Genomic DNA, 57,671 nt, shown 5'->3' with positions numbered 1-57,671 from the left:
CATCAGAAGCGGGTCGATCATGTCCAGGCAATGGATCAGAAAGCTCCAGGACCTCAGGGCCGGATCGGGATTGTCCCAAGGAATGGGGCCGTTGATGTCGATGCAGGGATAGTCGCGGCGCGACCAGCCGGACTCCAATATCTTCCGGGCCTTGAGGAGGGATCCTGCACAGGTGTTTCCGGTCAGATTTTCATACGGCTGGATGGGCCTGCTCCTTGGTTTCGACTGTCCGGGGGTAAGGCACTGTCTTGGTCATGCGCACGCCGTGCATCTCAACCCGGCCCGGCAATGACTGCAAGCCTGCGCGCGAGAAAGACCGGGAAATGCGCGGCAAGTTCCTCGTGCGTGTCGTAGGACGGCAGATCCCAGGTGACCTGCAGGCCCTGCTCCTGAGCGAGGGCCTTGAAGGGCAGGGCATGGCGCTCATAATGCGGCTCACCGGTGCCGACGTGGAAATGCACCGTGGTGGGCCATCCGGTTCTGCTGCGAAGCAGTTCGACAAGGACGGAATTGGCCCATGCCTCGGCCTCGGCCGACACGCTGCCGGCAAGGTATTCCAGGATGGGCGGAAGGACCGAATCTTTGGCGGGCGTGTTCAGGTAGCTGCCCAGCATGATCTGCGGGCCGCCCGCGATGACGTCGCCCGCCTCGGCCCGCAACCCGTGATAGATCGCGGCATAACCGCCCTTGGAGGACCCCGCGGTGATGACGTCCCGCGCCGACAGGCCGCAGTCCTGCCTGACCTGCGCGATCAGCCGCTGGACCATGTCGGCGATCGTCAGGCTGCGGTTGGGGCCGAGGTAATACGAACTGCGCGTCAGCGGGTCGCTGCCGTAGTCGTCCTTGATGTACAGCCGATGCGCGTTCACGTCCGACAGGGTGCCGATGTAGTTGTAGGACTGGCGGGTGTTGATCGCCTGGAACACGACGATCAGCCGGCGCGCGCCGGGACGGGGAAGAACAGGTATTTCAGCTCGTTCTCGAAGACCTGCTCCTGCAGCAGGGGGCGATAGCGGACCTGGTCCTGCCAGCGGCCGTCGCGCATCACCTGCAGCTTGACCCTCAGGCTGAACGGGTTGGGCGACAGGTCGCGAAGCGAACCCTCCCATGTCTGGCCGGCCTGCAGGACATGGCGGGCGCAGAAGTCCCCGGCGGTCCTGTCGTGAACGACGGCCCGGCAGGGCTCGTCGATGCCGTCCCGGGCCGGGTCGATCTGGAAGCGGAAGAAGCGGTCGTGGTCGGGGGCGGTCACGGCTGCTCCATCCACGTCCTGACGCGGTCGCCCATCCGGCGCCAGGTTCGCTCGGCCTGGACATGGCGGCGGGCGTTGCGGCCGATCCTGCGGCGCAGATCCCCATCGGTGATGAGAAGGGCCAGCTTTGCCGCCAAATCGTCGGGGTTGCCCTTTTCGAAGATCAGCCCGGTCTGGCCGTCTTCCACCATCTCGGCCATTGCGCGGACCGAGGACATGACCACGGCCTTTTCCATCGCCATCGCTTCCAGCGGCTTCAGGGGCGTGACCAGTTCCGTCACCGGCTGCGGCTTGCGCGGAAACGGGGCGATGTCGATCAGCGAATACCAGGCGTCCACCTCCTCGTGGGGCACCCGCCCCGGCGTGATCAGCCAGTCCGATAGCCCCTGTTCGCGGGCGATCGCCTCGATCTCGGACTCGACGGGTCCGGCCTTGCCGCCGACCAGAACCAGCCGGAAGCGGTGGCCGTCGCGGCGCAGCCGCGCACAGGCGCGGGTCAGGTCGTCCAGCCCCTCGTACTGCACGAACGAGCCGATATAGCCGATCACCGGAACATCGGCGGGGATGTTCCAGGCCAGGGCCAGATCTTCGGCCCGCGGCGCCGGGCGGAAGTGATCGGGATCGCAGGAATTCGGCAGCAGCGAAATCCGCCGGGCCGCCACGCCCCGGCGCACCAGTTCGTCCCGCATCGGCGATGCCAGCGTGAAGACGTGATCGCACAGGGCCGCCGTGCGCGATTCAAGTGCCTTCTGCATCTGGTAGCTCAGCGAGGCCTCGTGCGCGGGGTTGTGGGACGACTGCGTGACCTCCCAGAAGCCGCGCACTTCGTAGGCCACGGGCAGACCGCAGCGCCGCGCCGCCAGCAGCGTCGGCAACGCGGCCACGTAGTTCGAGGCGACCATCACCGCCTGCGGCCGGATCTCGCGCAGGCGCTGCTCGATCCGGTCGGCGGCGTCCTTCAGATAGGCCTGGCTGCGGCCGGGGCCGTTCCGCAGGGGGTGCAGGTCGCGCAGATAGGTGATGCCTTCGACCGTATCCCGGGGCGGAATCGTCTCGGGCAGGTCCTTGACGACATCGACGGGAAAGCCTGGACGGGTCAGGCAGACAAGGTCGATGCCCGCCTCGCGCATCCCGGTGGCGATGCCATGCCCGCGCGTGGCGTATCCGTTGGTCAGGTAGGGGCGGCTGTGGTGAAGGACATAAAGCAGCCGTCCCGGCGTCGGCACGACCGGGTCGGCCGCGCCGTTCCCGGCCGCCTCCTCCAGAAGGACAAGACCGTAAAGATCGTCGCCTTCCAGCCCGGCCAGTTCGCGTTCCACGGCCGGGGGCAGCGGACCCGACCGCCTCAGGTGCCGCACAAGCTGCCTTGTCGCCGCAAGCGCCAGGTCCAGATCGGCATGGTCGCGCGCCCGTTCCAGGCAACGGCGCGTTCTGTCCGGATCGGGATGGCCGTCGCCCAGAGCCGCCTTGAGAAGCGAAAGGCCCGAGCGTTTGCGGCCCAGGGCGAACAACTGGTCCGCAGCCTCCGCAAGGTCATCCGCATGGGACATGCATCACTCCTTCGATCGGGCACCGCAGCGACCAGAGGGCGGCGCGGCTCTGCCCTGCCCGTGGCAAGCCGGTCGCCGCTCGGCCTTCTTCCTGTCCCGCACAAGCCTACTGTGCCGCGATGCCGGCAAGGGGTTCGTGGCTGGTCCAGATGCCGCGGGTGTCGATCAGCCGGACCTTGGCGGGGGCGGGCATGGCCTTGAAGTCGTCGTGATCGACCAGCAGCACGACGACGTCGCAGGCGCGCACCGCCTCGGTCGGGCGGACCAGCCGGGCGCGGCTCCCGAAGGACGCGGGCAGCGTCTCGATGAACGGCTCGACGATGTCCACGCGGCCAGGATAGGCCTCGGCCAGCTTCGTGGCGATGCCCAGGGCGGGGCTTTCGCGCAGGTCGTCGATGTTGGGCTTGAAGGCCAGGCCGAAGCAGGCGATGCGGGCGGCCTCGCCGGTTTCCTCGGCATGGGCGGCGACGGCCTGATGCACCTTGCCCAGCACCCATTGCGGCTTGCTGTCGTTGGTCTCGCGCGCGGTGCGGATGATCCGGGCCTCGTCGGAGGCCTGGCTGACGATGAACCAGGGATCCACCGCGATGCAATGGCCGCCCACGCCGGGGCCGGGCTGCAGGATGTTGACGCGCGGATGGCGGTTCGCCAGGCGGATCAGTTCCCAGACGTTGATGCCCAGCCGGTCGCAGATCAGCGACAGCTCGTTGGCGAAGGCGATGTTCACGTCGCGGAAGCTGTTTTCGGTCAGCTTGGCCATTTCGGCGGTGCGGCAGTCGGTCTCGATGCAGTCGCCCTCGACCGCCAGCTTGTAGAGCTTGCGCGCCCGGGTGGCGCAGGCCTCGGTCATGCCGCCGATGATGCGGTCGTTCGAGACCAGTTCGGCCAGGGCGTGGCCGGGCAGGATCCGTTCCGGGCAGTGGGCGATGCGGATGTCCGATGCCTCGCCGTGGGTCTGCGGGAAGGTCAGGTCGGGACGGGCCTCGGCCAGCCAGGCGGCCATCTGCTCGGTCGTGCCGACGGGGCTGGTCGATTCGAGGATGACCAGATCGCCCCGCTTCAGCACCGGCGCGATGGCCCGGGTCGCGGCTTCGACATAGGTCAGATCCGGGTCGTGGCCTTGGCCGCGATCGCAGAAGGGGGTGGGCACGGCGATCAGGAACGCGTCCGCGGGTTCCGGGACGGTCGTGGCCCGCAGGTGCCCGGCCTCGATCGTGCGGCGCAACGCATCCTCGAGCCCCGGCTCGACGATGTGGGTTTCGCCGCGGTTGATCTTGGCGACCGCCTGTTCGTTGACGTCGAGGCCGACCACGGTGACGCCGCGCAGGGCAAAGACGACGGCCGTGGGCAGGCCGATATAGCCAAGCCCCACCATGCAGATGCGGTCGAATGCAGCGCTCATGTCTTGCTCTTTTTCTGAAAGGTGATGAGGGCGTCCAGGATGCGGCCGACTGCCTGGCCGTCGCCATAGGGATTGTGGGCAAAGGCCATCTGGTCATAGGCCCCGGTGTCGGTCATCAGGCGCGTGACCTCGGCCACGACGGTATCGGTGTCCGTGCCCACCAGACGGACCGTTCCCGCCTCGACGGCTTCGGGACGTTCGGTGGTGTCGCGCATGACCAGGACCGGCTTGCCCAGGGACGGGGCCTCTTCCTGGATGCCGCCCGAATCGGTGAGGATCAGGTACGAGCGCTTCATGAGCCAGACGAAGGGCAGGTAGTCCAGCGGCTCGATCAGGTGGATGTTGGGGGCACCGCTGAGGATACGCTGGACCGGCTCTCGGACATTGGGGTTCAGGTGCATCGGATAGACGATCTGCGCCTCGGGAAAGCGCGCGGCGATCTGTTGCAGGGCCTGGCAGATGCGCTCGAAACCGCCGCCGAAGCTTTCGCGGCGGTGGCCGGTGATCAGGATCACCGGGCTGTCGGGCCTCAGGAAGCCGAAGCCCGCGGCCAGGTCGCGCTCAAGCTGCGGGTCGGCCTCGATGCGGGCGACCACCTGCAGCAGCGCGTCGATCACCGTGTTTCCCGTGACCACGATGCGGTCGGCGGGAACGTTCTCGGCCAGCAGGCTGTCGCGCGAGGTGGCCGTGGGCGCCAAGTGCAGCGCCGCAAGCGAACCGGTGACGCGCCGGTTTCCCTCCTCCGGCCAGGGGGAATACAGGTTTCCGGTGCGCAGGCCCGCCTCGACATGGGCGACCGGGATGCGCGAGAAATAGGCAGCCAGGGTCGATGACAGGGTGGTTGCCGTGTCGCCGTGGACCAGCACGATGTCGGGGCGGACATCGTCCAGAACCCGACGCAGACCAAGCAGGATATCCGAGGTGACGCCGAACAGATCCTGGCCGGGACGCATCACGTCAAGATCGTGGTCGGGGGTGATGTCGAACAGCCTGATGACCTGGTCCAGCATCTCGCGGTGCTGGGCAGTGATGCACACCCTGCTGTCGAACCGGGGGTCACGGGCAAGGGCCGTGGCCAGCGGCGCCATCTTGATGGCCTCCGGGCGGGTTCCAAAGACGGTCAGGACACGCACATCAAAGGCTCCGGCATTGGCGGAAGTCGCTTACCTTCCAGACAGGGATCGAACAGGCTCAACTTTTGAACGTCACAGGTGCCGCGGTCCACATGGCAACGACGGCGTTTCCGCCCGTGCCCGCGTCGCGGCTGCCCGTATCACGGCTTCCATCCTGCGCTCAAGACGCGGCCGCCACAAATCGCGCGAATGATGCAGGCGGGGCACTGGCGCTTGTTCGCTGCAGGGACCGCCCCCGGATGCTGCGCCCGCCGGACGGGGGATTTCGGGGTCGCGACGCAACCAGATCGCCGTCTCGACCGTTCAGGGGCATGTGGACCTGGATCGTGCAGAACGCCGCCGTGGTGCAGGCCGTGGTCGGGCTGGTCACGGCCGCCGTCTGGATAACCTATCTGCAGGTCTTCATAGAAAACATGCGCCGCGGCCGCCGAAGCGAGATCCTCATCACCCTTGCGGGCGATCGCGGACTGTCGGGCCGGGTTCTGGTCAGCAACCTGGGGCTAGAGCCGGTCTATGTCCTCGACATCCTGCTGACGGTTCACAGCGAACCGGGCCACCACGTCCTGTCGGTCGCGGACCGGACCGAAGTCGATCCTGCCCAGGTCACCAGCACCAGGCAGGCGACCCTTCAGCAGCCGCTGAAAAGCGGCGAATTCGTCGAGATCGGCACCATCGACATCCTGCTGGAGCGCGCCGGGCGGCACCTCTCGGCCGAACGGCGCGACCGCGACCTGACCGGCATCGAGATCACGGTGGCCGCCGTCACGGCTGCGGCCTCGGGGATCGTGGCCGCGCGCAGGGTCTTCGACATCGACCGGGCGCAGGACCGCATCACGCTGAGGCCCAGGACCCTCTATGCCGAACAGATCCGAAGGCGGCGCGGCCGGCAAAGGATCGAACGCCAGCTTGCCGGGATGATGTGACGAAGCGCCGGGCTGGGGGCAGGGCGGGTTGCCCCCGCGCCGCCTTTCGCCTATCCGACGCCGCACCCGACGGAAAGGACAGGATCTTGACGCAGAAGCCAGACGTTCCCCTCGATCCCGCCGCCTCTGAGGCGATCCCCGCGCCCGAGGGCGCGACCCAGATCATCCAGACCGATTACGAGGTCGGGCAGGACAACATCAGCTACCGGCGGCGCTTCGTGCTGGAACTGGACATCCACAACGTCGTCTTCAGCGTCTCGGCCCTGGGGGTGGTGGCCTTCACCCTGCTGACGCTGATGTTCCAGAACACGCTCGACCCGTTCTTCACCGGACTGAGGGATTTCCTGACCTCGCGGCTGGACTGGTTCTTCATCATCGTGGCCAACATCTTCGTCCTGCTGTGCGTGGCGCTGATCGTGCTGCCCTTCGGGCGCATCAGGCTGGGCGGGCCGGACGCCACGCCGGACTATGGCTATGGGTCCTGGTTCTCGATGCTGTTCGCGGCGGGCATGGGCATCGGGCTGATGTTCTATGGCGTGTCGGAACCCCTGGGCAACTTCACCGCGGCCTTCGAGGGGCCGGTGGCGGGGCCGGACGGGGTGCGCACCGACTGGGCGCCGCTGCAGGGGGCGGCAGGCGATGCCGAAGGCGCCCGCCGGCTTGCGATGGCCGCCACCATCTTCCACTGGGCGCTTCACCCCTGGGCGATCTATGCGGTGGTGGCGCTGTCTCTGGCCCTGTTCTCCTTCAACAAGGGCCTGCCGATGACCCTGAGGTCCATTCTCTATCCGATCTTCAGGGACCGGATCTGGGGTTGGCCCGGCCATGTGGTCGATATCCTGGCCATCTTCGCCACGATCTTCGGGCTGTCCACCTCGCTGGGGATCGGCGCCCAGCAGGCAAGCGCGGGGCTGAACTTCCTGTTCGGTCTTCCCGCCACCACCGGCGCGATGATCTTTCTCATCATCATCATCACGGCGATTGCGGCAGCATCGGTCGTGGCGGGGATGGACAAGGGCGTGAAGCGGCTGTCCGAGATCAACATGGGGCTGGCCGTCCTGCTGCTGGCCTTCGTCATCGCGGCCGGGCCGACGCTGCAGATCGCCACCGGCTTCTTCAGGAACCTGTGGGCCTATGTCGAATACCTGCCGGCCCTTTCAAATCCCGTCGGGCGGGACGATGACAACTTCCGGCACGGCTGGACCGCCTTCTACTGGGCCTGGTGGATCAGCTGGTCGCCCTTCGTCGGCATGTTCATCGCCCGCGTCAGCCGCGGCCGCACCGTGCGCGAATTCGTCATCGCGGTCCTGCTGATCCCGTCGCTGGTGTCCACCTTGTGGATGACCGCGCTTGGCGGGACCGCGATCAGCCAGGTGGTGAACCAGAGCCTGAGTTCGGTCCAGGACGCGGCCCTTGAACTGCAGCTGTTCGAGATGCTGTCACACCTGCCGCTGACCTGGATCTCGTCGCTGGTGGGCATCGTGCTGGTCGTGGTATTCTTCGTCACCTCGTCGGATTCGGGATCGCTGGTGATCGACACCATCAGCGCCGGCGGCAAGATCAACGCGCCCACCCCGCAGCGCGTCTTCTGGGCCAGCTTCGAGGGCCTGCTGGCCATCGCGCTTCTGCTGGGCGGCGGGCTTGCCGCCCTGCAGGCGATGGCGGTCTCGACCGGGTTTCCCTTCGCGATCGTTCTGGTCGCGGCGTGCTTTTCGCTCATCAAGGGGCTGGCCGACGAGCCGCGCCAGGGTGAGGATCGCGGCGAAAGCGCCTGGGCCAGCCGGCCGGGTCCGGCCCGACCGGCGGCGGGCAGGGCGCCTCCGCACAAGCACCGCCATAGCCCGGTTTCTTGGTCCGCAGGCCGCCCCTTCGGGAACCCGGGGCGGTCATGCGTGATTGGGCTTGGTCGCCCGGGATGTCCTTCTGCCGGCAGAACGGGCTTCAGCTCATGAGGGTCCCATGTCCGTTTTCACTCATCCGCCCGAACGCGCGCGGGAGGAACTTGTCTCGAACCTGATGGCGGTTCCGGCCGCCGTCGGGCTGCTCATCGCGGTTGCGGCCTTCTTCTGGCAGGGCTCCGGCATCGCCGGAACTCCCGGCGCGGCCCTGGCGATCCTGGGGACGGCCGCCCTGACGGTGGCTCTCGCTTCTGGTCGGGCGCATGGCGCCGGGGGGACTGCGCACCTTCATCGCGGTGATGATCCTGATCGGCGGGATCCTGACGCTGGTCTGCGCCTGGTTCCTGATGCAGGGCTGGATGATGCTGGCGGTCGCGCTGACGCTGGTGCTGTGGCTGATCTTCATTCTGGTGGCGAGGTAAGACCAATGAAACCGATGCTTGTCCTGTCCGCCGTGATGACGGCCGCGCTTCCTTTCACTGACACGGGCGCGCAGGCCCAGCAGACCGAATGGAAGACCTTCCACGGCAACGCGATGGCGCAGAAATATTCGGCCTCGACGCAGATCACCCCCGACAATGTCGCCGATCTCGAGAAGGCGTGGGAAATCCATACCGGCGACGTCTCGGACGGATCGGGCAATCTGGTGGGCACCGTCTGGTCGGCGACGCCCATCCTGGCCAACGACCTTCTGTATGTCGGCACGCCCTTCTACCGCATCATCGCGGTCCGGCCCGACACCGGCGAGGTCGTCTGGACCTATGCGCCCGACGACACCGTGCTGGAGCCGCTGACTCAGCCCGAGCTGAAGAACCGCGGCGTGACCTACTGGGAGGATCCGGGCGCCTCCGGCCCCTGCGCCAAGCGCGTCTATATCGGCACGATGGACGCCCATCTTCACGCGGTCGATGCCGATACCGGCCAGCTCTGCGCCGACTTCGGCGAGGGCGGCATCCTGAACGTGAACCAGTGGAACAGGCCGGGCGCGAACTTCCCGCTGTCGCAGTTGCAGCCGCCCACGGTCTTTCGCGACAAGCTGCTGCTGGGCTGGGCCGGCAAGGACTGGTACGACGCCGCCAACCCGCTGGGCTCGGTCTTTGCCGTGGACGCGCGCACTGGCGAGCGGATCTGGAGCTTCTATTCCATCCCGCAGGATTACCCCGGCACCACCGGAACCGCCAATGTCTGGACCGCCATGTCGGTGGACGAAGAGAACGGCCTGGTCTATCTGCCGGTCTCCAGCCCCAGTGCCGACTACTATGGCGGAACCCGGCTGGAGCCGATCCCGCTGGCGACCTCGGTCACCGCGCTGGACGGCGACACGGGCGAAGTCGTGTGGTCGCGCCAGCTGGTCAACCACGACATCTGGGACTACGACACCGTGTCGGCCCCGACGCTGGTGGACATTCCGGAGGACGGCGGCAGCACGACGCCCGCCCTGGTTCAGCCCACCAAGATGGGCTTCGCCTTCGTGCTGAACCGGCTGACCGGCGAGCCGATCTTCCCGATCGAGGAACGCCCCGTCCCCGCCTCGGACGTCGAGGGAGAGAGGGCCGCGCCCACGCAGCCCTTTCCCAGCCGTCCCGCCTCGACGACCGGGGACGACTGGGGCGGGGTCTTCGGCCTGGCCGACATCGCGTCCTTCGGCTACTGTTCGCGCCGGTTCGAGGATCTGCGCTATGAGGGCCGCTACACGCCGCCCAGCCTGGAAGGCTCGCTGGCCTTTCCCGCGACCGCCGGGGGGATGCAGTGGGGCGGGGGCGCCGTCGATCCGGAAACCGGCATCTTCTACATCAACAGCTCGCGCGTGGCGCAGATCTACCAGCTGATCGAGCGCGAGGAATACGACAGCCTCACCTCGGGCGGCAGCGAGGCCGAGGGCGGGCTGTTCCCGATGCATGGCACGCCCTTCGGCTTCCGGCTCGAGAACTTCCTGAACCCCATCGGGATGCCCTGCTGGAAGCCGCCCTACGGGCTGATGACCGCGATCGACCTGAAGACCGGCGAGAAGGTCTGGGAAGTCCCCTTCGGGCAGGTGCAGAAATGGGGCTTCTACATGCCCGAAAGCTGGGGGTCGCCGACGATCGGCGGGCCGGTGGTCACCGCGTCGGGGCTGATCTTCATCGGCGCGTCGATGGATGCGCGCGTCAGGGCCTTGGACGCCGCGACGGGCGAGGTGCTGTGGAAGGCGCAGGTCGATGCGCCGGCGGTGTCGAACCCGGCCGTCTATGACTACAAGGGGCGGCAGTATGTCGTCTTCGCGGTCGGGGGCAATTCGATCATCAAGCCGCAGGTGGCCGACCAGTTGATCGCCTTCGCCCTGCCCGAATGAGCCGAGGCCGGGGCTGGCCGTCCTGCGGGGCGGCTGGACCGGCATGAAGAACGGCGGCGCATCAGCGCCGCCGTTCGGATTCCAAGGTGGTCCGGCCAGTCAGTTCGACGGGGTCGAGGATCCGCCGCTGGTCGAGGATGCGCCGCCGCTGGTCGAGGATGCGCCGCCGCTGGTCGAGGATGCGCCGCCGCTGCCGCGGTGCTGCTCGACAGCGTCCGTGGCCATCATGTCCGGGCTTTCCGCGCAGACGACCATGACTTCCTCGACCGGGATTTCGAACATGCCGGTGACGCGGACGACATTCATCGAGCCTATCGATGCGCCGTCCATCGCGCCGCCCGCCGCGCCTGGGGCGGACATGTCGCCCGAGGCCGCGGTGCCGCCGCCGGCCGCCGCGCTGCTGCCGCCCTGGCCTGCCGCCGGGGATGCGGTTCCGTTGCTGGCGGTCGCGGGGCTGCCGCCGGTGCTGGACGCGTCAGTGCCGCCCGTGGCTGCGGCCGATCCGCCGGAAGCTGCCCCCGAACCTGCAGAAGCCGATGGCGTGGACGCAGCCGATCCGCTGCTGTCGGCCGTTCCGCCGCCGGCAGAGGTCGCCGCCTGGCTGGCGTCGCCGCCCGTCGCGGTGGCGCTGCCGCCTGCACCCCCCATGCCTGCGCGGCTTCCTGCTGGTAGCCCGAGACATAATAGAGAACGCCCGGCACGAGGCGCGTGTCCATCGCGGTGATGTCGGCGCAGGTGACCTGGTCCGGGCTGCGTTCGCCCATGCTTCCCGTCGCAGCGCCATCCTGTCCCTGTGCCAGTGCCACGGTGGCAGGCAGCGTGCAGACGGCCGTCAGGGCCGCCAGTTTGACAGAAAATCGCATGATAAGCTCCTCCTTGAAGGCTTAAGGATCCTGCAAACACGGGGCCGTGATCGTTTGTTCCCCCCGGGGCGCCCGCAAAGGCGGGACCGGCGCGGCGCAGCGGCGGGGGCCGTTACTTCTTCTTCCGGCGCGGAGGACCCGGGCCGGCCGCGCCAAGGAGGCCGGCAAGACGACGCCGCTTCGCGATGCCGTGATCGCGGGTCACCTGCTAAGGACGCGAATGCTTTCGCTTTTCCGGAAGCAGCCGGGGCTGCCCGACAGGAAGGCGATGCCGCGGATGGGCGCGGGCAATGGCGTGTCCCGCGGGCCGGCCATGCGCGACGCCGGCAGGGGATCACGGAACCTCACAAAGCCGCGAGGGGTTGGGCGTCCAACGGTCAGGCTTGCGAAGGGCCACATCAGGATGAATACCCGCCGCAACATCAGGATGTTGCAGATGTCCGCCCTGTGCCTGCTGCTGGGCGGCTGCGACGGCCCGCAATCCGCGCTGATGCCCCGGGGGCAGGACGCGGCGCAGCTGTACCTGATGTTCCTGGTCATGCTGGCGGGCGCGGTGGTGATCTGGCTGGCCATGAACGGGCTGTTCTTCTACGTCACCCAGGTGAACCGACGCGCCTTCCCGATCCGCCACGGCAACTGGATCATCCTCGGCGCGGGCGTCGTCCTGCCGGCGGTCGTGCTGGGGGCGCTGCTGTCCTGGGGGCTGTCGATCATGCCGTCGCAGCGCGCGCCGGGCGACGGGCTGGTCATCCGCGTGACCGCCGAGGAATGGTGGTGGCGGGTCGAATACTGGCCGCCAGGGGCCGAGGCGCCGATCCTGTCGGCCAACGAGTTGCGCTTCCCCGCCGGCAGCCGGACCGAACTGCGCCTGACCGCCCGCGACTTTATCCATTCGCTGTGGATCCCCTCGCTGGGCGGCAAGATGGACATGATCCCGGGTCGCGAGAACGTCCTGACGCTTCATCCCGATCTGGAAGGCTTCTACCGCGGCCAGTGCGCCGAGTTCTGCGGCGCCTCCCACGCGCTGATGGCCTTTCAATCGGTGGTGATGGCGCCCGGCGACTTCGACGACTGGCTTGCCGGTCAGGCCGCGCCCGCCCCCCGCCGCAGGGGCAGACCGAGGCGCGCGGACAGGCGATCTTCCGCGACGAGGGCTGCGGGGCCTGCCACAGCATCCGCGGCACCGAGTTCGCCGGCAGCCTGGGGCCGGATCTGACCCATCTGGCCTCGCGCGCCTCGCTGGCCGCGGGCATCATGGAGATGGACCGGGACGATCTGACGCGCTGGATCGCCCATGCGCGCGAGATCAAGCCCGAAGCCGCCATGCCATCCTATGACTGGCTGGCGCCGCAGCAGCTTGCCGACCTGGCGGCCTATCTGGAGAGCCTGGAATGATCGACCGGACGCCCCAGGGCATCTATCCCCCGACCGAGGCGATGCTGGCCGAACCGGTCCCGCAGGACGTCAGGCAGGGCCAGGAGGACCGGCTGCGGCGGATCTGGAAGACCAGGACCGGCCTTGGCTACCTGACAACGGTCAACAATTCCGAGGTCGGCAAGTGGTATTCGCTGACCTGCTTCGCCTTCATGCTGTCGGCAGGGCTGCTGGCGCTGCTGATGCGCGTGCAGCTGGCCTTCCCGGGACTGCAGTTTCTGGATCCGGACCGGTTCAACCAGTTCTTCACCATGCACGGCTCGGCGATGATGTTCCTGTTCGCCGTGCCGCTGTTCGAGGCCATGGCGATCCTGATCCTGCCGGCCTTCCTGGCTGCGCGCGACATGCCCTTTCCGCGCCTGTCGGCCTTCGGCTACTGGTCCTTCCTGATCGGCGGGGTGTTCGTCCTGGGCTCGGTGCTGTTCGACGCCGCGCCCACCTCGGGCTGGTTCATGTATCCGCCCCTGGCGACCGAGGCTCCGGGGGTGGGGTCGGACATCTGGCTGCTGGGCCTGTCGTTCATCGAGATCGCCTCGATCGCGGCGGCGGTCGAGCTGATCGTGGGGGTGCTGAAATGCCGGCCGCCGGGGATGCGGATCAACATGATGCCGCTTTACGCCTGGTATGTGCTGGTGGTGGGCGGGATGATCCTGTTCGCCTTCCCGCCGCTGATCGCGGGCGATCTGCTGTTCGAACTGGAACGCGCCCTGGACTGGCCGTTCTTCGACCCGTCGCGCGGCGGCGACCCGATCTTCTGGCAGCACCTGTTCTGGATCTTCGGCCACCCGGAGGTCTATATCGTCTTCCTGCCCTCGGTCGCGATCGCGGCGATGATCGTGCCGACGATGGCGCAGCGCCCGATCGTGGGGTATTCCTGGATCGTGCTGTCGGCGGTGGGAACGGGGTTCCTGTCGTTCGGCCTGTGGGTGCATCACATGTTCACCACCGGGCTGCCGATGATCTCGCTGGCCTTCTTTTCCGCCGCCTCCGAGGCGGTGGTGATCCCTACCGGCATCCAGCTGTTCGTGTTCCTGGTCACGCTGATGGTGGGGCGCGTGCAGAAAAGCCTGCCGCTGCTGTGGATCGCCGGAGGGCTGGCGATCTTCACCGCGGGCGGGCTGACCGGCGTGATGCTGGCCGTCGCGCCCTTCGACTGGCAGGTGCACGACACTTATTTCATCGTGGCGCACCTGCACTATACCCTGTTCGGGGGGATGGTCCTGCCGGTGATGGCGGGGGTCTATTACTTCTATCCGTTCTTCACCAAGCGCCTGCTTTCGGTCCGGCTGGGCAAATGGGCCTTCTGGCTGATCTTCGGGGGGTTCAACCTGACCTTCCTGCCGATGCACCTGACGGGGCTGCTGGGAATGCCGCGCCGGGTCTTTACCTATCCCGCGGATCTGGGCTGGAACACGCTGAACCTGATCTCGACAGTCGGGGCCTTCATCATCGCCGCGGGCTTCCTGATCTTCGCCTGGGATCTGCTGCGCCCGGGCAAGCCGCGGCTGCGCGAGCCGAACCCCTGGAAGGCCGGCACCCTGGAATGGAGCGCGACCCTGTCGGACGAGGACTGGGGCGTGCGGTCCATCCCCTTCATCACCTCGCGCTATCCGCTGTGGGATCAGCCCAAGCTGGTCGACCGCATGGCGGAAGGGCGCTTCTACCTGCCTGACGCCCCCGAAGGACTGCGCGAGACGCTGGTGACCAGCGTCATCGACGCCCGGCCCGTCCAGATCCAGCGCGTCACCGGCGATGCCTGGATCACGCTGGCCGCTGCCGTCTTCATCGGCGGCTGCTTCATTCTGCCGACCTTCCACCTCTTTGCGCCGGCGGTGGTTTCCGGCCTGCTGGGCGTGGCCTGCATCGTCTACTGGCTGTGGACATCGACCGCGCGCATCCCCGAGGAGGAGATGAAGGACGCAGGGCTGCAGTTGCGCCTGCCCACCTATGCCGCCGGGCCGCAGTCGGTGGGGTGGTGGGCCATGTGGATCACCATGCTGGGGGACGCGACGGCCTTCGCGTCCATCGTGTTCGGCTTTTTCTTCTACTGGACGGCCCGCCCGGACTTCCCGCCGGCGCAGGCCGACCATGCCGACGCGGTGCTGGTGCTGCTGGCGACGCTGGCCCTGGTGCTGTCCTGGGTGATGACGATGGCGGCGCGGCGGCTCAACCGCGGGAGTGATCGCCGGCGGGCGGTGGGCGCGCTGGTGCTGGCGCCGCTTCTTGCGCTGATCGGCGGCGGGCTTCTGGTCCTGTCGGTGCTGGATCTGTCTCCGGCCAGCCACGTCTATCCCGCGGTGATCTGCGCCCTGGTCATCTGGACCGGGGCGCATGTCCTGACCGGGGTGCTGATGCAGGGCTACTGCCTCGCCGGCCTCGTCTTCGGCAAGATCGACGCCGATCACGACGCGGATCTGTGGAACGTCTCGCTGTTCTGGCACTTCCATGTGCTGACGGTGCTTGTGACCGCCGCCGTCATCGGCCTGGCGCCGAGGCTGCTATGAGGGAGGATCGGGTGACGGGGATCAGCCACCGCCAGGACCAGGACGAGTTCCGCGGCGCTACCGGCAGCCTGTTCCGCATCGCGCTGGCGCCGACGGTCTGGGCGTTCCACTTCCTGTTCTGCTACGCCGGCGCCGCCGTCTGGTGCGCCAAGCACGCCACGCCCGGCGGCGTGACCTTCCTGCGCCAGTCGATCGCGGTCCTGACGGTGCTGGCGCTGCTGGCGATCGCCTGGCAGGGCTGGCATTCCTACCGGCAATGGTCGCCCCACGACCACGACGACCACGTCGAGGGGCCCTATCGCTTCCTGGGACACGCCGCGCTTCTGCTGTCGATCATCTCGTTCGTCGGGGTCGTCTACGTGGCGCTGCCGGCCCTGTTCATCGGAAGCTGCCGATGAGCGTCCGCTGGCCTTTCGCCCTGGGGGGCCTGCTGCTTCTGGCCGCCATCTGGCTGCTGCCCCTGCACGAGGCGCCGCGCTTTCCGCTGCACATGGTCCGCCACATGGTGCTGGTGGCCTTGGCCGCGCCGCTGCTGGTCCTGGGCTTTCCGGCGATTGGCGGCTGGCTTTCGCTGCCGCCGCTGGTGGCGGCCGCCCTGGAATTCGGGCTTGTCTGGGCCTGGCACCTGCCTGCCGCCCACGGGCTGGCCTACCGGCTGCCGGCCGGCTTCGCGGTCGAGCAGGCCAGCTTCCTGCTGGCCGGGCTGGCGGTCTGGGGCAGTTGCCTGCGCGGTGTCGCCCTGGGCGATCCGGGGCTGGCGCTGGCCGGGGCAGGCGGGCTGCTGCTGACCTCGATGCACATGACGCTGCTGGGCGCGCTGCTGACGCTGGCGCCGCGCGATCTCTATGCCGCCTTCTGCGGGACGCCCCCCGCCCTGGGCGCGCAGGCGGTCGGCGGGATGCTGATGCTGGCCATCGGCACGCCGGTCTATCTGGCGGGGGGCGTCGCGCTGGCGGCGCGGGCGCTGTCGCTGCGCGAGGTGGCGTCATGAGCCGTCTGCGCATCGTCGCGATTACCCTGGCCGCGGTGGCGGGGCTTGCCGCCCTGGCCGGGGCCGCGGTGGTGTTCCTGGGCCTTTACAACACCTCGGCCAAGGCCGGGCACTGGCCCGTCTCCGCCTGGGTGCTGCACACCACCTTCCAGAACGCGGTCGAGTTGCGCGCCCCCTCTGCCGAGGCCGTGCCCGGGGATCTGGAGGATCCGGCGCTGATCGAACTGGGCGCGCGGCATTTCGACAGCGCCTGCCGCATGTGCCACGCCAGCCCCGGACAGCTGGCCGACGCCACCATCCGGGCGATGGAGCCGCTTCCGCCCCGGATCGAGGAGGCGGTGGCGGACTGGCAGCCGGCCGAGATGCACTGGATCGTCGAGCAGGGTGTCAAGATGTCGGGCATGCCCGCCTGGCCCGCCGAAGCCCGCGGCGACGAGGTCTGGGCCGTCGTGGCCTTCCTGACGGCGGTCAAGCGCGGGCTTGGCCCCCAGGACTATGCCGCCCTGACCGCTGCCGCGCCGGAAGGCTATTGCGCCGGCTGTCACGGCAGCCAGGGCACCGCGCGCGCGCCCCGGCTGGACATCCTGTCGCCCCAATACATCGCCACCGCCCTCCAGGCCTATCGCACCGGTGCCCGGCCCAGCGGCATCATGTCCCACGCCATCAGCCAGGTGGACCCGGCGGCGGATGCCCGCCTTGCCGCCGCCCTGGCCGACTTGGACGCGGCCGTGGAGCCTGCGCGCCGCGTCGGCAACGGCGCGGGTGCTGCCGCCGAGGCCGAGGCGATCGCCCGGACCGGGGCGCCGGGCGTGCCCGCCTGCCTGTCCTGCCACGGGCCCCGCAACCGCAATCCGCTGATCCCGCCCCTGGACGGGCAGGGGCAGGCCTATCTGGAACAGCAGTTGATGCTGTGGCGCGACGGCCGGCGCGGGGGCGGCGAACGGGCGGTGCTGATGCACATGGCCGCCCAGTCGCTGTCCGACCCGCAGATCCGGGCGCTTGCGGCCTATTTCGCAAGCAGGACCCCGGCCGACGGGGACCGCGCCGACTGACCGGCGGCGGGCGGTGCTGCCTGCGGCTGCGGCAGGCGCCGCCCCGGCGTGGTCAGGCCTGTTCGGGCAGGGACAGGTTCAGGCCGCTTTGCGGATCGAAAAGGTGCCAGCTGTCGGGCTGCATCCCAAGATGCAGGACATCGCCCTGCTGGGGAAGCGCGCCGGACTGCGCGCGTTCGGCGGGCAGGCGCAGGCCGATCTCGTGCCCCTGGACGGTGCCGAAGGCATAGGCCTCGGCGCCCAGCCATTCGACAGTCTGTACCGCCAGCGGAAGCGTCCCCGGCAGGGCGTCGGACAGCCGCAGATGTTCGGGGCGCACGCCCAGTTCGACGGCCTGCCCCGCTTGGCAGCGCGAACCCACCAGGGCGCGGCGCGCATCGCTGGCGGGCAGCGCCAGGCTGGCCGGCCCTTCGAGGCGCAGCCCTCCTCGAACGACAGCGTGCCGCTGAGAAAGTTCATCTCGGGCGAACCCAGGAACCCCGCCGTAAAGCGGTTGCGCGGCCGCAGATACAGTTCCTGGGGACTGCCGATCTGCTGGATCTCGCCGAAGTTCAGCAGGGCGATGCGGTCGGCCATGGTCATCGCCTCGACCTGGTCATGGGTGACGAAGATCGAGGTCGCCTGCAACTGGTCGTGCAGGTGCCGGATCTGGTGGCGCGTCTGGCTGCGCAGCTTGGCGTCCAGGTTGGACAGCGGCTCGTCGAACAGGAACAGCTTCGGCTGGCGCACGATGCAGCGCCCCATCGCCACGCGCTGCCGCTGGCCGCCGGACAGATCGCGCGGCTTGCGGTTCTCCAGCCCCTCGAGCTTCAGCATCGTCAGGGCCTGCGCCAGACGCGCGTCGATGGTGGCCCGGTCGATGCCGCGCATCCGCAGCGCGAAGGTGATGTTGTCGGCCACCGACATGTGCGGATAGAGAGCATAGCTCTGGAACACCATCGCCATATCGCGGTCCGAGGGGTCGGCCCCGGAGATGTCCTCGCCCGCCACGCGGATGCTGCCGCCCGAGATCGGCTCAAGCCCGGCGATCATCCGCAGCAGGGTGGACTTGCCGCTGCCCGAGGGACCGACCAGGCAGACGAACTCGCCCGCTTCGATGGCCAGGTCCACGCCGGGAACCACCACCGCGGCGCCATACCTTTTGGAGACGTTCCTGAGTTCCAGATAGGACATGAAGCCTCACTTCACCGCGCCGGCCATCAGGCCGCGGATGACATAGCGTTGACCGAACAGGATGAGCACGAGCGCCGGGATCATCGACACGACCGAGGCCGCGGCCATCTCGCCGTAGCGCACCTCGTGTTCCTGCGCGAAGGTGGCGATCGCGACCGGCGCGGTCATGGTGTCGCGGTCCGACAGGTTCAGCGCGATGGCAAAGTCGCTCCAGGCGCTGATGAAGGCCAGGGCGCCGGCAGCCGCCATGCCCCCCAGCGACAGCGGCAGGACGATGCGCGCGAAGACCTGCCCGTAGCTGCATCCGTCCAGCCGGGCCGCCTGAACCAGCTCGTTCGGGATGGCCAGGATGAAGCCGGCCATCAGGAACAGGGTGGTGGGAAGGTTGTGGACCACCTGGGTCAGGATCAGCGCCGCATAGGTGCCGTGCAGCCCGGCGTTGGAATACATCACGTGCCACGACCCCACGAAGGTCAGCGTGGGCAGCATGTGGAACACCAGGGCCCAGCCCATCAGCAGCCAGGTCGCCCATTTCGGCGGCTGCAGCCGCACGATGGTGAAGGCCGCCAGGGTGGCGATGGCCAGCACGATCACCGTCGAGATCACCGCGACGATGGCGCTGTTGGCCAGGTTCGCCAGAAAGTCCGACTGGCGCGAAAACAGAAGCTGGCGGTAGTTCACCAGCGTCACGGGCGCCAGCGGCGTGCCCATCAGGATGTCGATCTGGCGCTTGAAGGAATTGGTCAGGATCCAGATCATCGGCCCCAGGATCAGCAGGGCATAGCCCCAGGCCAGCATGTTTCCGGGGTGGAAGCGTTTCGTCACGGCCCGCCTCATGGCCGGGCCTCGCGGCTGCGGCGCAGGCGGATCAGCCCGTTGACGACGACGATCAGGACCGCGACCGCAGCCAGCGTCAGGACCGACATCGCCGCGCCAAGGCCGGTGTCGTCCTGGGCGAAGAAGGTCCGGTAGATCGAGAAGTTGATGACCTCGGTCGCGGTGCCGGGCCCGCCGCCGGTCAGCAGATAGATTTCGTCGAAGACCTTGAAGGACAGGATCAGCCGCAGCCCCAGCGTGATGACGATCGTGGGCAGCATCAGCGGCAGGGTGACGTGGCGCAGCCGCTGCCATCCCGAGGTCACGTCGAACCGGGCGGCGTCGAACACCTCCTGATCCAGGCTTTCCAGCCCGGTCAGCAGCAGCAGGAAGACGAACGGCGTCCAGTGCCAGACATCCACCGCGATGACCGAGAACAGCGCGATGCCGGCGTCGCCCAGGAAATCGACCGCCGGCAGGCCCACCGCCTCAAGGATGGCGTTGACCATGCCGAAGTCGCGCCCCAGCAGCAGGCGCCACATGGCCCCGATGACGATGGGGGGAATGACGATCGGCAGCAGGAAGATCGCCGTCAGGATCGACCGCGGCACGCCCCTGAGGTTCTGCACCGACAGGGCCATGCAGAAGCCCAGGATCATCTGGCAGGCCACCGCCAGCAGCGCGAAGACGATGGTGTTGCGAACCCCGGCCCAATAGACCGGCTGGTCCAGGAACACCGCGCGGTAATTCTCCAGTCCGACGAACCGGCTGGTGGACTGGCCGTCCGCCCAGTGGACCTCGGACAGGCTGAGGCCGATGAGGTTGAAGACCGGATAGACCGACAGCACCAGCAGGACAAGCGCCGCCGGCACCAGCGAGCCGATGCGCCAGACCGCGTTGCGTTGGCCTTTGGTGGTGGTTCGCATCTTGGGTTCCTGCACCGTGGAGACGTGCGGCGGCCGGCGCAAGGCCAGCCGCCGCACCGTCAGAGCGAGCCCGGCGGGGTCAGCGTGTAGCCGGCCCCGGCAAGGATGTCGTGGGCCTGCGCCGCGGCCGCGTTCAACGCCTCCCTGGCGCTGATTTCGCCGATCAGCGCCCGGTTCAGTTCCAGCGAGATGACGTTGCTAAGCTCAACGCCTTCCACCAGCGGCATGTTCATCTGCGAGACCTCGGCATTGGCCGAGAAGGCCTGCAGGAAGTCGAAGGCCGGGTCGCCCTGGAACTCTTCGGCCAGATCGCCGCGGACCGGCACGCCGCCTGCGGCCACGTATTCGATCTGCGCCTCGCGCGTGAGGAACCAGGTCAGGAAGTCCAGGGCCGCCGCCTGCTTTTCGGCGGGCACGTTGGTGGGGATGCTGGCCATCCAGTGCCCGGCGGCGGAGCTGTGGGGATGCCCGGGCTTGGCCGGGATCAGCGCGGTGCCGATCTGCCCGGCCACGATGGAGCTGGAGGGGTCGTTCAGCGAGGCATTGGCGGCGATCACCGCGATGGCCTGCGCCGCCCGGCCCGTCGCCAGAAGTTGGATCAGTTCCGCCTGGGCGATGGCGCCCGGGTTCTCGATGCCGGATCTCGCGGGCGATGCGGATATAGGTTTCCAGGGCCTCCAGGGCTTCCGGGCTGTTCAGCACCACGGAATAGTCGCCGTTCGCGGGATCCTTGAAGAAGGCGCCGCCGTGGCTGAACAGATAGGGCGTGAAGTTGTAGAGGATCGAATCCTTGGCGCCCCGGGTCACGAAACCATAGGTCTCGTCATCCTTCAGCGCCTTGGTGTTGGCCTCCAGCTCGTCCCAGGTCTCGGGAACCTCAAGGCCTTTTTCCTCGTACAGATCCTTGCGATAGTACAGCACCTGCACGTTTCCGTTGATCGGCAGGCCCAGCAGCCTGCCCGACGGGTCGAAGGATTTCGTCTCGGCGTTCCAGTGCGTGCTGTTGCCGAAGGTCAGGACGTTGTCCGGGACCGTCAGGCCCGCTTGGATCTCGTCCAGGGGCCTGAGGAAGCCGCCCGCATAGAACTCGGCCAAGGCCGAGGAATTCAGCGCCAGCAGGTCATAGGACCCCTCGGCCGCGCGCAGCGAGTTGCGGGACTTCTCGATCATGCCGTTGAAGGGGGTGACGTCCAGCGTGATGGTGTTGTCGCTCTGGTCCTCGTATTGCTCGACCATCTCGATGAAGGCGTTCAGCCAGGGCGACTGGCTGATGATCATCCGGATCTCCTCGGCGGATGCGGGTGATGCCATGACCAGTGCCGCGGCGCCGCCCAGCAGACGGCGGCGCCACCGTCCTGTCCCATGATTGAAGCCCAGCATTCGTATCCTCCCTTGCCCCTTGGTGTTCTCTCCTCATCCCTGCAGGGGATGCTCCCACAGAATGCTTACCAATCCGGCGGCTTCAGGAAAAATCGCGAGGGCGATTTGTCCGATAACCGCCGGTTATCAAGTGCCCGCGGCGGACGGCCCGGCGTCATAGGCGATGCGGAACCCGCAGTTGCTGGCGCAGCTGTCGGGCGGCAGCGCCGACCGCGCGGCGATCCGGTAGCGGTAGCAGTAACTGATGTGGCACAGGAACGAGCCGCCCTTCAGCACCTTGTGCTGCTCTTGCACGGCCAGGCGGTTGCGCTGGCGCGCCAGCCGGCCCTGGGAATGGAAGCGCCAGGGGTCGCGGGTCCATTCCCAGACATTGCCCGCCATGTTGTAGAGGCCCGCCCCGTTCGGCGCGAAAGATCGGGCAGGCGCGGTGCCCCCGAAGCCGTCGGCCAAGGTGTTTTCATCGGGAAAGCGGCCCTGCCAGATGTTGCAGAAAATCCGCCTGTCGTCGGGCTCGTCGTCGCCCCAGGGGAAGCGGGGATCGTCCAGGCCGCCGCGCGCGGCATGTTCCCATTCGGCCTCCGACGGCAGCCGCCCCTTGGCCCAGCGGGCGAAGGCGTTGGCGTCCTTCCACGAGACCTGGACCACGGGATGATCCTCGCGCCCCAGAAGGTCCGAGCCCTGCCCCTCGGGCGCGAACCAGCAGGCGCCCTCGACCGGCACCCACCAGGACAGGCTGCCCGAAGCCGCGGGCCGGGCGGCCAGGGCGGGCGGCAGCAGGCCCCAGAAGACCGGCGACCAGCCGATGGTTTCGGCTTCGGTGACATAGCCGGTGGCGGCGACGAAGGCCGCGAAGCGCGCGTTCGTGACCGTCTCTGCCTCGATCTCGAAGCCGCGCAGGTCGTGCTTGCGGAGAATGCCCTCGCCGTCCTCGGCGATCACCGGCCGGAGCGTCCCCGTATGGCTGCGGGCCGGGGCAAAGCGGATCCGCGCGGGCGCGCGGGCATCCGCGATCCGCGCCATCCGCGCCGGCGGCGGGCAGGCGCCGGGTTGCGCGGGGACGTTCACGCGCCTGGCACAGCAGCTCATGCCCGCGGTCCCGCGTCGAAGGCCATCGCCAGCGAAAACCGGTGGGTGCCGCCGCGCGGCGTCGGCCGCAGCGCCCCGGCCTCGCGAAGCGCGGCCCGGGGCAGGCGGTCATGGGTCGCGGGCTCGAGGCACAGCAGGTTCACGCCCGGCCTGCTGTCGCGCAGGGTCTGAAAGACCGGCAGCGCGCCTGCGTCGTAGTCCAGGGTGAAGCGGCCCCAGGACGAGGTCAGCACTGCCCGTGCCTGCGCGTCGGCCCCCGAAGGACGGGTGCGGATCCCGTCCTGCAGGCAGGGCTGGCCCACATCCTCGCCGTTCAGCTCCAGCCGCATGCCGGGCGCCGACAGCGGATAGCCCAGATTGACGTGATACATCGCCATCACCGCGATCTGGCCGGCCAGCACGCGAACCTCGTCGGTCAGGCGGATCTCGGCGCGCGTCAGGGGCAGGTCGATGCGCCGCCGCAGCCGGATCCCGCCCTGGTCCAGCGAATACTGCGTGACCTCGGCCTCGATCCGGCAGATCGTCTCGCCGTTCTCGACCACGGGGGCGGCCATCAGCAGGGTCGCAGGCTGGTGCATCATCGCGCCGTGCAGGGGATAGGCGCGGCCCCCGTCGGTTTCGGGCTGGCGGATGTGGTCGATGCCGCAGGTGGACAGCAGCCCCGACAGCGGCTGGTTGGTCCGCAGCCGCGCCGGATCGGCCATGCCGATGGGGCCCGTCCAGCCGAAGGGAACGCCGCAATGCCGCACCTGGCCCAGATCCAGCCCGCGATCCGGCCACAATTCGACGTCAAGCCCCGCCGCGGTTTCCACGCGGATCAGGCGCTGACCGCTGGCAGGCCCGTCATCAAGGCGGAAATGCCGGATGCCGACCAGCCGCAACGGGTCCGGCACCAGATCGTCGTCGGGCAGGAACAGCGCGCTCATGCAGGGGCCAGGTGGTCGAGCCCGTACCACCGCAAGGCGTCGGGGGGCGCTTCCAGATCGGCCAGCAAGGCGGCAAGCTGCCGGTAGAGGCGCGCCTCGACGGCGGGATCGCGGATGGGGTTCTTCTGCTGCGGATCGGCCGCCAGGTCATAGAGCGCGAAGCCGGCATCCGCGAAGCCGTGGCCATCATGCTGGGGCACGCGCATGGCGTCGGGTTGCGCCTCGATCTTCAGGACGGGCACGCCCCCGGTGAAGCCGAAGCCCGGATGAAGCGTCGCCGTCGCCAGTTCCTTCGCGGTGAAGCAGCCCCGCATATGCGCCGGGGCCAGGGTGTATTCGTGCAGCCCCGGCGCGGCGAAATCCGGCGGGCAGTGGGTCATGACGTGGCGCCCGTCGGTGACGGAGAGCGGCCCCCCGAAGATCGCGAAGGCCACCACGCGTTCATCATCGGGCCGGTCCTGATCCAGCAGCGGCAGCACCGAACGTCCGCGCACATCCGCCGGGACGGGCAGCCCGAAGGCATCCAGCACCGTCGGCATCAGGTCCGGCGTCCAGGTCAGGGCCCGCCGCCGGGTTCCGGCCGTCCCGGGATGGGCGGGATGCCAGATCATCAGCGGGATGTGCGACACTTCCTCGTAGGAGGGCATCCGGCACTTGCCCCACCATTCGTGTTCTGTCAGCAGGAAGCCGTGGTCGGTCGAGACCATCAGCGCCGTGTCCCGCCACAGGTCATGGGCGTCGAAGTGATCCAGCAGCCTGCCGAAGTATTCGTCGCACATCCGCACCAGGGCGGCGTAATTGGCGCGGATCTCGGCGATTTCCTCGGGGGTCTCCTGCACGCGGGCATAGGCCGGCCAGTCGAGGACGCCGCCCGTCCAGTCGCTGTCGCCCGGCCGGCGAAAGCGGTAGGGGACGGTGAAGGGCTCGTGCGGGTCGAACAGTTCCAGTTGCAGATACCAGTCGTCCTCCTCGCCGTTCCGGTCCAGGAACTCCAGGGCGGCCCGGAAGCAGGAGGGACCGGGCAGCAGCGCCTCCTGGGTCATCGAGTCCATGTTGATCATGTGCTGGACATGGCCGGGATTGGTCGCCGGATCATAGTGCCGGGGCGCGAAGATCCGGGCGAAGCGGTCGAAGTCGGGCCGCAGCTGGGCCTTCCACTGGTCATGCTCCTGCCCGCGCATGAATTCCCAGGTGCTGAACTTGGTGTGATAGCCCGCCCCGCCTTCCTCGAAATAGTGGAAGTGGTCGGTGACAAGATGCGCGTGGATGCCCGCGCGGCGCAGTTCGGCAGGCAGGGCGGTATCGAAGGGCTCGAGCGGGCCCCAGGACCGGTGCATGAAGCCGGGCCGGCCGGTCATCATGTCGCGGCGGGCGGGCATGCAGGGCAGGCTGCCGGCGTAATGGCGCTCGAACGTCGCGGCGCGGGCGGCGAAGCGGTCGAAGTTCGGCGTCTCCACCCCGGCGGCATAGGGGCCGATGCCGTGCCGGTTCAGGGAATCGAACAGGACAAAGACGAACTTCATGCCGTTGCCCCCGCCCCGCCGTCCAGCCCCATCCAGCGGTAGAATTCCGGGGTCGCGTCGTGGCGCCGCAGTTCGGCCAGGACCGCCGCGGTCAGCCTGCCCTGCACGGCGGCGTCCCGGATCGGCGCGGCCTGGGCCGGATCGGCCCGGATGTCGAACAGCATGGTCGCGAAGCTGCGGAACACCTTTCGGTCCGGTCCGGGCGGGCGCCTGGCCCCGACCCGGGCCGGGATGCTCAGCAACGGCACGCCCTTGGTGAAGTCCAGCGGCCCGCGCAGGGTCGCGTCGCGCAGTTCCTCGGGGGTGAACAGGCTGTGGAGATGCGTGGGCATCAGCGTGTATTCGCGCAGGCTTTCGTCGTCCAGATCGGGGGGATACAGGATCAGCCGGTGGCTTGCGTCCGCCACCCCGATGGGCCCCCCGAACATGCCGAAGATCACGGTGCGGTCGTCGGGGGTGTCGAGGCGCGGCAGGATCGAGGGGGCGCGGACCTCGGGCGGGACCGGCTGGCCGAAAAGCTCCAGAAGCGTGGGCATCAGATCCGGCGTCTGCGTCACAAGCGCACTGCGCGTCCCCGGCCGCGTCACGCCGGGCAGGTGCATGATCAGCGGAATCCGCGCCAGTTCGTCGTACCAGGGCGTCACGTTCTTGCCCCACAGGTCGTGTTCGGACAGCAGGAAGCCGTGGTCGGTGGACAGGATCAGGGCGGTGTCGCGCCAAAGATCGTGGTCGTCGAAATAGTCGAGCAGCCGCCCGAAGTATTCGTCGCACATGGCCAGCAGCGCGGCATAGTTGGCGCGGATCTGGGCGATCTCCTGGGGGGTGTCGTCGGTGCGGCCGTAATGCGGCCAGTCGAGGATGGGCCCCGTGTAGTCCGTGGGGAAGCGGTCGTGGAACCGCTGCGGGGCCACGAAGGGTTCGTGCGGGTCGAAGCATTCCAGATGCAGCAGCCAGTCGTCCGCCGACCGGTTGTTGTCCAGGAAGGCGAAGGCGCGGGAAAAGCATTGCGGGCCCGGAAAATCGGCCTCTTCGCGGATGAAGTGCCGGTTGACCTGGTGCTGCAGGCGGTTCCGGTGCGCGGGATCGTTGTAATGCTTGTCGGAATACCTTCGGCGGAACTCGGCCAGCGGGGGGTCGGCCAAGGCCGCCCAGCAGTCGTATTCCTGGCCCCGGACGATGTCCCAGGTGGAATAGCGGTTGTGGTAGGTCGCGCCGCCGTCCTCGAGGTAGTGGAAATGGTCGCTGAGCAGGTGGGTGTGGATGCCGGCCTGCGCCAGCAGCGCCGGCATCGCGTTGTCGAAGGGTTCCAGCGGCCCCCAGGACCGGTGCATGAAGTTCAGCCGGCCGGTATGCAGGTCGCGCCGCGCCGGCATGCAGGGCAGCGATCCGACGAAGTGATTGTCGAAGGTCAGCGCCCGGGCCGCGAAACGGTCGAAGTTCGGGGTCGGCACCTGGCCGCCATAGCAGCCCAGATCGCGACGGTTGAGAGAATCGAAAAGCACAAAGACGGCGCGCATGGTGTCCCCCTGGTGCCATCCCGGCTATCACCCGGGCCGGCCCTTGCCCAATACCGCCTTGGATCGCTTCGATAACCCGCGTATATCGGTGGCGGGGTGGGGACGATCATGCACGACATCTGGCGCCTGCGTCACTTTCTGGCCGTGGCCGAGGCCGGCAGCTTCCACGCCGCGGCGCGCCACCTGAACACCAGCCAGCCGGCGCTGACGAAGTCGATCCGCCAGCTCGAGGACGCCTTCGGCACCGAACTGTTCATGCGGCTTCCGCGCGGCATCCGCCTGACCGAGGCCGGCGAGAACCTGCACCTGCGCGCGCGCGAGATCGAGGCGTCCTGGAACGCCGCCGTGGTCGAGATCGGCGCGCAGGCGTCCGGCCTGGGCGGCGTCATGCGCATCGGCGGCGGGCCGGTCTATTCTGCGGCCTATTTTCCCAGGGTGCTGGCCGACCTGCGGCGCAACTTTCCCAATCTGCGCGTCGCGGTCTCGACCGGGGTGGGCTCGGAACTGCTGCCGGCGCTGAAGGTGGGCGACATCCGCGCCTATGCCGGCGGCGTCCCCGAGGATCACGCCGAAATGGGACCGCAATTCGTCACCGAGATCCTGTATGACCAGGCGAACGCGCTGTTTGCCGCGGCCGATCACCCGCTGTTCGACCAGGGAGAGATCACGCCCCTGGACACTCTGGCCTATCCCTGGCTGAGCCTGTTCAGCGGGTTGCAGGCCAATACCCGCATTGAACAGTTCTTCGCCGGGCATGGACTGGCGGCGCCCCTGGTCGCCCTGGAATCCCATTCGATGCAGATCGCCCTGCAAATGATCGCCGAACACCGCTTCATCGCCTGCATGCCCGTCCCGCTCGCCTCGGTCTTTCCGGGGCTGCGCCTGCGGCAGGTGGATCTGGCGGGCTTCTGCTGGTCCATCCCGACGGGCGTGACCTATCACCGGTCGTCGGCAGGCTTCGCGCCGGTGGTGACCATCCTGCGATCTCTGCGGCGCCTGACCGCGGGCGCGGCAGGGCTTGGCGCGCCAGGGCCGACGGCCAAGCAAAAAACAGACTGAATCTGTCGGAAATGGTTGACGGCCCCGCAGGGGCGGGTAAAGGGGGTTCGGTATTCCGACAAGTTCAGTAGGTTTCTCATGCACCCTCTGCCTCGCTTCGTTCTTCTTGCCGGCGTCAGCGCGCTTGCCCTGACCGCGCCCGTCCTGGCGCAGGACGCCGAAACCGCCACCGGCACGGCGGGGTCCGGTGACGCGGCCTTCGTTCTGGGCGACATCACCCTGACGGCCGATGACGTGGCAGGCTATGTGGCCGGCGGCGCGCAGACGACGAAATCCGCCACGCCGATCGCGGAATCGCAGCAGTCCGTGTCGGTCGTGACCCAGGACCAGATCGAGGACCAGGGCGCGCAGAACCTGGGCCAGGCCCTTGCCTACACCGCCGGCGTCCTGGCCGAACCCTTCGGCATCGACCCGCGCTCTCGACACGCCCTATATCCGCGGCTTCAAGGCCGAGAACGCCCAATACGTGAACGGCCTGCGCCAGGGGCGCTATTTCGGCGCGGTGGGGCAGGAAATCTACGGCCTCCAGCAGATCGAGGTGCTGCGCGGCCCGTCATCGTCGCTCTATGGCGCGGGCTCGCCCCTGGGGGTCATCAACATGGTCCAGAAGCGCGCGCGGTCCTTCGATTTCGGCGAGGCGGGCATCGGCTATGACAGCAACGGCAGCGCCAGCCTGTTCTTCGACGTGAACCGCGCCCCGTCCGACGACCTGTCGTTCCGCATCACCGGAATCGGCCGGGACGAAAGCACCCAGATCGAGGACCTGACGAACAAGGGCGGCTATCTGGCCGGGGCGTTCCGCTGGACCCCCGGCGAGGCGACGTCCATCGATTTCCTGGCGAACTACACCAGGGATTCGCCGCTGTCGCCGACCGGCGTGCCCTTCGCGCTGACCCGGATCGGCGACGGCGACGATCTGCGCGACCTCTACACGGGGCAGAAGGACTGGGACGACAGCGACCGCAGGATGTACAGCATCGGCGCCGAGGTCAGCCACAGGCTGGACAACGGCTGGACGCTGAGCCAGGGCTTCCGCTATGAGAGCCTCGACTGGGACTATCGCGGCACCTATGCGAATGCGGTGATCGGGCCCGACCGGATCAGCCGCGGCTCCAGCGACCAGAGCGAAGAGAGCGACACGATCAGCCTCGACACCCGCCTGTCGGGCGAGGCGACGACCGGGCAAGCCGTCCACAAGCTGCTGTTCGGCGCGGATCTGCGCAAATACGATGCCTTCGAAAGCAGCCTGTTCGGGACCGCAAGCGATCTGGACCTGCGGGATCCCGACTACGATGCCGGCGGACGCGTCTTCTTCGGCGAACCCAATGCCGGGGACACCACCCTGCGCCAGGTCGGGATCTATGCCCAGGACGAGGTCGAATACCTGAACTGGCGCGGCTCGCTGGGCCTGCGCTATGACTGGATCGAGCAGACTGGAGAGCGTTATGGCTCACCTTCCGAATACAAGGAAAACGAGGTCACCGGCCGCGCCGGGTTGTCCTACGTGATGGCCAACGGTGTCATGCCTTACATCGGTTACTCGACCGGCTTCGACCCCCAGGCGAGCGTGGACATCGAGGGCAATGTCCTGAGGCCGATCAAGGGCGAGCAATGGGAGGTCGGCGTCAAGTACCAGCCGCAAGCATTCGAGGGACTTATATCCGTTGCGGTTTACGACCTGCGGCAGGAAAATGTCAGCCGGAGCGTAGTGGAGGGAGGGGTTTTCGGGGTTCGCCAGATCCCGGAAGTCAAGTCCCGCGGTCTGGAAATCGAAGCGACCGCCGAAATTGCCGATGTCTGGAGGCTGCGCGGAGCCTATGCCTACAACGAAACCGAGCAAACGGCGCCGCTTGTGCCTGACGTAGACGGCAACGAACTGCTCGACGCGCCCAACCACCTGGCAAGCCTGTGGCTGGATCGCGACTTCGGCAACGGCCTGCGTGTGGGCGGCGGCATCCGCTACATCGGCGAACGCTTCATCGACGCCGCCAACAGCGCCGAACTGGACAGCGTGACGCTGGTCGATCTGGGCGCCGGATACACCCGCGGCAAGGTCGAGATGTCGCTGAACATCGCCAACCTGACCGACGAGGTCTATGTCGGTGCCTGCGGCTTCTCCTATTGCTCGTATGGCGAGGGGCGGACCATCGCGGCGAAGCTGGCCTATACGTGGTGAACGTCCGGGGCGGCGGGCCGTCGCGCCGGGCGGTGCTTGCCGCGGTCGGGGCCGCGGCCATGCTGGCGGCCCGGGCGCCCGCGGCGGCAACCGGGCCTGCGCCGCGCCTTGCCGCGATCGACTGGGCGATGCTGGAGACGGCCATCGCCATCGGCCACATGCCCGTCGCCGCGGCCGAACTGGTGCGCTTTCGCGCCGACGTGGCCGAACCGGCGGTTCCCGATGCCGTCATCGACCTGGGCCTGCGCGGTGCGCCCAACTTCGAGTTGCTGCAACTGGTGCGGCCGGACCTGATCCTGTCCTCGCCCTACTATGCCCATCACGAGGATCGGTTGCGCCGGATCGCACCGGTCCTGTCGCTGCCCTTCTTCGTGCCGGGCGAAGCGCCGCTGCCCAAGGCGCTGGCGGCGCTGACGGCCCTTGCGGACGCGGTCGGCGACCCCGCGGCCGGTGCCCGCGCCCTGGCCGGGGCCGAGGCCGAACTGGACAGGCTGGCGCTGCGGCTGAAGCCCTTCCGCGACCGGCCGGTGGCGCTGGTCGACATCGGCGACGCGCGCCATCTGCGCGCGTTCGGGTTCGACAGCCTGTTCGGCAGCACGCTGGACCGCCTGGGACTGCGGAACGCCTGGACGGACCGCACCGCCTTCAGCTTCCTGGCCCCCGTGCCGATCGAGCGGCTGGCCCTGATGCCCGAGGCCCGGCTGGTGGTCGTGGGCGGCCTGCCCGCCTCTGCGGCGCGGGCCTTGTCGCGCAGCATCCTGTGGAAGGTCCTTCCCGCCGTGGCCCAGGGACGGACCTATCGGCTGGCCGACACCAACGCCTTCGGCGCCGTTCCGGCCGCGCTGCGCTTTGCCCGGCTGCTGGTTCAGGCCCTGGAAGCCGGTCCCGGACCCGTCGCATGACCGTACGGCTGCTGCCCTTCGCGCTGCTGGCGGCGCTGCTGTGGCTTTGGTCGGCGCTGGGCCTGCTGCCGTTCGCCCGCTGGCCGGCATGGCCGCTGGATCCGGCGGGGATGGACATACCCCAGATCCTTCTGGCCTTCGGCCTGATGCCGCGCGGCGTCGTGGCGCTGCTGGCGGGGGCTGTCCTGGGCCTGTCGGGGGCGATCCTGCAGGTGGTGCTGCGCAACCCCGTGGCCGATCCGACCACGCTGGGGATCTCGGCCGGCGCCCAGCTTGCCCTGGTCATGGCGACCATGCTGGCCCCCGGCCTGCTCGAATCGGGCCGCTGGCCGGTGGCGCTGGCGGGCGCGGGGACGGCTGCCGGGCTTGTGCTGGCCATCGGCGCGGCCCGGGGTTTCGCGCCCGTCAGCATGGTGATCACCGGGATGCTGGTCGGCATGACTGCAAGCGCGATCGCCACCGCGATGACGCTGGCCCAGGGGCAATACCTGCTGTCGCTGGTGATCTGGAACGGCGGCTCGCTGGTGCAGCAGGACTGGTCCGGGGTGCGCGTGCTGTCCGGGGTGCTGGCGGCCGGCGCCGCTGCCGCGGCCTTGCTGGCGCGTCCCCTGCGCGTGCTGTCGCTGGGGGCCGATGGCGCGGCAGGCCTGGGCCTGAACGTGATGCTGGTCCGGCTGCTGGCCGTCGGCCTTGCGGTGCTGCTGGCCGCCGCCGTGTCCGCCGAACTGGGGCTGATCGCCTTCGTGGGCCTGGCCGCCCCGGCCCTGGCCCGAAGCCTGGGGGCCGTGTCGATCCCCCGCCTGCTGGCGCTGTCCCCTGTCGTCGGGGCGGTGATCCTGTCGCTGTGCGACGGCGCGGTGCTGCTGGTGGCAGGCCGGCTGGGCGAGACGTTCCCGACCGGAGCGCTGACCGGCCTTGTCGGCGGCCCGCTGCTGATCTGGCTCTTGCCGAGGCTGCGCGGATCGACGCCGCCGGGCCGCGAGCGCGCCGAGGGACCCGCGCGCCGCCGCGCCCGTCCCGGCCCGCTGCTGGCGGGGATGGCCCTGGCCGTGGTGATGGCGGCCGTTCTTCTGGCCTGGATCGGCCGCGTGCCGGGCGGCTGGACGGTGCTGGATGCCGACAGCCTGGCGGCCTTCCTGCCCACGCGCCTGCCCCGGCTGATCGCCGCGGCCTCGGCCGGTGCGGCCCTGGCCATCGCGGGCGCGATCCTGCAGCGGCTGACCGCCAACCCGCTTGCCTCGCCGGAGGTGCTGGGCGTCTCGGGCGGCGCGGCCCTGGGCTATGCGGGGGTCGTCTATCTGGTCGCGGCGCCGACGGCCGCAGCCCTTGCCGCGGGCGCCGTGGCAGGGGGCGGCGCGGCCCTTGCCGCGGTCGCGGGCTTCGTCAGCCGCCGCGACATGCCGGCCGAACGGGTGCTGCTGGCGGGGATCGCGGTCTCGGCCCTGGCCTCGGCCCTGCTGTCGGCGGCGATGGCGGTGGGCGACGTGCGGTCCTTCCAGATCCTTGCCTGGCTGTCGGGCTCGTCCTCGACCGTGACCATGACGGGCGCACTGGCGCTTGCGGGCCTTGCCGCCCTGACCTGGACCGGCGCGTTGGTGGTCTGTCGCTGGCTGGCGGTGCTGCCGCTGGGCGGCGGGGTTGCGAGTGGGCTGGGGCTGCCCCTGCGCCGGGCGCGCATGATCCTGATCGCGCTGGCGGGGCTGGCCACCGGCGCGGCGACGGTTCTGGTGGGTCCCTTGTCCTTCGTGGGCCTGATGGCCCCGCATCTTGCCCGCAGCCTGGGTCTTGCGCGTCCGGGCGATCACCTGTCCGGGGCGGCGCTGACCGGCGCCGGGCTGATGCTGGCCGCGGACTTCGGCGCGCGGATGGCAGGGTTTCCCTATGAGTTGCCGCTTGGGCTGTTCGCCTCGCTGATCGGCGCGCCCTGGCTGGTCTGGCTGATGACGAGGTCGCCGCGATGAGCCTGTTCTCGATCCGGGATCTGAGCGTGGATGTGCCGGGGCGCCGTCTCTTGCACGGGCTGACGCTGGATCTTCCCGCGGGGCGGACGATCGCGCTGATCGGCCATAACGGATCGGGCAAGTCCACGCTGCTGCGGGTCCTGGCCCGGCAGATCGCGCCCAGCGGCGGCAGGGTCGCCTTCGAGGGTCGCGACCTGCCCGACTGGCGCGCCCGCGACTATGCCCGCCGGCTGGCCTTCCTGCCACAGCACCCCCGCCGCCGAGGGAATGACCGTGCGCGAACTGGTGGCACTGGGCCGATCCCCTGGCACGGCGCGCTGGGCCGCTTCGGGGCCCGGGATCATGCGGCCGTCGCCCGGGCGATGACCGAATGCGGCGTCTCGGCCCTTGCCGACCGGCTTGTGGACAGCCTGTCGGGGGGCGAACGCCAACGGGCCTGGCTGGGGATGATGGTGGCGCAGGAAGCCGCCGCCCTGCTGCTGGACGAGCCGATCAGCGCGCTGGACATCGCCCACCAGGTCGAGGTCCTGGCCCTGATCCGCCGGATGTGCCAGGAAACCGGCCGCAGCGCGGTCATCGTCCTGCACGACGTCAACATGGCCGCGCGCTTCTGCAGCCACGTCGTCGCGCTGAGAGAGGGGCGGCTGATCCTTCAGGGCGGCCCCGCCGACCTGATGCAGCCCCAGGCGCTGGAACGGATCTACGGCCTGCCGATGCAGGTCCTGTCCCGCCCTGGCGGCGACCCGGTCGCCACGCCCGCCTGACCGGACCCATCAGGCCAGCCTTGGCGGCGGGGCCGCCGGGGCGGGCCAGGAACATTCGCCGGGCCGGGGCGTTCCCGGGGAAACACCGCTGGAGGACAAGACGATGGACGACGACCGGATCAGCCACCGCGCGCATCAGATCTGGGAGGCCGAAGGCCGCCCCGAGGGGCGCGACGCCGAACATTGGGCGCAGGCGCAGGAGGAACTTCGCCGGGAAGGCATCCTGGGCGACGACAGCCTGTCGGACCTGCCGGCCGACAGCGTGCCCGACGACACCAGCGATGCCGACGGCCGCATCATCGAGGCGGGCGAGGGCGGAACCGCCGGTGGTCTTGACGAGGCCGAGGAGGCGATCGTGTCGCCGCTTCATCCCGATGCGGGGGATCAGCGCTAGGCCGCGCCCGGCCGGGTCAGGCAGAGCCCGTTGATGCGAATGTCCTGGGCGGCGGGCCAACGCCCGCGCGCCCTTGGCCGTGCAGGACAAAGCCCATTCATCATGACCGGAAAAACGGCTTGCGCTGCGAGAGGGAATCCTCTCGCAGCGCAGTCGCATGTTAGAGAGGCCGCCAGCTGCGGCCTCAGGTCAGGACGCCGAACCCGGGCGACCCGACGACTGGCCGGCAGAGCCAGAGGTGGAGCCGGAGCCAGAACCCATGCCCGAACCCGAGCCTGAACCCTGGCCGCTTTCGCCGTCGCGGCCCTGACCGTGATCGTCGCGCAGTTCCTTCTGCGCGGCGGCAGTCACCTGCCCGGCGGCCGACTTGGCCTCGTCCAGACCGGCGGCCACGGCCCTTTGCACCTTGGCCTTCTCTTCCTCGTAGATGCTCTCGGCTTCGTGGAACAACTGGTCGCTGTAGCTGCCCAGCAGTTCGTCCTCTTGCCGTGTCCGCGGCAGCAGGCAGGCCAGGCCGGCGCCGATGGCGGCGGCTGCGACGCCGAAGAACAGCGGTTCGCTGTCATAGCCCTTCGACACCACGCGGCTGCGTTCGCGCAGGCGGCGCGAGGCGGTTTCCCGCGCTTCGAGCGCGCGGCGCCGGGCGTCATGGACGCGGCGGCGGGCTTCCTCGCTGAAGCCTTCGGTGCCCTCGCTCAGCCGGTCGTGAAGGCTGCTGGTGCTGCTGCCGACGCGGTCCCTCCAGCTCTGCGCCTTCTGGCGCAGCGTCTCGGACATCCCGCCCTGCCGGGACCCGCCGCCATAACTGCCGCCCGAGCCGTAGCCCGAACCGCTGTAGGACCCGCCACCCGAATGGGTGCCCGAACCGCTGTAGGATCCCCCGCCCGAACTGGTGCCCGAACCGGTGCCGGACGAAAGGCCCGAACGGTACTGGCTGCCGGTCTGGCTGCTGTCCCAGCCACCTTGTCCCGTGACGTTTGACGGCGAACCGCCCATGCTGCTGCTGCCGGATTTTGACATGTCGCTCCTCGAGGTGCTGACGGTATAGGGTTTGGATGGGCGGTCCCAGTCGCTGCTGCGGCGGTCGGAACGGTGCTCCATCGCGCTGTGTACGGGATCGTAGCCGCGCCCGAAGATCAGCCAGGCCAGCCCGACGCCCGTCAGCGCAAGCGCGACGGGGTTGGACCGCGCCGCCTCGCTGGCCGCGTTGGCCCAGTCCGAGCCGTTCTCGCGGAACTTGTCGGTCAGGCGGCGGGTAAAGGCGTCCAGCGACAGTTCTTCCTGAAGGTCGTTCAGCGTGCGCCGGAGGGCGTCCCGGTCCTGTTCGATCTCGCGTTCGAGGCGTTCGGGATTGTCGGACTCATTTGTCATTGTATGCCCCTTGATTGCCTGCGCGTCGCGCTGAACATTCTGGACCGTGCGCGTGGGCATCAGCGCTTCCGGCTTCAGGTCGTTCATGCCCTTGCGCAGCAGGATATAGGCCAGCACCGCCAGCACGACGCCGACGATGACCGCGCTCCAGATCGGGCCAAGCTCGGTTTCGGCAAGCGCAGCGACCAGGGCCGCCACCAGCACGTTGATGGTGACGATGGCGATGACCGCCGCGGCGACGATGAAGCCTATCGCCACGCCGGCCCGGTGGATGTTCTGGCTGACCTCGGCCCTGGCCAGGGCGATCTCCTTGCGGACAAGATCGCTCGACAGGCGGATCGCCTCGGAGGCCAGCGATGCCGGGCTGTGCGGCCGGGCGGGATCGTCCATGCGCCCGGTATCGGTCGAGTAATCAGCCATGCTGTCCTCCGGTCCCGCCCGAAGCGGGCGAAGTGCGAGAGGTCTGGCCCGGCGTGGTGCCGGCGGCGCCGCCGCGGCTTGTGGACTGGTCCGTAAGATCACCGCCAGCCTCGCTGCCCGCGCCACTGCTGCCGAGGCCGCTGCCCGAGGTGCCCGAGGTGCTGCCATAGCTGCCGCCGGAGGTTCCCGAGGCAGGCGAGGTGCCGCCCATGCCGCTGCCCGTGGAGCCAGTCCCCGATCCGCTGCCGCCGCTGCCGCCGGTCCCGGAGGTTCCCCTGCCGGCCATGCCGGTGCCCGAGGTTCCAGATCCGCTGCCCCCGGTGCCCATGCCGCTGCCACCGGACATGCCGCCCGACATCGTGCCGGCCTGTCCAGAACCGCCCGTCATGTTATCCGACCGGCCGTAGCCGGTCTGGCCCATGCCCGAGGAACCCTGGCCGTAGCCCTGGCCGCTGCGGCCGGCCATGCCCTGCCCCCGGCTGTCGGGCGCGCTGGCCAGCAGGAAGCGCGCCGCCGCGAAGCCGCTCAGGGCGCAGATGCCCAGAAACGCGCCCGGACGTTGGCGGGCGAAGCTGCGGATGCCCTGCATCATGTCCCGCGTGTCGGTCGTCCTGAGGTTCTCGGCCAGGTTGCCGACGCTGTCGGCGGCGTAGTCGAACACCCTGCCGATGCTGGACTGGGGGTCGATCTCGGACTTGGCCGAGCGCAGTGCCGAAGCCAGTTGGTCCGCCTGCTGCGAAAGGCTGCCGCGCACGCCTTCCTCGCGACGCGCGGCCTCGTGCTTCAGCGTGTCCGCGGCCTGGCTGACCTTCTGGCCTGCCTGCTCTTTGACGGTGTCCAGCGTGGACTTGTCGTGTCCTGCCGAAGCCTGGTGTTGGTCTGAATTCATGGGAAGCCTCCCGATCTAGAAATGTCGTTGCCGATGATACGGCCCGAACCTTGTCGTGGGGGCACAACGACGCACTTTCCCGATTGTTCCCACAGTGCTTTCGGCCGGACGGGCGGGGAACCGGGGGCGGCGGTGCGCGCGTTCCCCCCGGCAAGGCAAGGGACCTTGCCGGAAAGCCGGGACACCCGCCCCCGGCAGAACCGCACCGTCAGCAAGAGGACAGGCCATGTCACGACGTGACCGCAGCGTTTCGCGCACCGACCTGGGCACAAGCGCCGAAACGCCCACCAGCATCCCGGCCGCGGGGTGGAAGCAGATCCTGTGGCGGGTGAAGGACGAGATTTCGCGCGACCACATCTCGGTCGTGGCGGCGGGCATCGCCTTCTATGCGCTGGTCTCGATCTTTCCGGCCATCGCCGCCCTGGTGTCGGTGGCCGGGCTGTTCCTGGATCCCGCCGACATCGCCAGCCAGCTTGAAACCATCGTCGGGATGCTGCCCGAGGAAGCCGCCGGCATCCTGCGCGACCAGGTCCTGAAGGTGACAAGCGGCAGCCAGACCGGCACGGGCCTGGTGGCCGTGTTCGGCGTGGCCGTCGCCCTTTACGGCGCGATGAAGGGGGTCCTGACGCTGATCGAGGGGCTGAACATCGCCTATGACGAGGAGGAAAAGCGCGGCATCGTCCGGCTTTACCTGACCGCCCTGGTCATCACCTTCTGCGCCGTTCTGGGCACCGCCATAAGCCTGGGGATGGTGGTCCTTCTGCCCTCGCTGGTGGCTTTCGCGCAGTTGCCCTCGGCGCTTGAAAGCGCCATCACCATCCTGCGCTGGCCCCTGATGGCGGCGCTGGCGATGCTGGGGCTGGCCGCGATCTATCGCTTCGCGCCGTCCCGCGCCGAGCCCAAGTGGCGCTGGATCAGCATCGGCGCCGTGGTGGCGACGACGCTGTGGATCGCCGGCACGGTGGGCTTCTCGATCTATGTTCGCAACTTCGGCAGCTATACCGAAACCTACGGCGCCCTGGGAGGCGTGATCGTGCTGCTGACCTGGATGTGGCTGTCGGCCTATGTGATCCTGGCCGGGGCCGAACTGAACGCCGAGACCGAGCAGCAGACCGCCCGGGACACCACCAGCGGCGCGCCCCTGCCGATGGGCCGGCGCGAGGCGGTGAAGGCCGACACCCCGCCGCCCGGCCAGTCGGGCCGGTCCGAACCGGGCCGCGCCCGGCAGGGCCAGCGTGAGCGGGTCGCCAGGGGCGGCGGCGCCTCGCCCCGGACGGATCTGTTCCTGGCCATGCTGCTGATGGGAAGCGCCACCCGCAAGCTGCTGGGGCGCAAGCGCTGAGAGGCGGCAGAAGGCCGCAGAGGGCGGCTTGATCTTCGGCCGGGGTCGGGCTTACCTGCCGCCGGGCCATCATCGGCCCGGCAGGGGGACGGCGACATGACAGCCAGGGACGATTTCCGCTCGGACACGGTGACGCGGCCGGATGCTGCGATGCGGGCCGCGATGGCCTCGGCCGAGGTCGGGGACGCGGTCTACGAGGACTGCCCGACCACCAAACGGCTCGAGGACATGGCGGCCGAGCGCCTTGGCAAGGAAGCCGCGCTGTTCTTCCCGACCGGGACGCAGTCGAACCTGGCGGCGCTGATGGCCCATTGCGGCAGGGGCGACGAATACCTGGTCGGGCACATGGCCCATACCTTCCTTTATGAAGGGGGTGGCGCGGCGGTGCTGGGCTCGATCCAGCCGCAACCGCTGCCCAACGAAGCGGACGGCACCATCGCCCTGCCCGCGATCGAGGCGGCGATCAAGCCCGACGATTTCCACCACGCCCGCACCAGGCTTCTGACGCTGGAGAACACCTTCGGCGGGCTTGTGCTGGATCCCGCCTACCTTGAGGCCGCGACAGCGCTGGCCCGGCGGCACGGGCTGGGCACCCATCTGGACGGCGCCCGGCTGATGAACGCCGCCGTCGCCACCGGCCTGGGCGCCGATGCGCTGGCGCGGGGCTTCGACACGGTGTCGCTGTGCCTGTCCAAGGGGCTGGGCGCGCCCGTGGGCTCGGTCCTGGCCGGGCCGCGGGATCTGATCGGCGCCGCGCGCCGGCTGCGCAAGATGCTGGGCGGCGGGATGCGGCAGACGGGCATCCTGGCCGCCGCCGGCATCCACGCGCTTGAACACAACGTCGCGCGTCTGGCCGAGGATCATGCCCGTGCGGCGCGTCTGGCCGATGTCCTGGCCGCCTTTCCCGAACTGGGGGCGGGCGCGGCGCAGACGAACATGGTGTTCATGACCCCGGTTTCCGCCGACGTCGAGGCCTTCAGGCGGTTTCTGGCCGACCGCGGCATCGTCGTCGGCGGCCGCTATGGCAGCCTGCGGTGGGTGACGCATCTGGATGTCGACGATGCCTCGGTCGAACGGGTCCGCGCGGCCTGCGAGGATTACTTCCTGGCGTCCGGGGCGCGGGCGGCGGGCGCAGCCGTCCGGGTCGGATGACCTCTTGAACGGCTGACCGCCGGTCCTAGATCAGCTTGTGCCGGGTGCCGCAGGCCGGATGCCGCGGCGTCCGTCGGCAGAAGAACTTGTATCCATGTTGCTCGGAGGAGGATGTGGCTATGAGAACCGCTTTCGACGTCATCCCCCTGTCCGGGTCCGTCGTGGCCGCCGTTCCCGATGCCGCCGGGCCTTGGCCTGGAACCAGCAGCACGCGGCCGTGACATGGACAGGAAAACGCAGTTCAACATCGGATACTGGGTCGCCGCCTTCTTCGCGCTGGCGGGGTTCCAGTATCTTTATACCGCCGCCACTCAGGTGGCGCAGATCCCCTACAGCCAGTTCACGACCTATCTCGAACAGGGCCGGATCGCGCAGGTGGCGGTCTCGGACCGCTTCATCCAGGGAAGCTTCACCGAACCGGTCGACGGGCGGCAGATGTTCGTGACGACGCGGGTCGAACCCGACCTGGCGCGCGAGCTTCAGGAACACGGGGTGACCGTTACCGGCCAGATCGAGAGCACCTTCCTGCGCGACCTGCTGTCGTGGATCGTGCCCGTCCTTCTATTCGTCGGCATCTGGATGTTCGCGCTCAGGCGGATGGGGGCGGGTCTTGGCGGCGGGCTGATGCAGATCGGCCGGTCCAGGGCCAAGGTCTATGTCCAGGCGGATACCGGGGTCACCTTCGCGGATGTCGCCGGCGTGGACGAGGCCAAGGACGAACTGAAGGAGATCGTCGATTTCCTCAGGGACCCCCAGGGCTACGGGCGCCTGGGCGGGCGGATGCCCAAGGGCATCCTGCTGGTGGGCCCCCCGGGGACCGGCAAGACCCTGCTTGCCAGGGCGGTGGCCGGTGAGGCGGCGGTGCCGTTCTTCTCGATCTCGGGCTCGGACTTCGTGGAGATGTTCGTGGGCGTGGGGGCCGCGCGGGTGCGCGACCTCTTCGAGCAGGCGCGCGCCAAGGCGCCGGCCATCATCTTCATCGACGAACTTGACGCGGTGGGCCGCGCCCGCGGCATCGGGCCGATGGGCGGCCACGACGAGAAGGAGCAGACGCTCAACCAACTTCTCGTCGAACTTGACGGCTTCGATTCCTCGACGGGCCTGGTGCTGCTGGCCGCGACCAACCGCCCCGAGATCCTCGACCCGGCCCTGCTGCGGGCGGGGCGCTTCGACCGTCAGGTGCTGGTGGACCGTCCCGACAGGCAGGGCCGGGTGCAGATCCTGAACGTCCACCTGAAGAAGGCCAGGGTCGCCCCCGAGGCCAGCCCCGAGAAGATCGCGGCCCTGACCCCCGGCTTCACGGGGGCGGACCTTGCCAACCTGGTCAACGAGGCGGCCCTGCTTGCCACCCGCCGCGGGGCGGCGGCGGTGATGATGGAGGATTTCAACAACGCCGTCGAACGCATCGTGGCCGGCCTCGAAAAACGCAACCGCCTGCTGAACCCGCGCGAGCGCGAGATCGTCGCCTATCACGAGATGGGGCACGCGCTGGTGGCGATGGCGCTGCCGGGCGTCGATCCGGTCCACAAGGTCTCGATCATCCCGCGCGGCATCGGCGCGCTGGGCTACACGATCCAGCGGCCGACCGAGGACCGCTTCCTGATGACCCTCGAGGAACTGGAGAACAAGATGGCGGTGCTTCTTGGCGGGCGCGCCGCGGAACGGATCGTGTTCGGCCACCTGTCCACCGGAGCAGCGGACGATCTGGCCAGGGTCACCGACATCGCCCGCGCGATGGTCACGCGCTACGGCATGTCGGGAAAGCTGGGGCATGTCGCGCTGGAAAAGAGCCCGCGGTCTTTCCTGGGCTCCGAACAGGCCTCCTACGCCCCCCAGGATCGCAGCTATTCCGACGAGACGGCCGCGGCGATCGACGAGGAAGTGCGCCGGATCGTCGATGCGGCTTTCGCCCGGACCGTCGATCTGCTGACACAACGCCGGGATCTGCTGGAACGCACGGCGCGCCGGCTGCTGGAGAAGGAAACCCTCGACGAAGCCGAGATACGCGGGCTTCTGGACCAGTCCCAGGCGTCCGCCCCCGCCCGGGACAGCGGACACGCCGCCTGACGCACGGAACAGGCGCTTGTCGGCGGGCGGCGCGCCTTGCCAGGGCAGCCCAGGCGCCGGGTGGGCGCCTTCACTCGGCTGCCGCCAGGGCCAGCAGCCCGTCCCACCGCATCCCGAGGGGCCGACGAAGACGACGAACTCGCCCTCGGGAATATCCTTGAGACGCCGTGGGTCACGTCCACCGCCCCGTAGTTCTTCTTCACGTCGCCCAAGGTGACACGGCCCATGCACGCCGTCCTCCCGTAGCCCCAAGGAAGAACCGGACTTGCCGCACAAGCCCACGATGACCGAAATTGCTATCGCCTGCGGGGTTTCGCAGGCCACGGTCTCGCTTGTCCTGAACAACGCGCCGGGCACGCCCATTTCGCCCCGCACCCGCGACAAGGTGCTGAAAATGGCGATGGAACTTGGTTATAAGGTGCCGCATAGGGCCCCCGGCCGGCGGCCGATGATCGCCATGCTGATCAATGACGTCATCAGTTCGCCCCATGTCGCGGGCCTGATTCACGGCGTTGCCGATGCCGCCAACGAAGCCGGGTTTCTGGTCAATGTCCTGCCCACCAGCGGGGACGAAGCCGAACGGTCCGCCATCACCTTTCTGTCATCGGTGCCTGTGGCCGGGGTAATCTACGCCCGGCTCGTCACGCAAGAGGTGGTGCTGCCGCCCCGCCTGACGGACTGGCCGTGCATGCTTCTGAACTGCTACGTGGACCGCGACCTGGTTCCCTCGGTCGTTCCGGGGGACCAGGCGGCGGGGCTGACCGCGGTCCTGTCCCTTCTCGATGCCGGCCACCGCCGCATCGCCTTCATCGGCGGCGAGGACAGCATCGAAGCCTCCCGCGAACGGCTCAAGGGCTACCGGCGGGCGCTGGCCACGCGCGACATGCCCTGCGACCCGGCGCTTGTGGTCAAGGGCGGCTTGACGATCTCGGACGGCTAGACGGCGCTGAAGCGGCTTCTTGCCTTTCCCGATCCGCCCAGGGCCGTCTTCTGCTTCTGCGACCGCAACGCCGTCGGGATCTACAATGCCGCGGCCGAAGCAGGGCTTGTCGTCGGCCGCGACATCTCGGTGATCGGCTTCGACAACGAGGCCTACACCGCTGACATGCTGCCGCCCTTGACGACGATGGAACTGCCGCACGCCGACATGGCCCGCCATGCCGTCGAGGAACTGGTGACGATGATCACCCAGCAGAAGCCGCCCTCGCGGCCGACGCGGCTCAAGTTCGACTGCCAGATGATCCAGCGCGCCTCGGTCGCAGCGCCCGTCCGCCGCCGCGCCACCGCCTGAACCGACCGGCCCTGAGCGGCTGCCTGGCCCGTGCCGCGCCGGTTTGCATCACCCTGAGCACGTCATCCTGGCGCGGTTCGCGCCGCAAGACCGTCGTCACGGGGCGGCCCTTGATGGCCATGACGCTTGACAGGCCCCCCGAAAGATGACCTCATGTGCGCATATGTGAATTATGTTCATCATGACGAACTTCGGGCGCCACCACCGGCTCTTCAGCCGTGGAGGAGGGAGGAACCGATGGACTACCGCATGACAGACGACCAGAACGCGATCCGCGCGTCGGTGATGGATCTCTGCCGCAGGTTTCCGCCGACCTACTGGCGCGAAAGGGACACCAAGGGCGGGTTCCCCGAGGACTTCTATCGCGCATTTGCCGACAGCGGCTGGCTGGGCATCGCCATGCCGCAGGACTACGGCGGCGCGGGGCTGGGCATTACGGAAGCTGCCGTGATGATGCAGGCGATCGGCGAATGCGGCGGCGGTCTGAGCGCCTGTTCGGCCATCCACATGAACATCTTCGGCCTGTCGCCGGTGGTGGCCTTCGGCACCGACGAGCAGAAGCGGCGGATGCTGACCCCGCTGATCCGCGGTGAGACCAAGGCCTGCTTTGCGGTTACGGAACCGACGACAGGGCTCAACACCACCAAGCTGAAGACCCGCGCGGTGCGCAAGGGCGACACCTATTACATCAGCGGCCAGAAGGTCTGGATCTCGACGGCCCAGGTCGCCGACCACATGCTCATCATCGCCCGCACCACCCCGGCCGAGGAGTGCCGCAGTCCGACCGACGGGCTGAGCCTGTTCTACACCGGACTCGACCGCGACTACATGCAGATCCGCGAGATCGACAAGATGGGGCGCAAGGCCGTCGACTCCAACGAGATCTTCATCGAGAACCTGCCGGTTCCGGCCGCAGACCTGATCGGCGAGGAGGGCAAGGGATTCCGGCAGATCCTGTTCGGGATGAACGCCGAACGCGTGCTGGTGTCGGCGGAATGCGTCGGGATCGGCCGCTATGCGCTGCAGCGCGCGGCGAAATACGCCACTGAGCGTGTCGTCTTCGATCGTCCCATCGGCCAGAACCAGGGCATCCAGCATCCGCTGGCCCGCGCCTGGATCCAGCTCGAGGCCGCTAACCTGATGATGTTCCAGGCGGCAACCCAGTATGACCGCAACGAGCCCTGCGGGATCGAGGCCAATTCGGCCAAGCTGCTGGCGTCAGAGGCCGCCTTCTTTGCGTGCGAACGGGCGGTCCTGACCCATGGCGGCTTCGGCTACGCCAAGGAATTCGATGTCGAGCGGCTGCTGCGCGAGGTGATGATCCTGCGCATCGCCCCGATCTCGACCGAACTCATCCTGAGCAACATCGCTGAGAAGCAACTCGGTCTGCCCAAGTCCTACTGACGTCGAGGCCCACGCCGCCCGGCCTCGATGACCACGGAAGGAACGCCCCGATGACCTGCGGGCGGCAATCCCGCCGGAGAGGAGAGACCCGATGAACTTCCCCCTGAAACAAGCCGCCATTACCCTGTTCGCCGGACTGGCCGCTGCCCCCGCCGGGGCGCAGGACAGGATCGAACTCAAGATCGCCCACCCCTTTCCCGAGACGCATTACCTGGTCGAGCACGGGCTTGACCTGTGGACGGCCGATCTGGAGGAGGAGTTCGGCGACCGCATCGACTTCACGCTCTATCCCGCCCAGCAGTTGGGCAAGTCCGCGGAATTGCTGGACATCGCCTCGAACGGGGTTGCGGATCTGGTGCTGACGGCGACCTCGTATCACCCTGCGCAGCTTACCGTGTCGGGAGTGGCCGAACTGCCGGGCCTCTTCACCGACATCTGCGCGGCCAGCCGTGCCTCGATGGAGCTTTCCGCGCCAGGGGGGCTTTTCGAAACGGTGGACTTTTCCCCCAACGGGGTGCGCGCGATCTATAACGTCAGCCTGCCCATCTACAACCTCGTGACCGGCACCAAGAAGGTCGAGACGCTGGAGGATGTTGCCGGTCTGAAGTTGCGGACCACGGGCGCCGCGATGGACATGACGGCACGGGCTCTGGGCGCGGCGGCGGTGCGGATGCCGTCGGCCGAGGTGTTCCAGGCCGCGCAGCGCGGCACCATCGACGGGGCGCTCTATCTCTATAACGGGATGCCGCCCTATGACCTGCAGACGGTCTTCAAGCACAGCACCGAAGGCGTCAGCATGGGATCCACCCATCTTGTGCTGCTGATGAATGCCGAACGGTACGACGCCCTGCCCCCCGAGATCCAGGAGGCCTTCCTCCGCCACGGGGCCGCTGCGGCCGAGGCGAACTGCCGCTGGATGGCCGACAACGAACTGACGGTGCGCGACAAGATGGTGGCCGAGAGCGGCCTGGTGGTGACCACGCTTTCGCCCGAAGAGGTGGCGCGCTGGACCGAGCGCACTTCGGCCGTTGCCTCGGAATGGGTCGCGACGATAGGCGGCCAGGGCAAGCCCGCGCAAGAGGCGCTGGATGCCTATACCGAAGCCCTTGCCCGTCTGGCGAAATGACCAGCAGCGCGGCCGACCGCCTTGGCGCGTGCAAGGCCGCCGCGCTGTCCGCCCTTGATCCCGGAGGTCCGACATGACCGCACTTCCCGCCGCCGCGACGCGCCCGATCCGCTCGTTCCTGTTTGTGCCGGGCCACCGCGAAGCCTGGGTTGCGCGCGCCGCGTCGCACGGGGCGGATGCGGTGATCCTCGACCTCGAGGACAGCGTGCCGGCCGAACACAAGTCGGCGGCCCGGGACCTGGTGGCAAGCCGGATCAAGGACCTGTCGGCCAGCGGCCAGCGTGTCTATGTCCGCATCAACCGCTCACCCGCCATGTACGACTTCGAGGACGTCATGGCGGTCGCCCGCGCGGGGCTTGAGGGCCTCGTGCTGTCCAAGCCCGTCGGTCCCGAGGATATGGATGTCGCCGCAGCCCTGGCCGGCGAGGCCGAATTGCGCAACGGCCTGCCCCTGGGGTCGATTGCCTTGGCGCCGACGCTGGAAACCGCGCGCTCGATGCAACTCTGCTGGCAGATCGCCCAGCACCCGCGCGTCAACCTGATCTGCGGCGCCAGCGCCAAGAACGGCGATTCCGCCCGGGCCCTGGGCATCGACTGGAGCCCCGAGGGAACCGAAACAGTGTACATGTGGCAGCGCACGGTGATGGCGGCGCGGGCCGCCGGCAAGCTGCCGATCGGCGGGCTGTGGCAGGATGTCCACGATCTGGAGGGGTTGGCGGCCTATGCCCGGCGCAACCGCGCCCACGGCTTCACGGGCGAGATGATCCTCCACCCCTCGAACGTCGCGGTGGTCAACCGCGCCTATACCCCGACCGAGGCCGAACTGCGCTATTTCCGCGGCATGATCGCCGCCTATGACGAAGCCACCGCCCGCGGCATCGGCGCGGTGATCTACGAGGGCGATCACATCGACCTTGCCCATGTCCAGACCGCGCGCCAGGCCGTCGCCCTGGCCGAGGCCGCCACCATTGCCAGCACGGAGGACGCGCGATGACTGCAACAGTATCAGGGAAATACTACGAGGAACTTGAGCCGGGGCAGGTTTACCGCCACGCCATCACCCGCACCGTGACCGAAACCGACAACCTGCTGTTCTCGGCGCTGACCTACAACGCGCAGCCGCTGCATCTGGATGACGAGTTCTGCAAGACCACGCCCTATGGCAGGCGGCTGGTCAACAGCATCTTCACCCTGGGCCTGGTTGTGGGCGTCGGCGTCGGCGACCTGACGCTTGGGACGACGCTGGGCAATCTGGGCTTCGGAGAGATCACCTTTCCCAAGCCGGTGTTCATCGGCGACACGCTGCGCTCTGAAACCGAGATCACCGGGCGCCGGGAATCGAAGAAGAACCCCAACGCCGGGATCGTCCATTTCGAGACCCGCGGCTTCAACCAGCGGGGCGAGATGGTCGTCAAGGTCGCCCGCGTGGGGCTGATGATGAAGCGCCCCCCGAGGTCGGACCTGCGCAGGACGCCGCAGCCGCCGGGGCGGCATAGGAAAGGCCCCCGCGATGGCATGGCTGCGGACCCTGACCCGGGGCCTCGACGGGATCGAGAGGATCGCGATTGCCGGCGCCGCGCTTTGCGTCCTGGCGACGATGCTGGTGGTGTCGGTCGACGTGGTGATGCGCTATTTCTTTCGCCACCCGCTGGGCTGGGTCTACGACTTCGTTTCGAACTATCTGATGGTCGGCGCCTTCTTTCTGGCGGTGTCCGAGACCTTCTGCCACGGCGGGCATGTGGCGGTCGACCTGTTCCGCAACATGCTGCGTCCGGGCTGGCGGCGGCGGCTTGACGCCGTCTGCGCGCTGCTGGCGATCCCGGTCCTGCTGGCGATGATCGTCACGGGCTGGAGCGCGACCGAACGCGCCTTCGTGCGGGGCGAGGTGATCCCGGGCGTGGTATCCTGGCCGATGTGGGCAAGCTATGTCTTCGTCCCGCTGGGGATCGGCCTGCTGCTGCTGCGGGTCCTGGCGCATTTCATGGACCTTGCCGCCGGCGGGCCGGGCCATGTGCCCGAGACGACGGCGCATCTGGACCCACCACGGCCGGCCGGCCTTCGGGCAGGGGAAAGGCCGTGATCGCGGTCGGGGGAAGCCTGCTGCTGGTGCTGCTGCTTGGGGCCGGGATGCCGGTGGCCTTCGCCATGGCCGTGTCCGGGGCGGCAGGACTTTTCGCGGTGGGCGGCCTGGATCTGGTGATGGGCATGGTCAAGTCCTCGACCCTCTCCTCGGTCAGTTCCTATGAACTCATCACCATCCCGATGTTCATCCTGATGGCCGAATTCATCATCGTCTCGCACATCGCTGACGAGTTGTTCGACGCCACCGCGGTCTGGGTCGGGCGGGTGCCCGGGGGCCTGGGCGTGGCCACTGTGCTGGCGGGGGCGATGTTCGGCGCGATCTCGGGATCGTCCACGGCATCGGCGGCGACGCTGTCCTCGACCTCGCTGCCGGCGATGATGCGGCAAGGTTATTCACTGCGCACCGCCGGGGCGCTGGTGTCGATCACCGGAACGCTGGCGATCCTGATCCCGCCGTCGATCGCGCTGGTCATCTATGGCATCGTCGCCGATGTCAGCATCGGCAAGCTGCTGATAGCCGGGGTCATCCCCGGCCTACTGGCGACGGCGGCCCTGTGCGTGCTGGTGGTCGGCATGTCGATCCGCCGGCCCGACAAGGTGCCGCCGGGCCGACCGCGCAGCTGGGCCGAGAAGATCGCCGTGCTGCGGGTCACGCTGCCGATGCTGATCCTGTTCGCAGCCGTGACCGGAGTGCTTTACGCCGGCATCGCCACCCCGACCGAGGCCGCCGCCGTCGGTGCGCTGGTGGCCATGATCCTGGCCGCGGTCCAGGGGCGGCTGACGCTGCGCGGGGTCGGGCTGGCCCTGGTCAACGCGGCGCGCGTCAGTTGCATGATCGCCTTCATCATCCTGGGGGCGCATATCTTCGGTTACTTCTTCACGCTGACGCAGGCCACCAGTTCCGTGGTGGGCTGGGTGGGCGGACTGGACGTTCACCCCTATCTGGTGATGCTGGTGATCCTTGTGATCTACCTGATCCTGGGCTGCTTCCTGGATCAGGTGGCGATCCTGATCCTGACAGTGCCGGTCATGCTGCCGATCGTCACCGGCCTGGGCTTCGATCCGATCTGGTTCGGGGTGCTGGTGGTGATGGCGGCCGAGATCGGGATGATCACCCCGCCGATGGGCATCAACGTGTTCGTGGTGGCACGCTATACCCGCCACCCGGTCCACGAGATCTTCGCCGGGATCATGCCCTTCTTCTTCGTCATGCTGGCGCTGGTGGTGGTTCTGGGACTGCTGCCCGAAATTGTGCTTTGGCTGCCCGGCCGGATGGCCAATTGAGGGCGAGGGAGGAAGGACAAGACCGATGCCCGATCCCGTTTCGACCCCGTCGCGCCCCGGCAGCGCCGAATCCTGGCAGCCGCTTGCCGGGCTGCGGGTGGCCGATTTCTCGGCGCTGCTGCCGGGTCCTGCGGCGGGTGCGATCCTGGCGGATTTGGGCGCCGAGGTCGTCAAGATCGAGCCGAAATCGGGCGAAGGCGTGCGCCATCGTCCGGTGCTGGCGCCGATCTTGCACGCGGCCAACCGCGGCAAGTCAGGCCTTGCGCTGGATCTCAAGCACCCGGACGCCGCCCGCGTGGTGGCCGCACTTGCCCGATGGGCCGACATCGCCCTGGAAAGCTTTCGCCCGGGGGTCGCCGCCCGGCTGGGCATCGACCATGCCGCCCTGTCCAAGGCGAACCAGGCCATCATCACCTGTTCGGTATCCGGCTATGGCCAGGCCGGGCCCTGGCGGGATCTGCCCGGTCACGACCTGAACTTCCTGGCGGCAGGGGGGCCTTCGCCTTTTCCGGCCACTGGACCGGGCGTCCGCGACGCTCTGGCCTGCCGGTGGCCGATCTGCTGGGCATGGGCAACGCGGTGATTGCCATCCTGGCCGCCCTTCACGAACGCGAGCGGCGAGGCAGGGGCATGGCGCTGGACGTATCGCTGATGGAGGCCGTGCTGTTCGGCGTCTCGATGCGCCACGGGCTTGACCGCGACCGCGTGGTGCCGGATTCGCCCTACCCGACGAACGATCTGTTCGTTGCAGCCGACGGCCGCGAGATCGCCTTGGGCGTCGGGTCGGAAGAACGCTTGTGGGACAATTTCCGCGCGGCGATGGCGCCCGACCTGCCGATGATCCTCGAAGCGCGCTTCGACACCGACGCCGGGCGGCGCGCGCATGGCGACGACCTGTTCGCCGCCCTGACGCGGGCCATTGCGCGGCGTCCTGCGGCTGAGTGGATGGCCCGCTTCGAAGCCGCAGACGTGCCCGCCAGCCAGTGCCTGTTCCCGGCCGAGGCCGTGCAGACACCCCATGTCCGCGCCCGCGGCTTCGTCCGGACTGTCGGCGGCCGTGCGGTCTCGGTCTTTCCGGCGATGGCTGACGGACGTGCGCCGGCCATAGGCGGGCCCGCGCCGCAGGCGGGTGCAGACAGCCGCGAGGTTCTGGCCAGCCTGGGTTTTTCCGCAGCCGAGGTCGAGGCGCTGGTTGCCGGCGGCGCGGTTGCCGCCCCCGCCTTGCCAGAGGAGCATCGAGATGACCGGGCTTCTTGACGGGATGCGGATCCTCGATCTGACCATCATGGGCACCGGCCCCTATGCCACGCAGATGCTGGCCGAGATGGGCGCCGCAGTCATCAAGCTGGAAAGCCCCGAGGGCGATCCGATCCGCAATGTCGGCCCCGCCCGCCACCCGCACATGGGTGCGGTGTTCCTGGCGCTGGGGCGCGGCAAGCGCAGTATTGCCTTGGACCTGCGGCAGGCGGCGGCGCGTCCGGTGCTGCAGCGGCTGGTGGCGCGAAGCGACGTGGTCATCCACAACATGCGCGACCCGGCGGCGCAACGGCTGGGCCTGACCTTTGCGGATCTGCGGGCGATCAATCCCGGCATCGTCTTCTGCTCGATCCTGGGCTTCGACCGGGGCGGCCCCTATTCGGACCGGCCCGCCTATGACGACCTGATCCAGGGTCTGGTGGCACTGCCCGACCTGCTGGAGCGCGCCGGCGGGCCCCCGCCTATGTGCCGCTGGCTTTGGCCGACCGGATCGCCGGGCTTTTCGCGGCGCAGGCTGTGCTGGCCGGCCTGCTTGCGCAACGGCGCAGCGGCGAGGCCCAGAGCGTCGTCGTGCCGATGTTCGAGGCCTTGGCCGGCTTCGTGCTGGGGGATCATCTCTATGGCGCGGCCTTCGTTCCGCCCGAGGGCCCGATAGGCTACGTCCGCCATCTCAACCCCCACCGCCGTCCGTTCCGCACCGCGGACGGGCTGATCGGCGTGATCCCCTATACCGACCGCCAGTGGCAGGCGCTGTTCGTGGCCATCGGCCAGCCGCAACTGGCCGAGGATCCGCGTTTTGCCCGACTTCATGCCCGCACCCGCAACATTGCCGAACTCTACCGGATCCTCGGCCGCCACCTCGCGGGCCGAACCACCGCCGAATGGCTGGAGATCTTCGAGGCCGCAGACATCCCCGCCATGCGCACCAACCGGCTGGACGGGCTTCTTGACGATCCGCAGCTTCGCGCCACCGGCTTTGCCAGCGAAGTCGCCCATCCGTCCGAAGGCACGCTTCTGCGGCCGAAGGGCGCGGTGCGGCGTGACGAGGCGCCCCAGTCCGCGCCCTGCGAAGCCCCCCGGCTGGGCGAACACGGCGCCGAGGTGCTGCGCGAGGCCGGGCTTTCCGAGGCGGAGATCGGCGCCCTGATGCGATCGGGGGTGCTGCACCTGCCCCAGACCGCCACAGACAGCAAAGGACAGGCAGGATGAGCGACACCGGACAGGGCGGCACCGGCGGATTTGTCTGGGATCCGCCCGCGGAACTGGCCCGGGCCAGCAACCTGCGCGCCTTCATGGACGAACACGGCATCCAGGACTATGCGGGCCTGCTGGCCCGCGCCGAGGCCGAACCGGACTGGTTCTGGAACGCCATCGCCAGCCGGCTGCACTTCTTCAGCCCCTATCGGCAGGTGCTGGACCTGTCGCGCGGCGCACCCTTTGCACGCTGGTGCGTGGGCGGCACCACCAACGCCGTCGCAAGCTGCATCGAACGGCACCGCGACACCCCCACCTGGGGCCGCGAGGCGCTGGTCTGGGAAGGCGAGGACGGCGAGGTGCGGCGGCTGACCTATGGGGCGCTTTCCGAACGGACTGACGCCCTGGCCGCGGCGCTGCTGCGCGAGGGCTGCGCCCGGGGCGAGGTGGTGGGCCTGTTCCTGCCCAACATCCCCGAGGCGATCATCGCCTTCTTTGCGGTGGCCAAGATCGGCGCGGTGGCCCTGCCGATGTTCTCGGGCTTCGGGGCGGCGGCACTGGCCAGCCGGCTGGCCGATGCCGGGGCGCGCTTCGTCATCACCGCGGACGGAACCTGGCGGCGCGGCGCGCTGGTGCCGCTCAAGGCGACGCTTGACGAGGCAGCCCCCGACCTGCGCCGCGTCATCGTGGTGCGCCATGCCGGCTGCGCGGTGGCGATGCAGGCCCCCCGCGACCTGTGGCTGGACGAGATCGCCGCACCGCCCGACGCCCCTGTTCCCACGGCCCGGATGGACGCCGAGGCGCCGCTGATGCTGATGTACACATCGGGCACCACCGGCAAGCCCAAGGGCACGGTCCACAGCCATTGCGGCTTCGTGGCCAAGATGGCGCTGGACATGGGCCTGATGATGGACGTGAAGCCCGCCGACCGCATCCTCTGGCTCAGCGACATGGGTTGGCTGGTGGGGCCGCTTCTGGCGGTGGGCACGACGCTGCACGGTGCCGCCATGCTGATCGCCGAGGGTGGGCCCGACTATCCCGATGCCGGGCGCATGTGGCGCCTGGTGGACAGCCACGCCATCAGCTTCCTGGGCATGGCGCCGACCATGGCGCGCAGCTTCATCCGCAGCGGCGGCGGCGGGATCGAAGACTACAGCCTGGCGTCGCTGCGCATCGTCGCCTCGACCGGAGAGCCCTGGACGCCCGAGGCCTGGAACTGGACCTTCGACAAGGTCTGCCGCAGGCGGGTGCCGATCATCAACTATTCGGGCGGCACCGAGATCGGCGGCGGGATCCTGTCGGGCAACGTGCTTGCGCCGATGAAGCCCTGCGCCTTCAGCGGCCCGATCCCAGGCATGGGCGCGGCGGTCGTGGATCTTGAAGGGCGCCCTGTGCCCGCCGGCGAAACCGGCGAACTGGTGCTGCGCCGGCCCTCGATCGGGCTGACCCGCAGCCTCTGGCAGGACGATGACCGTTACCTGCAATCCTACTGGACGGCGATCCCCGGGGTCTGGCACCAGGGCGACCGCGCCCGCATCGACGCCGACGGCGCCTGGTTCATCATCGGCCGATCCGACGACACGCTGAAGATCGCCGGCAAACGCACCGGCCCGTCCGAGATCGAAGGCCTGCTGACCGGCACCGGCAAGGTCGCCGAGGCTGCCGCCATCGGCCTGCCCGACCCGGTCAAGGGGCAGGCGGTAGGGTGTCTGGTGACGCTGATCCGTGGTCAGCAATGGGGGCCAGCCCTCGCGCAAGAACTGGAGAGCGCGGTTGTGGCGGGCCTCGGGGCGCCGTTCCGGCCGCGCTTCATCCTGCCGGTGTCGGATCTGCCCAAGACCCGCAACATGAAGATCATGCGCCGCGTGGTGCGCGCGGCGTGTCTGGGCGAACCTGCGGGCGACCTGTCGTCCCTGGTCAACCCCGAGGTGGTCGAGGAAATCCGTGCCGCAGCGCGCGGACTGTGAGGAAGCGATGGACAACGACAGCGAAGGGCAGGCAACGGCGCCGGCGACAGTGGCGGCAGGCGGCCCCGCCCGCTTCGACGCGCTGGCCGGCATCACCGTTCTCGACCTCTCGAAGGTGCTGGCGGGGCCGATCTGCGCGCAGTATCTGGGCGACATGGGGGCCGATGTCATCAAGATCGAGCCTCTGGGCACGGGCGACGATACCCGATCCTGGCCGCCCTTCCTGGGCGAGGAGAGCGCGATCTTTCTCAGCACCAACAAGAACAAGCGCAGCATTGCGCTTGATCTCAAGCGGCCCGAGGGGCTGGCCGTCCTGCACCGCATGGTGGCGCAGAGCGACGTGGTGATCGAGAGCTACCGCACCGGCGTGGCACCCCGGCTGGGGATCGACCATGCGTCGCTGTCGCGGCTTCGGCCGGGTCTGGTGCATGCTTCGATCTCGGGCTTTGGGCGCAGCGGTCCGCTGGCCGACTTGCCGGGCTACGACATGATGGTGCAGGCCTTCAGCGGGATCATGAGCCTGACGGGCGAAAAGGGCGGCGCACCGGTCCGCATCCCGATCTCGCCGCTGGATCAGACCACCGCCGTCCACACGGCGCTGGCGATTGTCGCTGCCTTGCGCCGGCGCGACCTGACCGGCGAAGGCGCGGCGATCGAAACCTCGCTCTATGAAACCGCGCTGGCCTTCCTGGGCTATATCGCCCAGTCGTACTGGGCCACCGGCAAGGCCCCCAGCCCTTCGGCTCGGGCCACGAGTCGCTCTGTCCGTATCAGGCCTTTGCCGCCTCGGACGGATGGATCCTGATCGCCGTGGGCAGCGACAAGGTCTGGCGCGCCTTTGCCCCGGCGGTGGGGCTTGAGGCGATGCGCGACGATCCCCGCTTCGCCACGAACCAGGCTCGCGTCGCCCGGTTCGACGAGACGGTGGCCGCCGTCGCTGCGGCCCTGGCCACGCGCGGGGTGGCCGAGTGGTGCGGGATCCTGCGCGCGGCGGGGGTTCCACATTCGCCGATCAATTCGCTGGGCCAGAGCCTGGCCCAGCCGCACGTCGCCGAACGCGGGATGGTGGCTTCGATCCCTCACAGCACCGTTGGCAAGGTGCCGGCGATGGCCATCCCGATCCTGGTGCAGGGCTGCGACCGTTCGCCACGGCGCGCCGCCCCGACCCTGGGGGAACACGGCGCCGAGGTTCTGCGCCGCTTCGGCTTGGCCGACGGCGAGGTTGCGGCGCTGAAGGCGGCGGGCGTGATCGGAAGCGGCCCTGCCGCCCCGGCCGGCCGCGACAGCGACACGGCTTGACGCGGGCGCCGTGGCATGTGCCTTTGCGGCGGTCATACGGGTTTGGGAAAAGCGATGGCGACATCCTCGGAAAGCGAGCCGGCAGCCGATCGCAGCCGCGACGGTCCCCTGTCGCTGCTGCGCACGCTGAAAATCCTTGAACATGTGGCCGCCCAAGAGGAAGCGATGCCCCTTGCCCGCCTCAGCGAGGCGCTGGAACTGCCCAAGAGCAGCCTGCTGGGGCTGCTGCGGGCGCTGACCCAGAATCGGTATCTTGTCCAGGAAGGGGGCGCTACGCGTTGGGACCGGCGGCGCACCGGCTGGCGGTGTCGATCCTGCCGGGCTTCTCGTTGACGCGCCTGGCGCGCCCGGTGTTGCGCTCGCTGGCGGAAAGCAGCGGCGAGACGGCGCTTCTGGGGTTGCTGGACCCAGCGACCGACCGGATGGTCTATGTCGAGATCTGCGAAAGCGACCGGGTGGTGCGCTACGTCGTTCCCGTCGGCACCAGCCGGCCGCTGTATTGCACGGCCGGCGGGCGGGTGCTTCTGGCCTGGCAAGGCGACGAATGGCTCGAGGATTATCTGCTGCGCATGGCCGCTTCGCCCGAACCGCTTGTCCCGCCCCTCAGGGCGGAAGCGGTGCGCGCCGCCGTGGCGAAGGTGCGGCGCGAGGGCCTTTCCGCCACGCAGGGCGACTTCCTGGCCGAGGTCGCGGGGGTGGCCGCGCCGGTTCTGGACCGCGAGGGGGCAATCGCGGGGGCGATGATGCTGGGCATTCCCATCGAGCGAAGCCGCGCCAACATGGAGAGGCTGAGCGGGATGGTGCGCCATGCCGCTGCGCTGCTCTCGCAGGATCTGGGCTTTTCGGCCGCACCCGGACCCGCAGGCCCAGTACAGGAGTACAGCGCCTCGTAAACTTTCGCCACCGGGGCCCCACAAGGGACATGGCCTGTTCGATAACGGCCTGCAGGCTCGCGCCGGCGGAAGCGGGGCGGCGTCCCGACCCGGACCAATGGTCTGACCCGGCTTCTGCCCGATCAGGGCTTGTGCGGACAGCCGGGCGTGTCCGATCCAGCAGATGAAGAAGTGCCGGAAGACCGCCGCAGCCGTCTGCCGCGCGGTAACCGTTCGGAGAGGCACGCTCCTCTTTGGTGTTAGCGGGTCGGCCAATCCTAATCCGATGGCCATTGGCCGCCGTGTCGGTTGCCCGAAGTCGCCTCGGCGCAAGATAATCAGGGTCAAGGATCTTCGTGCCGAACGGGTGCCGCGCGCGCGCAAACAGAAGGGGAAGCACAGATGCCGACGATCGATGGTTCCATCAGCGAATGGTCATCCAATACGCGGCTGGACACGGCGGCGACCGGAACGGCCGGCTACGGCCTCTGGGGCATGGCCGAGGCCAACTCCCTGTATTTCGCGATGTCGGCCGACAGCGTGCCGATCGGCGACAACACCACCCTGTGGCTGGACACCGATCTTGACCGCGCCACCGGCTATCAGATCTGGGGATGGGCCGGCGGGGCGGAATACCATGTCGAACTTGCGGCCGACGGCTCGGCGCGGCTTTATTCGGGCGGCCCCGAACAGACGCTGGTGGCTGAACTGGAGGAAGCCCGCAGCACCGACGGGCGCATCCTCGAGTTCCGCATCGATCGCGGCCTGCTGGCCGGGGCTCCTGCCGCCGTGCGGGTCTATGCCGATGTCAACGACGCGGCCTTCTTGCCGAACTCCTACGCGACGGCGAACTTCATCGTCGGCAGCCAGCCGGTGGTGCAGGCCGGGGGCAAGACCCTTGACGGCAGCCTGACCGACTGGGCGGCGTCCACCCGTCTTGACACCGCGGCGACTGGCGCGGCCGGCTATGCCCTTTACGGCGACCTGCAGGGCGGCACCTATACCTTCGCGATCGACAGCGACGCCGTTCAGGTGGGCGCGAACACGACGATCTGGCTGGACACCGACCGCAACGGAGCGACCGGATACCAGGTCTGGGGATGGGCCGTCGGGGCCGAATACAACATCAACATCGGCGCCGACGGCGTGGCGCGGCTGTATTCGGGCGCGGCGGGACAGACCTTGGTCGCGGATCTCGCCTATGCCCGCAGCGCCGACGGCACGACGATGGAATTCGCGGTCGATCAGGCGCTTCTGGGGGGCTCGGCCTCGACCCGGGTCTTTGCCGACGTCAATGACACGGCCTTCCTTCCAAACAGCTATGCCACGGCCAATTTCGTCGTGGGCTCTCGGCCCCCCGCCGTCGTGGGAGGCGTCACGCTGGACGGCTCGCTTGCCGAATGGGTGGCCGGCACCGTGCTGGCGACGCAGGCGGGCCATGAATTGCGGGGCCAGCTTGTCCAGGATGCCGCCGGCGACAGCTACATCCTGGCCGTGGCCTCGGACGGCGCGGCGATCGGCGCCAACACCACCATCTGGCTGGACACCGACCTGAACGCCGCGACGGGCTACTTGATCTGGGGCTGGGCCGGCGGGGCGGAATACAACATAAACATCACCGCCGACGGTCAGGCGAAGCTGTATTCCGGGGCGGCCGGGGGCACCTTCGTGGCCGACCTGGCCTTCGGCCGCAGCGCCGACGGCACGGGCTTCGAGATCGCCGTGCCCAAAAGCCTTCTGGCGGGAAGCCCGGCCCAGCTGCGGGTGCTGGCCGATGTCAACGACACGGTCTTCCTGCCCGGAGACTATGCCAGCGCGAACCTTGTCGTCGGTGCACCGCCGCCACCGGCCCCCGTGGACGCGCCCCAATCGCGCATCGCCATCGTCTATTCGGAAACCACGGCCGCCAACTTCTATGACAAGACGGCCTATGGCCAGCTGTTCATGGCGGCCCAGAACCAGGCCATGCAGGCGGGCGTTCCCTTCGATCTGCTGAACGAATCCGACCTTCTGGATCCTGCGGCCCTGGCCGGATACGATGCGATCGTCTTTCCCGGCCTCTCGCACGTCAAGGGATCCCAGGTCTCGGCCATCGCGTCGTCCCTGGCGACGGCCGTGCAGAACTACGGCGTCGGCCTGATCGCCGCGGGCAACTTCCTGACCAATGACGAAACCGGAGCTGCGATCGCCGGCGATTCCTATGCCCGCATGAAATCGCTGCTGGGCGTCACGCTGGAAGGCTTCGGCGCGACCAGCGGGATCACGCTGGAAGCGACGGGCGCCGCCAATCCCATGCTGGACGGTTACGCCGCCAATCAGGTCGTCGGCCAGTACGGCAACATCTCCTACCTCGACTTCATGGACGTGACCGGCCGGGGGCAGGTCCTGTTCCAACAGGTCGTCACGGGCGGCACTCGCGATGCCGTCATCGCCACCCAGACCACGGGGCGCAACGTCCATTTCGCCACCGACGCGATCATGGGCAACAACAACATCCTGGGCGAGGCGATCGACTGGGTGCTGCAGGACAATGCGCCGGACGTGTCCCTGCTGATGACGCGCAACACGTCGCTGTTCTATTCGCGCAACGACATGGACCAGTCGCAAGAGGTCGAGGACGTCCAGATCCGAGAGCCCGGCATCTACGATGCGATGTTGCCCATCATCGAGAAATGGTACGCCGATTACGGGTTCGTCGGGTCCTACTACATCAACAT

46 protein-coding genes and 8 pseudogenes (1 of these 54 running past the window's edge) are annotated in these 57,671 nt (G+C 68.7%); 35 read left to right on the top strand and 19 right to left on the bottom strand.

From position 1 onward, the window contains the following. The 6 genes from ACZ1HC_RS15720 to wecB form a co-directional block, all read right to left on the bottom strand. Window positions 1-138, bottom strand: partial view of a heparinase II/III domain-containing protein gene (locus tag ACZ1HC_RS15720; protein ID WP_472700913.1) — the 5' portion only. The gene continues 1,614 nt to the left of window position 1, outside the view; only the first 138 of its 1,752 coding nucleotides appear in the window; its start codon is at window positions 136-138; the stop codon falls past the left edge of the window. Window positions 139-272: 134 nt separating this feature from the next. After that, window positions 273-926, bottom strand: coding sequence for a hypothetical protein (locus tag ACZ1HC_RS15715; RefSeq protein WP_472700912.1), 654 nt, complete (start codon window positions 924-926; stop codon window positions 273-275). 5 nt (window positions 927-931) lie between these two features. Then, the gene (locus tag ACZ1HC_RS15710; protein ID WP_472700911.1) at window positions 932-1,252 is read right to left on the bottom strand and encodes a hypothetical protein; all 321 of its coding nucleotides are present in this window, start codon (window positions 1,250-1,252) and stop codon (window positions 932-934) included. Then, window positions 1,249-2,802: a glycosyltransferase family 4 protein gene (locus ACZ1HC_RS15705; RefSeq protein ID WP_472700910.1), complete on the bottom strand. Its 1,554-nt coding sequence runs from the start codon at window positions 2,800-2,802 to the stop codon at window positions 1,249-1,251. Before ACZ1HC_RS15705 ends, ACZ1HC_RS15710 begins: the two co-directional genes overlap by 4 nt. 106 nt (window positions 2,803-2,908) lie before the next feature. Next, window positions 2,909-4,204 (bottom strand): UDP-N-acetyl-D-mannosamine dehydrogenase, encoded by a 1,296-nt coding sequence (gene wecC, locus ACZ1HC_RS15700; RefSeq protein ID WP_472700909.1) that lies wholly within the window; start codon window positions 4,202-4,204, stop codon window positions 2,909-2,911. Next, on the bottom strand, window positions 4,201-5,337 hold the full coding sequence (gene wecB, locus ACZ1HC_RS15695) for a non-hydrolyzing UDP-N-acetylglucosamine 2-epimerase (protein WP_472700908.1): 1,137 nt from the start codon (window positions 5,335-5,337) through the stop codon (window positions 4,201-4,203). The genes wecC and wecB overlap by 4 nt, the downstream gene beginning before the upstream one ends. A 311-nt stretch (window positions 5,338-5,648) precedes the next feature. Between wecB and ACZ1HC_RS15690 the strand changes: the two genes are divergently transcribed. The 4 genes from ACZ1HC_RS15690 to ACZ1HC_RS15675 all read left to right on the top strand — a co-directional run bounded on the left by ACZ1HC_RS15690 (window position 5,649) and on the right by ACZ1HC_RS15675 (window position 10,490). Continuing rightward, window positions 5,649-6,260, top strand: coding sequence for a hypothetical protein (locus ACZ1HC_RS15690; protein ID WP_472700907.1), 612 nt, complete (start codon window positions 5,649-5,651; stop codon window positions 6,258-6,260). Window positions 6,261-6,346: 86 nt separating this feature from the next. Continuing rightward, window positions 6,347-8,212, top strand: coding sequence for a BCCT family transporter (locus tag ACZ1HC_RS15685; RefSeq protein WP_472700906.1), 1,866 nt, complete (start codon window positions 6,347-6,349; stop codon window positions 8,210-8,212). A gap of 209 nt (window positions 8,213-8,421) precedes the next feature. Further along, on the top strand, window positions 8,422-8,580 hold the full coding sequence (locus ACZ1HC_RS15680; protein ID WP_472700905.1) for a hypothetical protein: 159 nt from the start codon (window positions 8,422-8,424) through the stop codon (window positions 8,578-8,580). Window positions 8,581-8,585: 5 nt separating this feature from the next. Then, entirely contained in the window at window positions 8,586-10,490 is a 1,905-nt protein-coding gene (locus ACZ1HC_RS15675) for a pyrroloquinoline quinone-dependent dehydrogenase (RefSeq protein ID WP_472700904.1), read from the top strand. A 99-nt stretch (window positions 10,491-10,589) separates the two neighbouring features. Here the strand turns inward: ACZ1HC_RS15675 and ACZ1HC_RS15670 are convergent, their stop codons facing one another. Continuing rightward, on the bottom strand, window positions 10,590-11,138 hold the full coding sequence (locus ACZ1HC_RS15670; protein WP_472700903.1) for a hypothetical protein: 549 nt from the start codon (window positions 11,136-11,138) through the stop codon (window positions 10,590-10,592). Between the two features lie 651 nt (window positions 11,139-11,789). Between ACZ1HC_RS15670 and ACZ1HC_RS15665 the strand changes: the two genes are divergently transcribed. From ACZ1HC_RS15665 to ACZ1HC_RS15640, 6 genes are read left to right on the top strand one after another with little or no spacing between them, the layout of a single operon-like run. After that, complete coding sequence (locus ACZ1HC_RS15665) at window positions 11,790-12,569, top strand: cytochrome c oxidase subunit II (RefSeq protein ID WP_472700902.1); 780 nt, start codon at window positions 11,790-11,792, stop codon at window positions 12,567-12,569. After that, window positions 12,491-12,748: a c-type cytochrome gene (locus ACZ1HC_RS15660; protein ID WP_472700980.1), complete on the top strand. Its 258-nt coding sequence runs from the start codon at window positions 12,491-12,493 to the stop codon at window positions 12,746-12,748. The genes ACZ1HC_RS15665 and ACZ1HC_RS15660 overlap by 79 nt, the downstream gene beginning before the upstream one ends. After that, window positions 12,745-15,291, top strand: a complete 2,547-nt coding sequence (locus ACZ1HC_RS15655) for a cbb3-type cytochrome c oxidase subunit I (RefSeq protein WP_472700901.1) — start codon at window positions 12,745-12,747, stop codon at window positions 15,289-15,291. Before ACZ1HC_RS15660 ends, ACZ1HC_RS15655 begins: the two co-directional genes overlap by 4 nt. An 11-nt stretch (window positions 15,292-15,302) precedes the next feature. After that, entirely contained in the window at window positions 15,303-15,689 is a 387-nt protein-coding gene (locus ACZ1HC_RS15650; protein WP_472700900.1) for a hypothetical protein, read from the top strand. Continuing rightward, complete coding sequence (locus tag ACZ1HC_RS15645) at window positions 15,686-16,282, top strand: cytochrome c oxidase assembly protein (protein ID WP_472700899.1); 597 nt, start codon at window positions 15,686-15,688, stop codon at window positions 16,280-16,282. Before ACZ1HC_RS15650 ends, ACZ1HC_RS15645 begins: the two co-directional genes overlap by 4 nt. Then, the gene (locus ACZ1HC_RS15640) at window positions 16,279-17,334 is read left to right on the top strand and encodes a c-type cytochrome (protein WP_472700898.1); all 1,056 of its coding nucleotides are present in this window, start codon (window positions 16,279-16,281) and stop codon (window positions 17,332-17,334) included. Before ACZ1HC_RS15645 ends, ACZ1HC_RS15640 begins: the two co-directional genes overlap by 4 nt. 52 nt (window positions 17,335-17,386) lie before the next feature. On the opposite strand, the gene ACZ1HC_RS15635 is transcribed toward ACZ1HC_RS15640, so the two are convergent. The 10 genes and pseudogenes from ACZ1HC_RS15635 to ACZ1HC_RS15590 form a co-directional block, all read right to left on the bottom strand. Next, on the bottom strand, window positions 17,387-17,653 hold the full coding sequence (locus tag ACZ1HC_RS15635; RefSeq protein WP_472700897.1) for a TOBE domain-containing protein: 267 nt from the start codon (window positions 17,651-17,653) through the stop codon (window positions 17,387-17,389). Between the two features lie 431 nt (window positions 17,654-18,084). Then, a pseudogene (locus ACZ1HC_RS15630) lies at window positions 18,085-18,507 on the bottom strand (ABC transporter ATP-binding protein); the annotation flags it as partial. A 6-nt stretch (window positions 18,508-18,513) separates the two neighbouring features. Next, entirely contained in the window at window positions 18,514-19,332 is an 819-nt protein-coding gene (locus ACZ1HC_RS15625; RefSeq protein WP_472700896.1) for a carbohydrate ABC transporter permease, read from the bottom strand. Window positions 19,333-19,340: 8 nt separating this feature from the next. Further along, window positions 19,341-20,249, bottom strand: coding sequence for a carbohydrate ABC transporter permease (locus ACZ1HC_RS15620; protein WP_472700895.1), 909 nt, complete (start codon window positions 20,247-20,249; stop codon window positions 19,341-19,343). Between the two features lie 59 nt (window positions 20,250-20,308). After that, entirely contained in the window at window positions 20,309-20,806 is a 498-nt protein-coding gene (locus tag ACZ1HC_RS15615) for a hypothetical protein (RefSeq protein ID WP_472700894.1), read from the bottom strand. A gap of 151 nt (window positions 20,807-20,957) precedes the next feature. Further along, a pseudogene (locus ACZ1HC_RS15610) lies at window positions 20,958-21,485 on the bottom strand (ABC transporter substrate-binding protein); the annotation flags it as partial. Window positions 21,486-21,755: 270 nt separating this feature from the next. Then, window positions 21,756-22,715, bottom strand: a complete 960-nt coding sequence (locus ACZ1HC_RS15605) for a formylglycine-generating enzyme family protein (protein WP_472700893.1) — start codon at window positions 22,713-22,715, stop codon at window positions 21,756-21,758. After that, complete coding sequence (locus tag ACZ1HC_RS15600) at window positions 22,712-23,641, bottom strand: DUF4432 family protein (protein WP_472700892.1); 930 nt, start codon at window positions 23,639-23,641, stop codon at window positions 22,712-22,714. Before ACZ1HC_RS15600 ends, ACZ1HC_RS15605 begins: the two co-directional genes overlap by 4 nt. After that, entirely contained in the window at window positions 23,638-25,164 is a 1,527-nt protein-coding gene (locus ACZ1HC_RS15595) for a sulfatase (RefSeq protein ID WP_472700891.1), read from the bottom strand. The genes ACZ1HC_RS15600 and ACZ1HC_RS15595 overlap by 4 nt, the downstream gene beginning before the upstream one ends. Next, a complete protein-coding gene (locus tag ACZ1HC_RS15590; RefSeq protein WP_472700890.1) occupies window positions 25,161-26,681 on the bottom strand; it encodes a sulfatase in 1,521 nt (506 codons plus the stop codon). The genes ACZ1HC_RS15595 and ACZ1HC_RS15590 overlap by 4 nt, the downstream gene beginning before the upstream one ends. 108 nt (window positions 26,682-26,789) lie before the next feature. Between ACZ1HC_RS15590 and ACZ1HC_RS15585 the strand changes: the two genes are divergently transcribed. The 7 genes and pseudogenes from ACZ1HC_RS15585 (at window position 26,790) to ACZ1HC_RS15555 (ending at window position 33,937) form a co-directional block, all read left to right on the top strand. Then, the gene (locus ACZ1HC_RS15585) at window positions 26,790-27,740 is read left to right on the top strand and encodes a LysR family transcriptional regulator (protein WP_472700889.1); all 951 of its coding nucleotides are present in this window, start codon (window positions 26,790-26,792) and stop codon (window positions 27,738-27,740) included. A 78-nt stretch (window positions 27,741-27,818) separates the two neighbouring features. After that, window positions 27,819-28,085, top strand: a pseudogene (locus ACZ1HC_RS15580) (hypothetical protein); the annotation flags it as partial. 22 nt (window positions 28,086-28,107) lie between these two features. Then, window positions 28,108-29,916, top strand: a complete 1,809-nt coding sequence (locus ACZ1HC_RS15575; protein WP_472700888.1) for a TonB-dependent receptor — start codon at window positions 28,108-28,110, stop codon at window positions 29,914-29,916. 59 nt (window positions 29,917-29,975) lie between these two features. Next, complete coding sequence (locus tag ACZ1HC_RS15570; protein ID WP_472700979.1) at window positions 29,976-30,818, top strand: ABC transporter substrate-binding protein; 843 nt, start codon at window positions 29,976-29,978, stop codon at window positions 30,816-30,818. Next, window positions 30,815-32,779 carry a Fe(3+)-hydroxamate ABC transporter permease FhuB gene (gene fhuB, locus ACZ1HC_RS15565; protein ID WP_472700887.1) on the top strand — a complete coding sequence of 655 codons (1,965 nt, stop codon included), beginning with the start codon at window positions 30,815-30,817 and terminating at the stop codon, window positions 32,777-32,779. The genes ACZ1HC_RS15570 and fhuB overlap by 4 nt, the downstream gene beginning before the upstream one ends. Then, the gene (locus ACZ1HC_RS15560) at window positions 32,776-33,543 is read left to right on the top strand and encodes an ABC transporter ATP-binding protein (protein WP_472700886.1); all 768 of its coding nucleotides are present in this window, start codon (window positions 32,776-32,778) and stop codon (window positions 33,541-33,543) included. The genes fhuB and ACZ1HC_RS15560 overlap by 4 nt, the downstream gene beginning before the upstream one ends. 103 nt (window positions 33,544-33,646) lie before the next feature. After that, on the top strand, window positions 33,647-33,937 hold the full coding sequence (locus tag ACZ1HC_RS15555; protein WP_472700885.1) for a DUF2934 domain-containing protein: 291 nt from the start codon (window positions 33,647-33,649) through the stop codon (window positions 33,935-33,937). Window positions 33,938-34,126: 189 nt separating this feature from the next. Here the strand turns inward: ACZ1HC_RS15555 and ACZ1HC_RS15550 are convergent, their stop codons facing one another. Continuing rightward, window positions 34,127-35,728, bottom strand: coding sequence for a phage holin family protein (locus ACZ1HC_RS15550; RefSeq protein WP_472700884.1), 1,602 nt, complete (start codon window positions 35,726-35,728; stop codon window positions 34,127-34,129). Further along, complete coding sequence (locus ACZ1HC_RS15545; RefSeq protein WP_472700883.1) at window positions 35,721-36,617, bottom strand: hypothetical protein; 897 nt, start codon at window positions 36,615-36,617, stop codon at window positions 35,721-35,723. Before ACZ1HC_RS15545 ends, ACZ1HC_RS15550 begins: the two co-directional genes overlap by 8 nt. A 226-nt stretch (window positions 36,618-36,843) precedes the next feature. On the opposite strand from ACZ1HC_RS15545, the gene ACZ1HC_RS15540 reads away from it, so the two are divergent. The 18 genes and pseudogenes from ACZ1HC_RS15540 to ACZ1HC_RS15455 form a co-directional block, all read left to right on the top strand. Beyond that, the gene (locus ACZ1HC_RS15540; RefSeq protein ID WP_472700882.1) at window positions 36,844-37,959 is read left to right on the top strand and encodes a YihY/virulence factor BrkB family protein; all 1,116 of its coding nucleotides are present in this window, start codon (window positions 36,844-36,846) and stop codon (window positions 37,957-37,959) included. A 96-nt stretch (window positions 37,960-38,055) separates the two neighbouring features. Continuing rightward, entirely contained in the window at window positions 38,056-39,111 is a 1,056-nt protein-coding gene (gene ltaE / locus ACZ1HC_RS15535) for a low-specificity L-threonine aldolase (RefSeq protein WP_472700881.1), read from the top strand. A 222-nt stretch (window positions 39,112-39,333) separates the two neighbouring features. Next, window positions 39,334-41,178, top strand: coding sequence for an ATP-dependent zinc metalloprotease FtsH (gene ftsH / locus ACZ1HC_RS15530; protein ID WP_472700880.1), 1,845 nt, complete (start codon window positions 39,334-39,336; stop codon window positions 41,176-41,178). Window positions 41,179-41,461: 283 nt separating this feature from the next. Next, window positions 41,462-42,118, top strand: coding sequence for a LacI family DNA-binding transcriptional regulator (locus ACZ1HC_RS15525; protein ID WP_472700879.1), 657 nt, complete (start codon window positions 41,462-41,464; stop codon window positions 42,116-42,118). 6 nt (window positions 42,119-42,124) lie between these two features. Beyond that, the gene (locus tag ACZ1HC_RS15520) at window positions 42,125-42,469 is read left to right on the top strand and encodes a substrate-binding domain-containing protein (protein WP_472700978.1); all 345 of its coding nucleotides are present in this window, start codon (window positions 42,125-42,127) and stop codon (window positions 42,467-42,469) included. 249 nt (window positions 42,470-42,718) lie between these two features. Continuing rightward, complete coding sequence (locus ACZ1HC_RS15515; protein ID WP_472700878.1) at window positions 42,719-43,873, top strand: acyl-CoA dehydrogenase family protein; 1,155 nt, start codon at window positions 42,719-42,721, stop codon at window positions 43,871-43,873. Window positions 43,874-43,964: 91 nt separating this feature from the next. Continuing rightward, window positions 43,965-44,999, top strand: a complete 1,035-nt coding sequence (locus tag ACZ1HC_RS15510; RefSeq protein ID WP_472700877.1) for a TRAP transporter substrate-binding protein — start codon at window positions 43,965-43,967, stop codon at window positions 44,997-44,999. A 73-nt stretch (window positions 45,000-45,072) separates the two neighbouring features. Further along, the gene (locus ACZ1HC_RS15505) at window positions 45,073-45,993 is read left to right on the top strand and encodes an HpcH/HpaI aldolase/citrate lyase family protein (RefSeq protein ID WP_472700876.1); all 921 of its coding nucleotides are present in this window, start codon (window positions 45,073-45,075) and stop codon (window positions 45,991-45,993) included. Beyond that, window positions 45,990-46,391 (top strand): annotated as a pseudogene (locus tag ACZ1HC_RS15500) (MaoC family dehydratase); the annotation flags it as partial. The gene ACZ1HC_RS15505 and the pseudogene ACZ1HC_RS15500, both read left to right, overlap by 4 nt. A 118-nt stretch (window positions 46,392-46,509) precedes the next feature. Then, complete coding sequence (locus ACZ1HC_RS15495) at window positions 46,510-47,079, top strand: TRAP transporter small permease subunit (RefSeq protein WP_472700875.1); 570 nt, start codon at window positions 46,510-46,512, stop codon at window positions 47,077-47,079. Continuing rightward, window positions 47,076-48,365 (top strand): TRAP transporter large permease, encoded by a 1,290-nt coding sequence (locus ACZ1HC_RS15490; protein WP_472700874.1) that lies wholly within the window; start codon window positions 47,076-47,078, stop codon window positions 48,363-48,365. The genes ACZ1HC_RS15495 and ACZ1HC_RS15490 overlap by 4 nt, the downstream gene beginning before the upstream one ends. A gap of 25 nt (window positions 48,366-48,390) precedes the next feature. Then, window positions 48,391-49,622, top strand: a pseudogene (locus tag ACZ1HC_RS15485) (CaiB/BaiF CoA transferase family protein). Next, window positions 49,606-50,831, top strand: a pseudogene (locus ACZ1HC_RS15480) (CaiB/BaiF CoA transferase family protein). The pseudogenes ACZ1HC_RS15485 and ACZ1HC_RS15480 overlap by 17 nt, the downstream one beginning before the upstream one ends. Then, a complete protein-coding gene (locus ACZ1HC_RS15475; protein WP_472700873.1) occupies window positions 50,828-52,783 on the top strand; it encodes an AMP-binding protein in 1,956 nt (651 codons plus the stop codon). Before ACZ1HC_RS15480 ends, ACZ1HC_RS15475 begins: the two are co-directional and overlap by 4 nt. A gap of 7 nt (window positions 52,784-52,790) precedes the next feature. Continuing rightward, window positions 52,791-54,082, top strand: a pseudogene (locus ACZ1HC_RS15470) (CaiB/BaiF CoA transferase family protein). Between the two features lie 54 nt (window positions 54,083-54,136). Next, a complete protein-coding gene (locus ACZ1HC_RS15465) occupies window positions 54,137-54,415 on the top strand; it encodes a helix-turn-helix domain-containing protein (RefSeq protein WP_472700872.1) in 279 nt (92 codons plus the stop codon). Beyond that, on the top strand, window positions 54,361-54,975 hold the full coding sequence (locus ACZ1HC_RS15460) for an IclR family transcriptional regulator (protein ID WP_472700871.1): 615 nt from the start codon (window positions 54,361-54,363) through the stop codon (window positions 54,973-54,975). The genes ACZ1HC_RS15465 and ACZ1HC_RS15460 overlap by 55 nt, the downstream gene beginning before the upstream one ends. A gap of 381 nt (window positions 54,976-55,356) precedes the next feature. After that, window positions 55,357-57,671: pseudogene (locus ACZ1HC_RS15455) on the top strand (hypothetical protein); the annotation flags it as partial.

This window comes from Paracoccus sp. BR5-17 (assembly GCF_055693925.1).
This window is presented reverse-complemented; position numbering and strand designations above follow the sequence as displayed.

Bases quoted from the DNA above. Each gene is read 5' to 3' on its own strand.
- ACZ1HC_RS15705 (WP_472700910.1), bottom strand. From the start codon at position 2,802: ATGTCCCATGCGGATGACCTTGCGGAGGCTGCGGACCAGTTGTTCGCC.
- wecC (WP_472700909.1), bottom strand. From the start codon at position 4,204: ATGAGCGCTGCATTCGACCGCATCTGCATGGTGGGGCTTGGCTATATC.
- ACZ1HC_RS15690 (WP_472700907.1), top strand. From the start codon at position 5,649: ATGTGGACCTGGATCGTGCAGAACGCCGCCGTGGTGCAGGCCGTGGTC.
- ACZ1HC_RS15680 (WP_472700905.1), top strand. From the start codon at position 8,422: ATGGCGCCGGGGGGACTGCGCACCTTCATCGCGGTGATGATCCTGATC.
- ACZ1HC_RS15675 (WP_472700904.1), top strand. From the start codon at position 8,586: ATGAAACCGATGCTTGTCCTGTCCGCCGTGATGACGGCCGCGCTTCCT.
- ACZ1HC_RS15670 (WP_472700903.1), bottom strand. From the start codon at position 11,138: ATGGGGGGTGCAGGCGGCAGCGCCACCGCGACGGGCGGCGACGCCAGC.
- ACZ1HC_RS15665 (WP_472700902.1), top strand. From the start codon at position 11,790: ATGTCCGCCCTGTGCCTGCTGCTGGGCGGCTGCGACGGCCCGCAATCC.
- ACZ1HC_RS15655 (WP_472700901.1), top strand. From the start codon at position 12,745: ATGATCGACCGGACGCCCCAGGGCATCTATCCCCCGACCGAGGCGATG.
- ACZ1HC_RS15645 (WP_472700899.1), top strand. From the start codon at position 15,686: ATGAGCGTCCGCTGGCCTTTCGCCCTGGGGGGCCTGCTGCTTCTGGCC.
- ACZ1HC_RS15640 (WP_472700898.1), top strand. From the start codon at position 16,279: ATGAGCCGTCTGCGCATCGTCGCGATTACCCTGGCCGCGGTGGCGGGG.
- ACZ1HC_RS15620 (WP_472700895.1), bottom strand. From the start codon at position 20,249: ATGCGAACCACCACCAAAGGCCAACGCAACGCGGTCTGGCGCATCGGC.
- ACZ1HC_RS15605 (WP_472700893.1), bottom strand. From the start codon at position 22,715: ATGAGCTGCTGTGCCAGGCGCGTGAACGTCCCCGCGCAACCCGGCGCC.
- ACZ1HC_RS15600 (WP_472700892.1), bottom strand. From the start codon at position 23,641: ATGAGCGCGCTGTTCCTGCCCGACGACGATCTGGTGCCGGACCCGTTG.
- ACZ1HC_RS15595 (WP_472700891.1), bottom strand. From the start codon at position 25,164: ATGAAGTTCGTCTTTGTCCTGTTCGATTCCCTGAACCGGCACGGCATC.
- ACZ1HC_RS15590 (WP_472700890.1), bottom strand. From the start codon at position 26,681: ATGCGCGCCGTCTTTGTGCTTTTCGATTCTCTCAACCGTCGCGATCTG.
- ACZ1HC_RS15585 (WP_472700889.1), top strand. From the start codon at position 26,790: ATGCACGACATCTGGCGCCTGCGTCACTTTCTGGCCGTGGCCGAGGCC.
- ACZ1HC_RS15570 (WP_472700979.1), top strand. From the start codon at position 29,976: ATGCTGGCGGCCCGGGCGCCCGCGGCGGCAACCGGGCCTGCGCCGCGC.
- fhuB (WP_472700887.1), top strand. From the start codon at position 30,815: ATGACCGTACGGCTGCTGCCCTTCGCGCTGCTGGCGGCGCTGCTGTGG.
- ACZ1HC_RS15560 (WP_472700886.1), top strand. From the start codon at position 32,776: ATGAGCCTGTTCTCGATCCGGGATCTGAGCGTGGATGTGCCGGGGCGC.
- ACZ1HC_RS15555 (WP_472700885.1), top strand. From the start codon at position 33,647: ATGGACGACGACCGGATCAGCCACCGCGCGCATCAGATCTGGGAGGCC.
- ACZ1HC_RS15550 (WP_472700884.1), bottom strand. From the start codon at position 35,728: ATGGCTGATTACTCGACCGATACCGGGCGCATGGACGATCCCGCCCGG.
- ACZ1HC_RS15545 (WP_472700883.1), bottom strand. From the start codon at position 36,617: ATGAATTCAGACCAACACCAGGCTTCGGCAGGACACGACAAGTCCACG.
- ACZ1HC_RS15540 (WP_472700882.1), top strand. From the start codon at position 36,844: ATGTCACGACGTGACCGCAGCGTTTCGCGCACCGACCTGGGCACAAGC.
- ltaE (WP_472700881.1), top strand. From the start codon at position 38,056: ATGACAGCCAGGGACGATTTCCGCTCGGACACGGTGACGCGGCCGGAT.
- ftsH (WP_472700880.1), top strand. From the start codon at position 39,334: ATGGACAGGAAAACGCAGTTCAACATCGGATACTGGGTCGCCGCCTTC.
- ACZ1HC_RS15525 (WP_472700879.1), top strand. From the start codon at position 41,462: ATGACCGAAATTGCTATCGCCTGCGGGGTTTCGCAGGCCACGGTCTCG.
- ACZ1HC_RS15515 (WP_472700878.1), top strand. From the start codon at position 42,719: ATGACAGACGACCAGAACGCGATCCGCGCGTCGGTGATGGATCTCTGC.
- ACZ1HC_RS15510 (WP_472700877.1), top strand. From the start codon at position 43,965: ATGAACTTCCCCCTGAAACAAGCCGCCATTACCCTGTTCGCCGGACTG.
- ACZ1HC_RS15505 (WP_472700876.1), top strand. From the start codon at position 45,073: ATGACCGCACTTCCCGCCGCCGCGACGCGCCCGATCCGCTCGTTCCTG.
- ACZ1HC_RS15495 (WP_472700875.1), top strand. From the start codon at position 46,510: ATGGCATGGCTGCGGACCCTGACCCGGGGCCTCGACGGGATCGAGAGG.
- ACZ1HC_RS15475 (WP_472700873.1), top strand. From the start codon at position 50,828: ATGAGCGACACCGGACAGGGCGGCACCGGCGGATTTGTCTGGGATCCG.
- ACZ1HC_RS15465 (WP_472700872.1), top strand. From the start codon at position 54,137: ATGGCGACATCCTCGGAAAGCGAGCCGGCAGCCGATCGCAGCCGCGAC.